The sequence below is a fragment of the Streptomyces sp. NPDC048584 genome (genome assembly GCF_043199595.1).
Classification (GTDB): Bacteria; Actinomycetota; Actinomycetes; order Streptomycetales; family Streptomycetaceae; genus Streptomyces; species Streptomyces edwardsiae.
Window position 1 is genome coordinate 170518 of record NZ_JBICWF010000001.1, and the last position, 57671, is coordinate 228188.

Consider the following 57671-nt stretch of genomic DNA (forward strand, 5'->3'; position numbering starts at 1 on the left):
GGAAACTGGGCCTTTGAGATCGGCCGTACGGTCCCCTTCGGCCTGCACATTTACGGCGGGCGAGCACAGAGCATCGATTTCTACACACTCAGTCAACTGCATGCCGCCGGCACTCTGCCCGAATCACTGGAACACGATGGATCGGGGCCGCCTCCCGCACAGAAATTTGGCGGAACCTGGGATATCAGACCACACAGGAGTCGAGTCATTCGGGTCACGCGGGATGTCCTGAGCAGCTGGAAGATGCTCACTGCGGAACAAGGGGCGCCGGTCGAAGAGACTCAGCTGCTTCACTCGATCTCGACCCATGAACAGGACGCCATCGCCTCACTGGCCCGGGTCAAGGGTCGTCTTGCAGACAAGAACCCGTTCATCAGCTCTGGATACAACGAGACAAACGCCAAGAACGACGGAATCATTCGCCACCATGTCGGGCAGTCGGCGGACTGGGCGGAAGTCATCCTGCAGGGAACACATTTCTCGATCGCGACACCGTTCGCGAAGCAACCGAACTCGCCCATGCGTAACGGGAAGGACTGGGCGGCCTGGCATCTGACAGAACTCCCAGAGAACGCGATCCCGCGCACTACCTATGCACCGGCCAGTAGCCGCAGCGTATACGAAGGGGCCCAAGACCGCTGGGGGGACGACCGATACACCGCACGCTATCGCTTGGCATGGCGAGCCATGATCGACCCCAAGAACACAGAGCGCAGTCTCTTCGCCGCGATCATTCCCCCGGGTCCCGCCCATACCCACGGCGTACTCTCCATGGCACTTTCCGGCAACCTCGCCACCGCACTGAACGCGGGATTCTGGGCCGCCCTCCCACTGGACTACTTGCTGAGAGTCGCAGGGCGCGCCAATCTCCTGGCAGGTGAGGCAGCCAAGATGCCCACCCCCGAACCGGGCCATCCCCTGGCTCATCCCCTGCTCCTGCGCACTCTCCGCCTCAATGCCCTGACCGCAGAATATGCCGCTCTCTGGGAAGAGCTGTTCCACCCGAGCTGGCCGGAACATGAGGAATGGGCTGTTCCCCGATGGCCGGGGGCCGATCCTCTCGCCGCACACCTCACGTCCGCCTGGCACTACGGGACCCCGTTGCGCACGGAATTCGAGCGCCGTGCCGCCCTTGTCGAGCTCGATGCTCTCGTATCGGTCTGGCTCGGCATCACGGCGGATCAGCTTGCCACCATCTACAAGTCCCGCTACGCGGTCCTGGCCGACCGTGAAGCGGCGATGTACTTCGACAGCCAAGGGCGCCGCATCGCAGCGGACGCCTACGCCCACGGCCATGGGCAAGTGAAGCAGGACTATGTGGATCTCATGGCACATCTGGAGAGCCCGAAGTCCACCCCACCGCCCGAGGGTTACTCGGCCCCCTTCTACAAAGCCGACCGCGAGGCCGAGATGCGTGCCGCACACGCGCACTTCCGGGCTCGCTTGGACAAGGAGATCGCCGCCGGCCGCTGGAGCCGGGAAGCCTGAGCACCGTTCCAGCGCCTGCTCCGCGTCACGCCCGCGTCGGAGCCGGAGGGGTCGGAGGGGTCGGAGGGGTCGGCTTCCAGCCTGCGGGTTTCCTTGGAACGCCGGTGTGGGGGCGGTGTCGCGGGGGAGGATGGCGTCCATGACGGTTGAAGGCCCCTCCATCGACTCCACCAGGCCCAGCATCGCCCGCGTCTACGACTATCTGCTCGGCGGCAAGGACAACTACGCCGTGGACAGAGAGATCGGCGACGTGTTCTTCCGGGACCTTCCCGGCTCGGTGGCCATCGCCTTCGCCAACCGCGCGGCGCTGATACGGGCGATCGCGGAGATCGTGACGACCACGGAGATACGGCAGTTCATCGACCTGGGCAGTGGCCTGCCGACCGCCGACAACGTCCACCAGGTCGCGCAGCGGCACGCGCCCGAGTCCAGGATCGTGTACGTCGACAACGACCCGCAGGTCCTGGTGCACGGCTGTGCGCTGCTGGAGCAGAACGAGCGCACGCGGGTCGTCCGGGCCGACGTCCGCGACCCGGAGACCGTCCGGACGCACCCGGACACCCGGAAACTGATCGACTTCGACCGCCCTGTCGCCGTGATCTTCAGCGCGATCCTGCACCACGTCAACGACGAGGAGGACCCGGCCGGGATCGTCCGCCACTGGCGCGACCATGTCCCCTCCGGGAGCCACTTCTTCGTCAGCCACTTCCGTTCCGGCGACAACCCGGAGACGGAGGAGGCGGAACGGGTGCTGCAGAAGACGTTCGGGCGCGGCCGGTGGCGTACCGACGCGGAGATCGCCGCCCTCCTCGACGGCCTGGACATCCTCGACCCCGGAATCGTGCCCGCGCCGCTGTGGCGGCCCGACACGAACCCCAACCCGTGGAACGCCGACGGCGCGGAGCGTGAACTCAGCGTCTGGCAGCACCTGATCGTCGCCGGGCTGGCCCGGAAGCCGTAGACACGGATCGTCGCCGTGTCACGGGTGTTGCACCGGAGTTCACCGGAACGGGCGACGATCAGGTCCAAAAGCCCTCACCTCATGCGATTTCATCACCCCCTTCGCGCTGTGCCGCATACCGTGGATTCTCCGGCCGAACACCGCCCTGCGTGGCGGCGGATCAGGACGGCACGCAGATGGGTCACGTCGCGGAGGACGGAGAAGGTACGGGATGACACAGGTCGCGGGGAGCGAGCCCGATGAGCGGGTGCCGGGGCGCCGGTGGACGGTGCGGCTGGACCCCGTCGGGCGGGGCAGCGCGGAGGTGCGCGTCTCGTGCAGCCGGCCGGCCTGCGCCGAGCAGCGGCTGCCGTCCACGGCGGAGGGCCGTACGGCCGCGGTCGCCCATCTGAAGGCCCACCTGCGCGCCATGCCCGCCCCCCGGGCCGACACGTACTGCGCGTGCCGGGCCGAGGGATGCCATCCCCATCTTCCCGACACCGGCGGGCGGGCCCGTACGGAACCCTGGCGGTGCGGCGGGCCGGTCGTGCTCGCCGTGGTCGCCGACCGGGCGGGACGGTGGTGGCAGGCGCTGGAGTGCTGTTCGCGGTGCGCGGCCGCCACTCCGGGAGCCCGGACGGCGGTCACGTCCCGGCCGCCCGAGGCCGGCGCCCGCCCGTCCCCCGCGGTGGCGGGGACACCGCAGTTCTCGGACGGGCAGGCCGCCGCCACCGGTACGGCGGTTCCGGGGCCCCGTCCCGGACCCGCCGTCCCCCGCCCCGTACCGCCGCGGCGCCGCCGGGTGCCGGAGAAGCGGGTCTCCCAGCGGATCATCCCGCGCGATCTGCGGCCCGAGTCGCTGCGGGACGAACTCGTCGAACTCGGGGACCTGTTCCGCGCCTACCAGCGGCGCGACGAACCCGATCTGGCGATGCTCGCCGACCTCCAGGAGCGCAAGGCTCGCGCGTTCCTCACCTGGTCCGACGTCAGCTGCGACGTCACCCTGCGGCTGGAGGCGACGCGCGCCGAGCAGGCCGCGGCGGTCATCCGGCGCCAGCACCAGCACCGCACCGGCGAGGCCGTGGCGGGCGAAGCGGCGGGCGTGGCCCGCCTGTTGCCCGTACCGGCGCACTGGGAGTACGTACGCTCCGTGCTCGCGCACGTGACGGCGCACGCCCCGTTGCCCGGCGCGGAGGCCCGCCTGCTGGTCCTGATGCTGACCCTGCGCACCGCGCACTCGGGCACCGGCAACCTGGTCGGGCAGGACCTGAGCGGCCTGGGCCTGACCGACCCGTCGTCGCTGGTCACCCAGCTCACCGCCACCGGCTGGCTGGACCTGCCCGTCCCGGTGGAGGACCTCCTGACCTCCCGCCCGGAGAACGCGATCCCGGTCACGGTGCCGTCGCTGGTCCCCACCGAGGACGGAGGTGTCTTCCCCTTCGGCAGAAAGACCCGTCCCAAACTCTCGGGCTGGGCCCAGCGCGTCGTCTCGGACAAGAAGCTCCGCAAGAAGAAGGCCTCCGCCCCCACCCGTCTGCTCGCCCTGACCCTGGCCACACACACCGACGCGGCAGGCCGTCTGGGCGCCGGCGACAAGGGCGTCCCCCTCGACGACCTCGTCGCCCACGTCCCGGTGCCCCTCTCCGAACTGCTGCTCCTGATCGACCAGTTGACGTCTCTCGACTGGCTGGCGGACACCACCACCACGGATACCCACCTCACGGCGACCCTCACGGACCGTGTCCTCCCCCTCAGCTGCCCCCTCCCGGAGTGAGACCCGGCACCGAGCGGGTCGGGGCCCGGGCGGCGGCGCGTGGTGGACTGCACAGGCACCCCGGCTCGGCGTCCGGGTGATGACCGCGTCGACGAGCCCTGTCGAGGCGTACGGCGTGCGGGTGTGACAGCGCGCCTCGGGGTGCGGGGCCCGGAATCCGACCGGGTGGGTACCGATGTCCGAGGTGGGCGGTATTTTTGACGCTGATCGTCACCGCGTCGGTTCGGTGTCGCGGGCGGCGGTCGTGGTAGCCGTTCTGCCCGAAAGGTCCTCGTGAAGCCCACCCTGGCGGCCGCGCAGCTCCGCGGCAGTCTGACGCAGTACCTCACGACGACGTACGCGCTGGCCGACGAGGACACACGGCTCGCGCTGGAGCGGTTCCTGGGGGATCCGGAGACGGGGATCTTCCGGGGGCCGTATCTGCGGATCAGGACGCCGTTCCATCCGGCCGGGGACGGGTGGCGGTCGGCGCTGGAGTGGCAGCCCGCGTTCACGCCGTGGCGGCATCAGGCGAGGGCGTGGGAGCGGCTGAGCACGTATCGGGGGGCGGCCCGGCCGACGCTCGTGACGACCGGCACCGGGTCCGGGAAGACCGAGTCGTTTCTCGTTCCCGTGCTCGATCACTGCCGGCGGCAGAAGGCTTCGGGGCGGCGCGGGGTCAAGGCCGTACTGCTGTATCCGATGAACGCGCTCGCCACCGACCAGGCGGGTCGTATCGGCGAGTATCTGGCGCAGCCGGAGCTGGCGCAGGTGACGGCCGGGCTCTACATCGGAGACAAGCCGGACACGGATTTCCGGCGGGTGATGACGCGGCGCGAGGAGATGCGACAGGCGCCGCCTGACGTGCTGATCACCAATTACAAGATGCTGGACCTGCTGCTCCAGCGCGCCGAGGACCGGCCGTTGTGGGACGGCGCCGAGCCGGCGTACGTCGTGCTGGACGAGTTCCACACCTACGACGGCGCGCAGGGCACGGACGTGGCGATGCTGCTGCGGCGGCTGGCGTCCGCCGTGGGCGCGTCGAAGCCGGAGCGGCCGCTCGGGTCGATCTGCCCGGTGGCGACGTCGGCGACGCTCGGGGAGGGCGGGGGCGACGGCAGCGGCATCCTCGCCGTCGCGGAACAGGTCTTCGGCGTGCCTTTCGGGGCGGACGCGGTGATCGGTGAGGAGCGGCTGAGCGCCGAGGACTTCGTCGGCGGCGTCGACTACGAACTGCCCGAGCCGCCCGGCCCGAAGGAGGTCATCGACGTCTCGGGCGGGCCGGGCGTGGAGTCCGACCCGGACCGGCTGGACCTGGACGGGCTCGCCGAGCGGCTGCTGGGGCGGCGTGGCCTCGACGCCTTCCGGATCGGGCGGCTGCTGCGGAAGCACGCCTTCACCCGCGAGGTGCTGAGGCTGCTGAGCGGCGATCCCCTCGACGAGTGGGCGCTGCGGGACCGTATGGCCCAGTTCGGATACGCGTGGGCGCGCACCGCCCGCGAGAACCCGCGGCTCGCGCTGCAGGCGCTGTCGCGGTTCGTGGCGCTGCTGTCATCCGCCCGGGACCCGGAGTCCGACGAGCGGCGGCCGCGTCCGCTGCTGCACATCGAGGCTCATCTGTGGGTGCGGCCGGTGGGCCGGGTGCTGAGCGGGGTGGGCGGCAGGCCGGAGTTCCGCTGGTACGAGGACGAGCGCACCGTCGCCCGGCGTTCCGCGCTCGGCGCGGCCTCCGCGTCGAAGGAGTCGGCGGAGAGCGACGAGTGGCCGTCGGCGGACTCGCGGCGGCCCGAGGCGCTGCCCGGCTCGGACACCGTACAGCGGCCGTCACAGGCGCATCTGCCCGCCGTCTACTGCCGGGTGTGCGGGCGTTCGGGCTGGGCGGCCCTGTCCCCGGAGGCCGATCCGCAGAAGCTGGAGACGAGCCCGCCGAAGATCTGGCAGGCCTCCGTCGGACGCGACAAACGGCGGCTGCGCTACTTCGTCTCCGCGACCCAGGCGGAGGCGCGTGACGCCCTCGCCGCGCTCACCGGCAGCGCGCCGAAGGAGGCGGGCGGTGTCGACCCGCAGTCCGTGGTGGTGCTGGACGGGGCGCAGGGCACGTACCGGATGCCCGTCGCCGAGGACGGGGAGGGGCTGCAGGACGCCTGGTTCGCGCGCGCCCTGCTGGACAGGAAGACCGCCGACCGGGCCGCCAAGGACGACACCTGTCCCGCGTGCGGCGTCGACAACGGCATCCGCTTCCTCGGCACCGCGCTCGCCTCCCTGGCCTCCGCCACCGTCACCCAGCTGTTCACCGGCGGCCAGGAGATCGCGCTGGCGCCGGAGGAGCGCAAGACGCTGCTGTTCAACGACTCGACGCAGGACGCGGCCCACCGCGCCGGCTACGTCGCCAACGCCTCGTACAAGTTCTCGCTGCGCTCCCTGCTCGCGCACCGGCTGGACGACACGGGTACGCCGCTGCCGCTGAACGACCTGATCGGTGACGTCCTGGACGCCGTGGACGACCCGCAGACGCTGGCCGCGGTCGTCCCGCCGGATCTGCACGACGAACCGGGTGTGGACCGGCTGCTGTCGGGGCGCGGCACCGGGGACGCGCGGACCTGGAAACTCATCGGTGAGCGGCTCGCGTTCGCGACCGTCATGGAGTTCGGGCTGCGCTCGCGGCTCGGCCGCACCCTGGAGCTGACGCGGACGACGGCCGCCGAGGTGGTGATCGCCGAACCCGACCGGGTCGTGGCCCTCGCCCGCGACCTGCATCTCACCCTGCCCGGGCAGCTGGGATTCGACGGCGGTCTGCCGACTCCGGACCGCTATCTGGCGTACGTACGGGGGCTGTTGGAGCGGATGCGGCTGCGTGGCGGGGTACGGCACCGGTGGCTGGACACCTGGATCAAGGAAGCCGGTGTCAACCAGTACCTCATCTCCGGGCAGCGCCCGGAGGGCATGCCCGCCTTCCCCGAGGGGTATGTGGCACCGCCGCGCTTCCTGCTCGCCGGGCCCAAGGAGAGGACCAAGTTCGACACGGTCACCGGCCGGGGCAACTGGTACCAGGACTGGACCCGCCGCTGCCTCGGCCTGGACGCCGCCCAGGCGAGCGAGTATCTGCGCCGGCTGCTGCCCGTCCTCGTGGACGTGGGCGTGCTGTCGGCGCGTACCGCCAAGGACCGCACCACCCGCGTGTACGGGCTCCAGCCGGGCCACATCCAGGTGCGGCTGCTCGCGGACGACCTGGTCAACAAGGCGTTCGTGGCCTGCGAGGAGTGCGGCTGGCAGCAGGTCGTGCCACCCGAGCGGCGCACCCGCTGGTACGGGCACCCCTGCCCGCGCTGGCGCTGCACCGGCTTCCTCACCCCGCCCCGGTCCGGCATGTCGTCCACCATGTCGGGCAGCGGCGGTTTCACCGGGAAGCTGGAGCGGGACTACCGGGCCGACTACTACCGCCGTCTCTATCTGACCGGCGGCACCTACCGGGTCGTCACCGCCGAGCACACCGGCATGCTCACCCGGCCCGAACGCGAGCGCGTGGAGCGGACCTTCCGGCAGGGCACCCACTACACCGACCCCAACGTACTGTCGTGTACACCCACGTTGGAGCTGGGCATCGACATCGGTGACCTGTCGGCCGTACTGCTCGGCTCGCTCCCGGGCGGCCCCGCCAACTACGTACAGCGCGCGGGACGTGCGGGCCGGCGGACCGGGAACGCGCTGGTGGTCGCCTTCGGCGGGCGCCGGGCCCGCGACCGGTACTACCTCGACGACCCGACCGAGATGATCGCCGGCGACATCGTGCCGCCGGGCTGCTATCTGTCGGCCGTCGAGATCCTGCGCCGCCAGTACACGGCCCATCTGCTGGACCGGGCGGCACGCGGCGGGCTCACCACGGACGACGGCGAGTCGCTCATGCCGCTGCCGCGTCTGTCGTCGGCGCTGTTCGGTACGACCGGCTGGTGCCAGGACCTGTCCGACGCGGCGCTCACCCACGGGGCGCGGCTGGTCGAGGAGTTCCTGGCGCTGTTCCCGGCCGGTGACGGCCCCGACGACGACCGGGGCGTCTCCGCGCACGCCGCCGACGAGCTGCGCGCCTACGCCACCGGTGGTGTCGCGCGCACGCTCGCGGAGGCCGAGGAGGAGTGGACGGCCCGCCGCGAGGAGCTGCGCCGCCGGATCGCCGCCATCGACACCGCCGTCGACGGCCTGCTCGCCGAGGACCGCGAGCAGGGCGCCGAACGCCGCGAGTTGCTGGCGGAGCGGCGCGCCACCGGCGAACTACTGCGCCGGCTCAGCCAGACCAGCGCCCACGGCGCCCTCGTCGAACTCGGCCTGCTGCCCAACTACAGTCTCACCGACACGACGACGTCCCTCGAGGCCACCCTCTACTGGAAGGAAGGGGCCGACGACGGCACGGAGGGCGACGACGACCGCCGCGAGTGGGTGTACCGCAGCGAGACCCGCGACTACGAACGCTCCCGCAGGCTCGCCCTGACCGAACTCGCCCCCGGCAACAGCTTCTACGTCAACGGCTACCGGCATGTCGTACGCGCCCTCGACATCGGCAGCCCGGAGCGGCGCGCCTGGTCGGTGTGGCGCCTGTGCCCGGCCTGTGGTTACGCGCGCACGCACGGCGACCCGAAGAACGACACCTCCCCGTGCCCCCGTTGCGGCTCCCGGGAGATCGCCGACGCGGGCTGTGTGCACCACGTCCTCACGCCCCGGCGCGTGACGGCCCGGGACAAGCGGGACGACGCCCGGGTGCGGGACGACCGCGACGAGCGGGACCGCAGGCGGTACGCGGTCCTCACCACCGTCGACGTCGACCCGGCGCACCTGGCGGCCGGATCGTGGCGGCACGACAGCGCCGTCTTCGGCGCCGACTTCACCCGCAGGGCCGTCGTACGCACCCTGAACCTGGGCCTCGACCGGCAGGACGGCAGCAGCACGGTCCCGCTCGCCGGCGACGACGTACGGCTCAACCCGTTCTACGTGTGCACCAGTTGCGGAGGTGCGACGGCCGACGGGCGGCCGGTGGTCGACCAGTCGCAGCACGCGCTCACCGCCTCCCTCGCCCACTCCACCCGCGGCAGCGCCCACCACCAGCTGTGGTGCCCGCGCAGGCGGCTGCGCGGCAGCGGGGAGGAGCAGGGCGCCGGCACGGACGTACCCCTGCTGCTGGCACATGAGCTGACCACGGAGGCCGTCCGCATCCTGCTGCCCGCGTCCGTGGCACGGGCCAAGGAGCGGCTCGCCTCGTTCACCGCCGCGCTGTTCGCGGGCATAGCGGCCCGGTACGGCGGCGACCCGGACCACATCGACATCACCGCCGCGTCGATGCCGGACGGCGAGGACCGCGACTGGCCGCGCCGGTTCCTCGTGGTGTACGACCGGCTGCCCGGCGGCACCGGCTATCTGCACCGCCTCGCCACCTCCGACGGCTTCCGGGAGGTCCTGCTGAAGGCCCGCGAGGTCATCGAGGAGTGCGACTGTCTGCGCAAGGGCCTCGACGGCTGCCACCGCTGTCTGCTGCGCCGCGTCCCGCCGGCCGACTACGACCGGGTGAGCCGCAACGAGGTGCGGCAGATGCTGGACGAACTGCTCGGCGCGGACGGCGAACGCTGGTCCACCTCCCCCGTCACCACCACCCAGCACATCCCGATGCACCAGCAGGCCGAGAGCGACCTCGAGGTCCTGTTCATCGACACCCTGCGGGAGTGGGCCGCGCTCCCCGAGATCCGCGCCGGCGCCGACGCCTACGTCACCCCAGCCGGTACCCACGCGCTGGACCTGCGGCTGACCGCCACCGACGGCACCACGCTCAGCTGGCGCGTCTCCCAGCAGCGGGTCCTCGACGGCACCCGCCCCGACGTCCTCTTCGAACGCGTCGACGCGCCCGGCCCGCGCCTCGCCCTCTACCTGGACGGCTACGAGTTCCACGCCGGACGGGAGCACAACCGGGTCGGTGACGACGCCGACAAGCGGACCCGGCTGCGCGCGGAAGGACTCCGGGTCTTCCAGCTCACCTACGGCGATGTGAGCGACTGGCGGCGCCGGGTCCGCGACACCGGGCGGGGGGCCGCGGGGCCGGCCGACCCGGTGTGGGAGCCGTACGGGGAGAAGTCCCGTGAGACGGCCCGCAGCTATTACGCCGCCGTACGCGGCGGGCTGCCCGGGGAGCTCGCGGAGACGGTGTGGGTCAACCCGGCCGTGCAGTTGGTGGAGTATCTGCGCCGGCCGGACGCGGAGCGCTGGCGGTGGCGTGCCGAGGCCGCACTCGCCGGGTTCATGGGCGGCGGCACCCGCCCGGCCGCGCTCACGCCGGGAGTCCTGGGCGGGCAGATCGCGGCGGCGCTGCGCGGGGAGACACCCGCGGGGCCGCGCGGCCCGGTGCAGCTGTTCTCCGTGACCGACCGGTCGGGGCTGCCGCTGGTGTTCGCCGCCGACGGCCGCGTGAAACCGCCCGCGTGGACCGGCATCGTCCTCCTCGACGACGCGCACGGCGTCCACACCCGCGAGGAGGCGCACAAGCGGCGCTGGCGGGCCTGGCTGTACTGGTCCAATCTGCTGCAGTTCCTCGACACCGGCGGCGGCGACGCCGTACAGCTCACCACCGGGCACCTCGGCGGGTTCGCGGTGGAGACGCTGGGGGTGACGGGGGGCAGTGGGGTGCTGGAGAGCCTGCGCGTGACGCTCGCGCACGGCACGGCGGCGCCGGCCCCGGCTGCTGCCGAGGTGCCCGCCCCGCCCGTGCGGGACGCGGCGTGGGAGAAGGTCATCGAGCTCCTCCACGTCGACGAGCCCGCCCTGCTCGCGCTCGCCGAGGCCCTCGCCGCGCGTGGCGTCCCGGTGCCCGAGGACGGCTACGAGCTCGACGGGCACACCGGCTGGCAGGCCGAACTGGCCTGGCCGGACGGCCGGGTCGGAGTCGTCCTCGCCCCGCGGCCGCCGGAGGGCGAGGACTTCGACCCGGAGGCCGCCGACCGGGACCGTGACTTCGCCGCGGCCGGCTGGGAGGTGCGTACCGCCGCCGACTGGACGGCCGACGCCCTCGCCGAGCGGATCGGCCGTCATCCGACAGACGACACCACCAAGGACAACGGGGGGAACGAAGAGCCGTGACCGGCAAGAACGTCACACTGCGCCTGCTCGACAAGGCCGACCGGGAGATCCTCAGGCTCCCCCGCCCGGTCAAGGGCGCGATCTACGACTTCCAGCACAAGTTCAAGACCAACCCCGACTCCGCGGGACTGCGCCTCAAGCGGCTGCAGGGGCACGACAAGCTGCACTCGGCGCGCGTCAACGACGAGTACCGGGCGCTGCTGCTGCGGCTGGCCGACGACGACTGGCTGATCGTCTCGGTCAAGCACCGCAAGGACGTGTACGCGCACCTGGACCGGCTGACGTACTCGGTCAACCGCGTCACGGGCGGTATCGAGTACGTGGACCTCCAGGTCGTCCAGGAGGAGGTTCTCGCCCCCGCGCCGGCCCCCGAACCGGCGGTCCCCGAACCGGCGGCCCCCGAGGCGCTGTTCGCCGCCTGGTCGGAGCAGCAGCTCACCGACCTGGGCGTGGCGCCGTCCCTCGTCCCGGTGGTCGCCGCCCTGACCACCGAGGACCAGCTCCTCGGGCTCGTCGAGTACGCGCCGCAGCTCACCGGCGAGGTGCTGCTGGCGCTGTACGACGGCAAGGCGTACGACGACGTCCTGGAGCAGGTCACCGCCCCCGTCGCCACGCCCGACCCGGTGGACCCCGAGGACTACCGGGCCGCCGCCGACCGTCCCGCCACCATCGTCACCACCACCGACGACGCGCTGCGCGAGGCCCTGGAGGGCGAGGACTTCGGCCGCTGGAAGGTGTTCCTGCACCCCACCCAGGCCAAGCTGGTCGCCCGGGACTACAACGGTCCGGCGCGCGTGGGCGGCGGCCCCGGCACCGGGAAGACGATCGTGGCGCTGCACCGGGTCAAGCACCTGGTGGAGCGGCTCCCGGCCGGCCGTACGAAGCCGGTCCTGCTGACCACGTACAACAAGAACCTGGCGGCGGACCTGCGTTCACGGCTGCTCGCCCTGGGCGGTGAGGCGCTGCTGTCGCGTGTCGAGATCAGCCATGTCGACCAACTCGCGCTGCGCACCGTACGGGAGGCCGAACCCGGCAACCGCAAGCGGATCGTCGACGAGGCGCAGGCGGTGCGCGAATGGCGTTCGCTGCTCGACGAGCTCGGCGAGGACGGGTGGGACGCGGAGTTCCTGCACGACGAGTGGACGCAGGTGATCCTCGGCCAGGCGGTCACCTCCCGCACGGACTACTTCCGGGCCCGCCGTGCCGGCCGCGGACGCACCGTCAGCCGTTCCGAACGCGCCGAGATCTGGCAGCTCGCCGAGCGGTTCACCCAGCGTCTGGACCGGCTCGGGGTGCAGACATGGGACCAGATCGCGGAGCGCGCCGCGCAGTTGGAGGCGGGTCGCGCCCGGCGCATCCAGGACATCGAGCGCCGCCGTGAGGAGGCGGGCGGCCTCGACAATGTGCACATGGCCGACGGTTCCGGGGGCTGGCTGCGTTACCGGTACCGGCACATCGTGGTCGACGAGGCCCAGGATCTGCGGCCCGCGCACTGGAAGATGCTGCGCGCGATGACCGCCCCCGACCGCAACGACCTGTTCCTGGTCGGCGACACCCACCAGCGCATCTACAAGAACCAGGTCACGCTCGGCAGCCTCGGCGTCAACATCCGCGGCCGGGCGTCGAAACTCTCCCTGAGCTACCGCACGACCCGGCAGATCCTGCGCTCGGCGCTGAACGTGCTCGGCGAGGAGACGTACGACGACCTCGACGGCAGCACGGAGACGCTGGCCGGGTACCGGTCCGTGCTCAGCGGGGGCGTGCCGGATCTGCACCGGCTGGGCGACTGGGTGGAGGAGCGGGAGGCGATCGCCGCGCTGATCGAGTCGTGGGGGGACGTTCCGCACGAGCAGATCGCCATCGCCGTACCGACGAACGACATGGCGCGGGAGACCGCGACGACGCTGCGGGAACACGGTGTCATGGCGGTCGAGATCGGCCCGGACGGGCCGCTCGGCGAGAGCGGCGTGCACATCGGCACGATGTTCCGGTTCAAGGGCCTGGAGTACCAGCGCATGATCCTCGCCGGGGTGACCGACGGGCTGGTGCCGCATGCCAGGGTCCAGCAGCGGCGCACCACGGACCCGGCGCGCTACCGCACGGAGATGCTGCGTGCCCGGTCCCTGCTGTTCGTGGCGGCGACGCGTGCGCGGGACAGCCTGGACGTGTTCTGGCACGGGGAGCCGAGCCCGTTCCTCAGGGAACTGATCGAGGTGCGCCCGCCTGCCGCGGCATGACCGGCGCCTGTGGCAGCAGGAACGGCCGCCGGGGGTCCTCCGGCGGCATCCTGCGGGTCGCGAGAGCCGGTTCGGGGGCCGGCAGGTACGGGGCGAGGGCCGTGTACACGTCCGCCGCACCGGCGGGCCGGTCCTCGGGCCGCTTGGCGAGCAGGGCGTCGGTCAGGTCCTGGAGCGCGGGCGGGGCGTCCAGACGGGGCGGGGCCGCGGTGAGGTGCCGGGTCACCAGTTCGGCGGGGTTTCGGGCGTCGAAGGGCGGGCGGCCGGTGAGCAGGTGGTGCAGCAGACACCCGACCGCGTACAGGTCACTGCGTCCGTCCAGCGGCCTCTCCCCCGACAGGAGTTCGGGTGAGGCGTAGGCGATGTTGCCGAGCGCCTCGCCGGTCATGGTGAGCTGCGGGTCGGTGTCCGAGAGGACTTTCACCAGACCGAAGTCGAGGATCTTCACCAGGCCGCTGGCGCGGACCATGACGTTCTGCGGTTTGAGATCACGGTGCACGAGACCGGCGTCGTGCGCGGCGGACAGCCCCGAGCACAGTTGCGCGGCCACGGACACGGCGGCGGGCACCGTCAGCCGCCCGTCGTCGGCGCCGTCGACCACGTTGTCGAGGGTCGTCCCGTCGACGAGCTGCATCACCAGACAGCACACGTCCTCGGTGACGGCCGCGTCGTACACGGTGGTGATGTTGGCGTGATCGAGCCGGGCGGCCGCCTTGGCCTCCCGCTCGAACCGCGCGAGAGCCGTACGGCGCAGATCGGGCAGGGCGAGCAGATCCGCGGCGACGGTCTTCACGGCGACGGGCCGCTCCAGGAAGACATCCACCCCCTGCCACACATGCCCCATGGCCCCCCGCCCCAGCACCCGGTCCAGCCGGTACCGGCCCCGCACCACCTTGCCCGCGGCGAACTGCTCCACGCGTGCTTCTCCTCCGATCCAGCCCGGCGACACGTGCCGCCGACATCAGGGACGCCGTGCTCCCGCCCCGGCGGCATTGGGCCGGCGGGGGTTGAAGACCCAGACTCCCTGGGACTGGGTGGCGCCCAGCACCCTGCACGAAACCTTCGCCCGCCCCTCCCCTGAACTGCGATTCCCGGGTAGCCACCCATGCCCCGGAAGCGACACCAGAGAAGCACATCCGTGAAAGCCTCGTCAATCACATTGACAGATATGGCGGGCGCTGTAGGTTGTTGACTGTTCACTCCAGAGAGGGTCAGGACTTCCGCCATGCCCCAGTCATCCGCGCAGGTGACCGCCGCCGAGATCTCCCGTATCGCGGGGGTCACGCGTGCCACGGTCAGCAACTGGCGCCGTCGGCACGAGGACTTCCCCGCGCCGGCCGGCGGCACGGACAGCAGTCCGCTGTACGACCTGGAGTCCGTGCGCGCCTGGCTCGCCTCGCGTGGTCACACCTCGGCGGCCACCCCGTCGGAGGAGTTGCGTACGACGCTGCGCCTGCGGGCGCAGGGCGGCGGCAGCGGTACGTCGGAGGGTCTGCTGCTGCTCGTCCTGGCGGCGGCCGGGCATACGGCGGCGGAGCTGACGGCTGTCATGGAGCTGCCGGACGCGGATCTCGTGGCGCACGCGCGGCGGGACGCGGTGGCGGCGGCCGACGCCGTGCCCGCCGCCGACCCGGTGCGTTTCGAGGCGGGGGACGCGGCGGCGCTGCGCGCGCTGTACGCGTGTGTACGGGACGAGGGCGGCCAGGCGGCGCTGGGCGTGCTCGCGGAACGGGAGCTGGAGGACAGTGCCGCGTCCGGCGCGTATCCGACGCCCGCACCGCTGGCCGACCTGATGGCCCAGCTGATCCCGGGCTCCCCGGCCGGTGTGCTGGACCCGGCCTGTGGTGGCGGCACTCTGCTGGCGGCTGCCGCCCGGCGGGGAGCGCGCGAGCTGTACGGCCAGGACAGCCTGCCCGTGCAGGCCCGGCGCAGCGCCGTGAGCCTGATGCTGACGGCTCCGGAGGCCACGGTCACCCTGCGCGCCGCCGACAGTCTGCGCGCGGACGCGTTCGCGGGGCTGGTCGCGGACGCGGTGCTGTGCAATCCGCCGTACGGCGTCCGGGACTGGGGGCACGACGAGCTGGCCTACGACCCCCGCTGGGCGTACGGCGTCCCGGCCCGCGCCGAGTCCGAGCTGGCGTGGGTGCAGCACGCACTCGCCCACCTGGCGCCCGGCGGATACGCGGCGCTGCTGCTGCCGCCGGCCACGGCCGGGCGCGCTTCGGGGCGGCGTGTGCGGCAGGAGCTGGTGCGCAGCGGGGCGCTGCGGGCGGTGATCGCGCTGCCGGTGGGCGCGTCGGTGCCGTTGCACATCGGGCTTCAGGTGTGGGTGCTGCAACGGCCCGAACCGGGCGGCGCGGAGCGCAAGTCGGTGCTCTTCGTGGACACGGCGTCAGCGGGAGCGGCGACGGACCGTACGCGGGGGGCGAGCCGGTCCGCCTCCCTGGACTGGCCGGGCGTCACAGCGCGGGCCCTGGACGCGTGGCGGGCGTTCGCGGAGGCCCCGGACGTGTTCGAGGGCGAACCGGGTGTCGCGCGCGCGGTCGGTGTGGTGGATCTGCTGGACGACGTGCTGGATCTGACCCCGGCCCGGCTCGTAAGGGCGTCACGCTCCGAGGCCGATCCCGCGGAACTGTCGGCCGAGGTCGCCACCACCCGCCGGGACCTCGCCCGGGCCGCGAAGGCGCTCGCGCGGGCGGCCGGTCACGAGGAGTGGAGCGCGGCCGGGGCCACGGCACGGGAGTGGCGGACGGCCACCGCCTCCGACCTCGCGCGCGGCGGGGCGCTCACCCTGCTGCGTACGGTGCCGGAGGGCACGCGCGGGCGGACGGACGAGGACGGGAGCGGGGAGCGGGCGGAGGTCCGCGCGGTGCTCACCGGCGCGGACATCTCGCGCCGTTCGGGTCCCACGGGTAACCCGGCGGAGCTGCGGAGCGACATGGCTCCGGTGATCGCCGTGGGGGACGTTCTCGTACGGGCGGTCGTGGGCGGGGAGGGGCCGATGGCCCGGGTGGCGGGCGAGGAGGACGCCGGCGCGTTGCTCGGACTCCACATCCACCTGTTCCGCCCGGACCCGAAGCGCCTGGACGCCTGGTTCCTCGCCGGGTTCCTGGGGGCGGACGAGAACATCGCGGGCGCGTCGACGGGCAGCACGGTGCTCAGCGTCAGTCCGGGCCGGCTGCGGGTGCCGTTGCTGCCGCTGGAGGAGCAGCGGCGGTACGGCGATGCCTTCCGGCATGTACACGCGCTCCGGGCGGAGGCCCGGCGGGCGACGCGGCTGGCGGAGGAGACGGCGCGGTTGCTGGCGGGCGGGCTCACGGGCGGGCAGTTGCTGCCGTCGCGGGAGGCGGCGGAGGTACGCGGTCCGGGTGGCGATTCGCCCCATTAGGCACGCGCCCCTTCACACATAGACCACACTTGTCGGACCGCCCGGCCCACTGATCGGCTCGGGCGGTGGGGTCGGGACATTTCGGAAGGAATCCGGGGATCCAGTTGAACAGCAGTAAGCACACGGAGTTGGCGAACCACGCGTGGTCCGTCGCCGACCTCCTGCGGGGGGACTACAAGTTCAAGTCCAACCTCGACCGCAGCGCTCGCCGCGCGGCCTGGCGGATGATCCGCCGGGAGGAAGGGTTGGACGACTTCTGAGGCAGAGGGTGGAGCCCAGCACGCGCCGGGCTCCACCACTCGCTCATCCCGCAGCCTTCTCCACGAACCCTGCCCACGCCTTCGGCCCGAAGGCCAACCTGGTACCGGCCGGGCACTTGGAGTCACGCACGAGGACCGCTCCGGGCACTGCGGCAACCTCTACACACTGGCCACCCTCAGCACCGCTGTAACTGCTCCTGACCCAATCGAGTTCGGTCGTCAACGTCCGGCTCTCAGTGGCTGTCATAGCTCTCCCAGCAGCTTCGCGATGTAATCCCGGCTCTCCCGTGGAGCGAGCGCCTGGCTACGGATAATCCCATACCGGGCCGCCGCCAGGTTCGTCTCGTCCCGCTTGGTCTCGAGACTGCTGCTGCCCTGTACTTCCGCGTACACGAACTGCTCTCCGCCCTTGCGGTTGATCACCGTGAAGGGTCCGTCGATGCCGGCGTTGTCATCTCGATCCGTGGGCATGACTTGCAGCTCCACATTCCGCTTGTCCCCCACAAGGAGTAGATGCTCAAGCTGCCCTCGTAGCACTGCCTTTCCCCCATGCGGCCTGCGCAGAGCTGCCTCTTCCATGACGAAGCTCATCAGAGGGGCGGGCCAGCGGTTGAAGATCTCGTGTCGCGCCAGACGGGCAACCACTCGCTGCTCGATGGTCTCTTGATCCAGCAGCGGGCGGCGCATGGCCAGGATGGCTCTCATGGTCTCCTCGGTCTGCAAGAGACCGTTCACCACGATGGTGTCGTAAGCGCAGAGCTCGACCGCCTCTGCCTCAAGCCTTGCCATGTCCCGGAAGAACCTGGGGTACTGGGCCCGAGCCATCTCCCCCTTCAGGGCGTTGAGTAGCCCACCCGCCCCCAACACCTCATCCGCCTGCTCGATGAACTGAGGTTGCGGAATCCGCCTCCCCTGCTCGATCGAAGCCACCGAGTCCGCCGAGTACCCCACCCGCCTCCCGAACTCCGCCCGCTCCATCCCCGCCCGCGTCCGCAGCAGCTTCAGCTGCCGTCCGAACGCGGTCACCACGCCCGTACCGGGCTCGTCCTCCGGCCGCCGCTGCTGCCGTACCGCCGCCGACTCCTCGTCCCGCACCTCGGTCATCGCCCTGCCCGCCTCTCCCCGCGTACCGTCCCGTACAGCGCCCCGCACCCACCTCCCGTACAAAACCGCGGAAGTAGCACGTCACCACTGGTCACGCTAGGCCACATCCCGCCACCCTGAGTGCCGGGCCGCCCCTCGACCACCCGTCCCGGTGAACCGGTCCACGATGCGCTCACCTGCGGCCCTCACCTGACCCGGTAGGCACCACGCCGAACGTCACGGACCTCGGACGTGCTGTCAGTGACCAGCCCTAATCTGCTCAGCAAGCCGGGACGCCTCGCAGCGGACCCACTCTCTGGCCGGCGTTCCGGCCGCGCACTCACAGGAGGGAGGCAAAGGGTCGGGGCCACACGTCCGCACCGAACCACCGCACCGAGATCACCGACCCGATAGGTTTCGTCCCATGCCTGGCCGCCTCCTCGAACTGCACGTCGAGAACTTCCGCAGTCTGCGCGACGTGACCGTGCCGCTCGGCCCACTCACCGTGTTAGTGGGCCCCAACGGCGCGGGCAAGTCCAATGTGCTGAAGGTGTTCGACTTCCTCGCCGACATCATCCGCACCGACCTCCAGCCGGCGCTCGACGCCCGCGGCGGGTTCGACGAGGTGGCCTTCTGGGGCGGGACCAAGCCGCCGACGACCATGCGCATCCAACTCAAGGCGACCTGGACCACGAACTCCACCCTCAACGCACCGGACGAGTACGGCCTCACCATCCGGCGCCGTTCTCTGCGGTTGAAGCGGAGCGACGAACGACCGTCCTACTACACGCTCTCCCGCGAAGAGAGCTTCGCGTTCAAGCGTAGGCAGGGGCGGGGTCGGCGCATCACCATTTCGGGTGAGGAAGCGCGCATCCTCGACGTACGCGCGGGCAAGAGCGGGGGCAGCTCCAGCATCGGCATCCGCAGGCTGAGTAGCGGCCTGTCCACCCTTCCCCGGCTCGGCCCCGCCGACGGCGGCGACGAGGTGACCCGGGTCGCAGACCGGCTGTCGTCGTTCCGGGTCTTCGACGTCGACGTGGAAGCCGCCCGGCAGCCGACCCGCTTGCGCGGTACCGACTTCGGAGCGCTCTCTCCGCACGCCGAGAACCTGGCCGGGTTCCTGATCCATCTGAGCGGCCGCGAGGAGATCTGGGACAATCTGGTCGCCGACGCCCGCACGGTCCTCCCGCAGTTGGAGAACATCGAGTTCGAGGAAGCCGGCGGGGCGACCGACCAGCTGACCGTCGTGCTACGCGAGCGCGGCCTGCGCCGTCTGACTCCCCTCGCCGACGCCTCCTACGGAACGGTCCGCCTGCTGGGACTGCTCGCCCTGCTCTACGACCCCCACCCGCCCGCGTTCACCTGCATCGAGGAGATCGACCACGGGCTGCACCCACAGGCGCTGGAACTCGTCGTACAGCGGCTGCGCGAGGCCGCCGAGCGGACGCAGTTCATCGTCGCCACCCACTCCCCCGCCCTCGTGAACCGGCTGCGGCCGGAGGAGTTCGTCGTGTGCGACCGCGACGAGGACGGTGCGTCGATCATCCCGGCGCTCACAGTCGGCGAAGTGAAGGCCATCGTGGAGGAATCGGGTGAACAGCCGCTCGGCGAACTGTGGTTCTCCGGCGTGCTGGGCGGCGACCTCACCGGGGGTGAGCTGTGACCCCGAAGGGACCGCAGGCCGACAAGCGGGGCATCATCGTGCTGGCCGGTGAGGACCAGAACGACTGCGACATCCTGGCCGCACTGATACGCGCCCACCGACCGGACCTCGGCGCGGCTGCCAAGCTGGTCCGCATCAACGACCCGGTGCGGCTGCGCCGGAAGTCCGGCCCGGACCTCACCGCAGCAGTGCGGGCACTGGCCGGCAAGGCCCGGGCCAAAGCCCGCCAGCAGCGGTCCGATCTGCTCGGGTTCATCGTCCACGAGGACCTGGACGGCTACACCGACACCCAGTACGACCGGATCCGCAAGGCCTTGTCCGGGGAGTTCGCGCGCCAGTGCACGGAGTTTCGGACCGCGGTCGCACTCGCGGCGTGGGAGAGCGAGGGCTGGCTGCTGCTTTTCCCCGAAGCCTTCCCACACGTCCGCCCGCGCTGGCGGGTGCCCGAGCGTCTGCTCGACAAGGACACAGGCCGTCTCAAGGACGCCAAGGAGGAACTCAAGCGAGGGCTGGGCATGCCGGTGTTCCGGGAGTGCGACGGCCCAGCGGTCGCCCGCGAGGCTCTGAAGCACCGGCTGATCCCCTCCCCGCGCGGCAGCAACCGTTCGTACGCGGACTTCGTCGGGGACCTCACAAGCTGGAACTGACCAACGACACCTGACGGCGCGGCCCACATGGCCCTCGGCCGGCTCTTGTCGCCAGGTCCTCGCCTTGTGCCGCGTACCGTTCCGTACAGCGCCCGCGCCCACCGCGTACGAACCCCCGGAAGCAGCGCGTCACCACTGGTCACGCTGGGCGACGGCACGCCACCGTAAGGGCATGAACGTCACACAATCGCCCCCTACGGTGCACCAGTTCTCGATGCGCTTCAGCTCCACTCCACGCGGCGCCCGCCTTGCCCGGCGCATGTGCGAGCACTGCCTGGACGCCTGGGGTGTGCCGTACGACAGCGACGCCCACGACACGGTCACGCTCGTGGCGGCGGAACTGTCCGCCAACGCCGTGCGGCACGGGCACGTTTCCGGCCGCGACTTCCACGTACGTCTGACCGCCGACCCGGCCGCCCGCACCGTACGGATCGAGGTCACCGACACCCGGGACGAACGCCTCCCCCAACTCCCCGCCACACCGCCCGAGGACGGCGAGAGCGGGCGCGGCCTGCTGCTCGTCGCGGCGCTCGCCGACCGCTGGGGCTGCTCGCCGCGCGCCGGGGGCGGGCCGGGCAAGACGGTGTGGGCGGAGTGCACGGCGTACTCCGGCTGACCTGATCACACCCGCACCACCTGTCCCGGTTGGACGCACGCGCCCCCGCCCGGAAGACTGATCCCGACCACAGCGCAGCACTCTTCGGGCACTCCACGTGAGCGGGGGCGGGATCAGGTGCCGGACGACGTACGACGGATCGCGGGACGCTACGAACTCCTCGAGCAGTTCGACCACGGCGGCATGGGGGACGTCTGGCGCGGCTACGACGCCGTGCTGGACCGGCCCGGTGGCGGTGAAGCTGATCCGGCCGCAGGCGGTGACGTCCCCGCACCTGGCGGAGGAGTTCGAGAAGCGCTTCCGGCGCGAGGCACGCGTCACCGCGCGGATCCAGCACCCGGGCGTCCCGCAGGTGTACGACGCGGTCCTGGACGAGTCGTACGAGCAGCTGTTCCTCGTGATGGAGCTGGTCGACGGCGTCCCGCTGACCGCGTACGTACGTCCCGACCAGCGGCCGCCGCTCCCCGTCAGCTGGGCGGTGGCCGTGGCGGCGCAGGTGGCGACCGTGCTGTCGTACGCGCACGACGTGCCGGTCGTCCACCGTGACCTGAAGCCGGGCAACATCCTGGTCTCCCGCGACGGCACGGTGAAGGTGCTGGACTTCGGCATCGCGGCGATCCTGCGCACGGACGTCACCAAGCTGACGGCGACGGGCAGTCCGGTCGGGACGTACCAGTACATGGCGCCGGAGCAGGTGCGCGGGGCGCGGGTCACGCCCCGCACCGACCTGTACGCGCTCGGCTGCGTGCTGCACGAACTGCTCTGCGGGCGGACGCTGTTCGGCGGGGACAGCAAGTGGCAGCTGATGATGCAGCACATCAACGCGGCCCCGACACCGCTGCGGCAGCTGCGCGCCGACGTGCCTCAGGCGCTGGAGGAACTCGTCCTGCACCTGCTCCGCAAGGCGCCGGAGGCGCGTCCGGTGGACGTGCAGGAGGTGTACGAGCGGCTGCGGCCGTTCCTGCCCGCGCCCGGTGGGGAGCCCGCGCCGCAGGCGGGTCCCGTCGGGGCGCCCGACCCCACCGGCATCTTCCGCCACCCCTACGCGCCCCGTTCGCGCGCCGGCGCCGCGGGTGCGCGGCGGAACGCGCCGGACGCGGTGCCCGCACCCGTGCTGCCGCCCGCCCAGCGTAACGAACTGAGGGAGCGGACCCGCGAGGTGTACGAGCACTGCGCCGCGCTGTAGGACGAGGACCGCTTCTCGCAGGCGGCCGAGGTGGTGGGCGAGATGATCGATCCGGCCGCCCGGGTACTCGGCGCGGAGAGCAAGGCGGTACTCGCGCTCCGCAGACGCCGGGCGTTCAGCCGCCAGCTCGCCGGTGATCACCGTTCCGCGCTGCCGGAGTTCGAGGCCCTGGCCGACGCGTACGGCCGGGTCAGCGGGCCGAACAGCGAGGAGTCGCTGGACTGCCGCGCCCAGGCCGCCCGCTGCCGTGGCGAACTCGGCCAGGTCACCGAGGCGCTGGCCGGGCTGAACGGCGTACTCGACGCCGTCCGGGCCGTCGACGGCGACGCGAGCGAGAACGCGGTGGAACTGCGCCGCGACATCGGCATGCTGCTCCTGGCGCAGCAGCGGGCGGCGGAGGCGTACGACGTGCTGGAGCCGCTGCACGCGGACCTGTGCATGGTGTACGGCCCGGACGACGAGCTGACGGCCGAGGTCGCGGAGACGCTGGCGGTGATCCGCCTGGACCTCGACGGCGGCGCCTCTGGATCTTCTCCCTGACCTGGCCTACGTCTCTGCCCCCGCCCGCACGGACACTAGGATCCACCCATGCCGCAGCTCGCCTTCGACATCGGTTTCTTCGCGGAACTGCCCAAGCTTCAGCCGCCGGTCAGGAAGGGTGTCCTGGACGCCTGGGAGAAGTTCGGCCGACTCACCCTCGATCAGCTCTTCAAGGATCCGGGGCTGAAGCTGGAGAGCCTGACGAAGGCGAAGGACAAGCAGATCCGGACGATCCGCATCGACCAGTTCTGGCGGGTGGTGGTGCTCGCGCCGCCGACCGGGGACACCTTCGTCCTGCTGCGGGTGCTGCCGCACGACAAGGCCATCGACTGGGCGATGAAGCAGAAGTCCAGCATCAACGAGGTCACGCGGGCGGTCGAGATCCGGGACGCGGCGACCCTGGACGAGATCACCCGTCGGAGAACTTCGCGAACAGCCGGGGCTTCGACGAGGACTCCGCCACCCGCTCGTACGCCGGTGAGTGGCGGCTGCTGCGTGCGGCCGTTCCGGCCCGCCCGGACGACCTGTTCATCGCGGGCGACCCGCACCAGCGCATCTACGACTCGAAGGTGTCGCTCAAGTCCCTCGGCATCAAAGTGACGGGGCGGTCGGTGAAGCTGCGGAAGAACTACCGCAGCACGCAGGAGATCCTGCGCTGGTCCACGGCGCTGCTGGTCGGCCGGCCGGTCGACCGGCTCGAGGACGAGGGCCTGGGCGAGACACTGCTGGGCTACCGCTCCGCCCTGCACGGTGACGGGCCGGACGTGCGGGGTGCGGCGAGCGAGGAGGCCGAACTGGACGCGCTCGTCGACCGGGTGCGGGCGTGGCTGGACGCGGGGGTCGGCGCCGGGGAGATAGGGGTGAGCGCCCGGTTCAACAAGACGTGCGCGAAGGCGGTGGCGCACCTGAAGGACGCCGGGGTTCCCGCGGTGACGCTGCGCTCCGCCGACGCCGGTACCGGGGACCCGGCGGCCGTACGGGTCGGCACCATGCACTCGTTCAAGGGGCTGGAGTTCCGCTGCGTCGCGGTCATCGGCGTGGGCGAGGAGACCCTGCCGTTCCCGAAGGCCGTCACGCCGCCCGAGATCGACCCCAAGCAGCACGAGACGGACCTGATGTCCGAACGCTGCCTGCTGTTCGTGGCCTGCACACGCGCCCGGGACAGCCTCGCCGTGTCCTGGTGGGGCGAACCGAGCACCTTCCTGACGGAGGCGGGCGTCACCGCCGTCTGACGCGCAAGGTTCGCGCGGAAGCGCGCGCTCGGCTCGTGTGCCCCCGTCCGGCACGTCGGACGGGGGCACACGGTTCATGCTCGGGCGACGCCTACCGGCGGGTCCCCGGGTCCCCCGCCCCGCATTCGGGAACCCCCTCCAGCCAGGCCGCCCCCTGGATGTAGATGTTGGTCACCCATGCCTTGTAGTCCGGCAGGTAGGACCACACGTCGTTGGTGTAGCCGTCGGAGGTGACCTCCTCCGCGTGCTTCTGGCACTGGACGCGGATGGTGGTGGAGTACGGGAAGGCGTAGACGCGGGCGGCGGACAGGGCGGGTGCCGCCTTCGTCCAGACGCCGGTGCCCCACGTCTGGTGGATGTGGCCGGTGACCTGGCCCGTGTTGACGCGGACGGCGCCGAAGTAGTCGCCGTTCAGGCGGACGTCGCTGACCATCAGGCGGGTGCCGGACTCCTTGGCCTCGACCATCTTGCCGGCGCCGAGGTAGATGGCGATGTGGTGCAGGTCCCGCGAGGTGCCCCAGGCGAGCAGGTCGCCGGGGACCAGCGGGGCCAGGCCCTGGGCCGCGGTGAAGCGGGCGGCGGCACGGTGCGTGTAGTACTGCTGGCTGGCGACTCCGTTGATGATGTCGGCGCCCGCCGCCTCGGCGTAGGCGTACCGGACCAGGCCCGAGCAGTCGAAGCCGCGCCGTTCGGGGTCGTGTTCGCTGTCCGGGTCGGTCGGGTCGATCTGGCCGTAGGTGGCGCCCGGCTGGGGCCCGTGCCCGCCGCCCCACGTGTACCAGGTGCCGGCGGCGACCTCGGCGCAGGCGGCGGCGATGGCGCGTTCGGCGGCCGCCGAGGCGCCGGGTGCGAGGGCGCCGCAGGTGGCGGCTCGTTGGGCGGGTGCCGCGGTGGCGGACACCGGCGTCCAGAGGAGGAAGGCGAACAGTGCGATGAGTGTGCTGATGAGACCGGTCCGGCGGACCATGCCAGGACCCCCGTTTCCTGTGGCTGGTGAGTGGTCGTTCGGTCGTTCACGAGCCTGCTGGTCGCGCCGGCCGCCTGTCGAGGAGCCGGGTGTCGCCTCCCTGCGACGGGCAACGGGAAACACCTGGGAAACCCCCGCCGAGCAGGCGTCCCGCCGTCATCCCCGGGCTTCGCAGAACGCGTCGTCGGACGGCGGGACGTCGGGCAGGAGCTTGGCGCGCGCGTCCGCGTCGAGGCTCGCGCGCAGCCGGCAGATCCGGTCGAGGCGGGCCCCGGGGTCGAGGTCCCACAGCCGTACGGTGCCGTCCGTGCCGGCGCTCGCCACCGTGTGCCCGTCGGGGCTGAAGGTGACGCTCCAGACCGCGTCGGTGTGGCCCGTGAGCGTCGCCCACGGGCGCCGTCCGGCGACGTCCCACAGCCGCACCGTGCGGTCGTTGCCGCTGCTGGCGAGCGTACGGCCGTCGGGGGAGAACGCTATGCCCCGCGTGGCGCCGGTGTGGCCGGTGAGGACGGCTTCCGAGCGGCGGGTGCGGACGTTCCACAGCCGTACGGTGCCGTCGTTGCCGCTGCTGGCCAGGGTCCGGCCGTCCGGGGTGAAGGTCACACCGCGTACCGCGCCGGTGTGGCCCTTCAGCAGGCCGGCCTGACGGTGCGAGGCGACGTCCCACAGGCGTACGGTCAGATCGTCGGAGGCGCTCGCGAGGGTCCGGCCGTCGGGGCTGAAGGCGACCGCGTTCGCGTAGTCCCGGTGTCCGGTGAGCTTCGCGAGCGGCGCGCGCTCCGCCACGTCCCACAGACGCACCGTACGGTCGGCGCCGGCCGAGGCGAGGGTGCGGCCGTCGGGGGCGAAGTCGAGGGCGTAGACCTGCCCCTTGTGGCCGGTCAGGGTGCCCAGGGGTCCGCGCGCGGCGACGTCCCACAGCAGGATCCCGCCGTCGGAGTCCGCCGACGCCAGGATCCGCCCGTCGGGGGCGAACGCCACCGAGAAGACCGCCTCCTTGTGGCCCCGCAGCGTCGCGAGGAGCCGGCGCCCGCTCACCTCCCACAGTCGTACGGTGTGATCGGCGTCGGCGGTGGCCAGGAGTTTCCCGTCGGGGCTGTAACGGGCCTGCCAGACCGCCGTGAACGGATGGGCCGTCAGCACCGGGCCGCCGAGGTTCCACAGGACCACGGACCGGTCGAAGCCGGCGGTGGCGAGCAGGGTGCCGTCGGCCGTCACCGCCACCCCCATCACATAGTCGGTGTGGCCGGCGAGGACGGCGGTCTGCCGGCCGCTGCGGACGTCCCACAGCCGGGTCGTGCCGTCGCCGACCGCGCCGACGACCGTGTCGCCCTCGTGCGTGTACGCCACGGCGTTGATGTCGTCGCTGCTGCCGGGCAGGGTCGCGGCGAGCCGTCCGGCGCGTACGTCCCACAGCCGTACGGTCCGGTCGACGCCGCCGGAGGCGACCTCCCGGCCGTCGGGGGAGAACGCCACGCCCAGCACCTCGTCGGTGTGTCCCTCGAGCACGTCGCTCCGCCCGCCCCGGTCGGTGTCCCACAGGCGGACGGTCCGGTCGGCACCGGCGGAGACCAGCGTCCGGCCGTCGGGGGCGTGGTCCAGGGCGTTGACCGCTCCCGCGTGCCCCTCGAGGGTGGCGGTGACCCGGGGCGTGTCCGCCGTGTCCCACACTTCGATCGGGCCGTCGACGGTGGCGACGGCGAGTCGGTGTCCGCGCGGGTCGAAGGAGAGCGCCCTGGCGGCCTCCGTGCCGGAACCCAGGACGGCCTTCCGGCGGTGCCCGGAGACGTCCCAGAGGCTCACGGGGCCGTGCGCCGACGTCGCCGCGAGCGTACGGCCGTCGGGGCTGAAGGCGATCGAGCGGACCGGCCCGGCCACGGTGAACGTGGCCGTCCTGCGGTGGTCCGACACCCGTCGCACCGTCACCGTCCCGTCCGTGCTGCCGGTCGCCAGCAGCCGGTCGCCGGGCGCGAACGCCACCGCGTTGACCGGCCCCCGGTGACCGCTCAGCCGGGCCAGGAAGGGCTGGGACTGCGTGCTCAGCAGGGCGCCGCGCGCCTCGGCGGTGGCGTGCGCCCGGTAGGCCTCCCCGGCCAGCAGCATGGACGCCTCCGGGCGGCCCCCGGCGAGCGACGCCGACCGGACGGCGAGGGCCTGGGAGCGGGCGACGCGTTCCTGGTCGAGGGCGCTCTCGCGCTGCTGGTAGGCGAGTCCCCCGGCGGTCAGGGCGAGCCCCAGCAGGACGACGAGGGTGGCGAGCATCGTCTGCCGCAGCCGCACCTGGCGTCCGGCCTGCCGCTCGTACCGCTTCTGTTCGGCGACGCTCGCGTGCAGGAACGCCTCCTCGCCGGGGCCGAGCCGGTGCCGGCCGTCCAGCTCGTCCGCCCACGCGCGTACGGTGCTCAGCCGGGTGCCCCGGTACAGCGCGGACGGGTCGCGGCCCTCGCGCTCCCATTCGACGGCGGCGTGCGTGAGCTGCTGGTGCAGGAGGAGTCCGGCCCGGTCGGCGTGGATCCAGTCCCGCAGCCGCGGCCAGGCCTGCAGCAGGGCCTCGTGGGTGATGACGACGGTGTCGCTGTCCATGGTGACGAGCCGGGCCCGTACGAAGGCGTCGAGCGCGGCGGACGCGCCGTCCGCGTCGCCGAACTGCTCCATCAGCGCGGCCCCGCTCATGCGGCGGCGGGTCGCGCCGCCGCCGTCGGCCACGTACACCAGACGGGAGAGCAGGCGGCGGATCGTCTTCTGTTCGGCGGGGTAGAGGCGGGCGAAGACGTTCTCCGCGGTGCGGGCGATCGCGCCCCGGATGCCGCCCGCCCGCTCGTATCCGGCGACGGTGAGCGCGGAGTCCTCACGGTGCTGCCAGGTGGCGAGGAGGGCGTGGGAGACGAGGGGGAGGACGCCGGAGGGGGTGGCGTCGGCGCCGGCCTGCGAAGTGTCCCCGGTTCGCGGGAGCGGAAGCGGAAGCGGAAGCGGGAGCGGGAGCGGGAGCCGGGCTCCCGGCTCGTCGTGCGGTCCGGTGTCGCGCAGTCCCGCGTCGCGCAGCAGCAGCGGGACCAGGCCCGGCTGGAGCGTCAGTCCGGCGAGCTCCGCGGGACGGGTGATGGACTCCCGTAACTCCCCCACGGACATGGGCGGCAGCACGAACAGCCCGTCGGTGAGGACCGGGGCCAGCTCGGGCAGGTCCAGGCAGTCGCCGGTGAAGTCGGCGCGGACGCCCAGCACGACCACGGCGGGGCCGTGCACGCTCTCCTCCTGGCGGGGCGCGGCCAGCGCGCACAGCACCCGGACGAACGCGCGCCGCTCCGCCGTGTCCCGGCAGAGGGTGAACAGTTCCTCGAACTGGTCGACGATCAGCACCAGTCGGCAGGGCGGCGGCCTGCGTCCGCCGGACGGCGCGGGTGGATCGCCCACGATCGCGCGTACGGCGTCCAGCACCGCGTCGGGGCGTCGGCGCACCTGACCGGCCGTCACGGCCAGGTCGCCGCCCGCCGCCTTCGCCGTGCGCTCCAGGAGTTCGTCCAGTGGGCGGGCGGTCGGTGTGAACGTCACCACCGGCCAGCAGTCGGCGCCCGGCATGGGGAAGTCCCCGCGCCGCAGCGCCGGTACCAGTCCGGCGTTGAGCAGGGACGACTTGCCCGCGCCCGAGGGGGCGACGAGCATCAGCGGGCCGCCGCCCACCCGTTCGAAGACCCGCTCCACCAGTGCGGCCGTCGCCCGCTCGCGGCCGAAGAACCAGTCCGCGTCCTGCGGGGTGAACGCCGACAGGCCGCGGTACGGGCACACCTCACCGGGCCGGGGCTCGGCGGAGGCCGGCTCGGCCGGTGGCGGCCCGGCTCGTACGAGTTCGAGCAACTGCCCCTCGGCGCCGAGGACCCGGTCACAGATACGGGCGACGTCGGCGGTCGCCGGTTTCGTGCCGGTCTCGATCTTGCTGAGGTAGCCCTTGCTGTAGTGCGTCTGCCGTGCCAGGTCGGTCAGTGACAGGCCTCGCGCCTGTCTGAGTCGTCGTAGCTCGGTGGGGAACGAGTGCGTGGTCCGCGCTTCCCGTTCCCGCCCGGTCCCGTGGTCTGGTTCATGCCCGTACTGCGGATCTCCCACGGAGTCCCCCATGCGGTGCGGCCGTGAGACGGTGGAAGCCCAGGTTACTGCGGGGGTGGTGAGGCCAGCCCAATCTTTCACCCGGTGTGGCGAAATCACGAACGTCCGGAACCCTGGGGAGGTTCCGGACGTTCGTGGTGTTCGTCGCCGGGCCGGTCAGGTCAGGTTGACCGAGCAGCCCCCGTTCACCCAGCGGTGCGACCTGATGTTGTCGTTCACGACGGGGCCGCTGCTGAAGAAGTTGTCGGAGAGGTTGTCGGCGTACAGCTCGCCCGGCTGGAGGCAGGCGTGGCCGCCCTCGTAGTCCGCGAAGAAGTAGAACGCGACGATCGACAGGTTGCCCGTGAAGCCGCGGTTCATGACGGACGAGGCACGGTCGTTCGCGGAGCCCCAGTCGCTGCTGCTGCCCGCCGTGGCGATCAGCTGGGTGCCGGAGCAGTCGAAGCCTTCCCAGGCGTAGACGTTGCCGTTGCGCGGGCCCCACTTGCTGTCGCAGCCGGGGCCGGCGACGGTGCTCTCGGCCGCCTGGGCGACGGTGGCGGGAGCGGCGAGGCCCAGGGCCGCGAGCCCGAGGACCGCTGCCGTGACGGTGAACTTGCGCATGCTGTTTCCCCTCGTTGATGTCACTGTCGGTGCTTGGTGCTTGGTGCTTGGTGTTCGGTGGTGCGACGGTGCCGGTGTGCCGACGCCGTGGAGCGGTGTGCTCCCGGGTGCGACGTGGTCAGTCGCGTTCCGGGACGATGCGCACCGCCCGTTCGTAGGCCTGGTGACCCAGGTCGCGGTAGGTGTCGATGTCCTTGCCGAACCGGTCGCGCAGGCGGTCCAGATAGTGCGTCTCCCGGGCCGTGGCCACGGCCCGCAGGGAGGTCTCACGGGCGCAGACGGCGTCCGCGACGGCGGTCTTCCGCTCGGCGGCGAACGCCTCGTCCGCGCGGGCCTCGCCCAGCCGGCTGGTGCGGACGCGCACGGCGTCGCGGGCCGCCTGGGGGTCCTTGTAATCCTGTCCGGCCCGCTTCATGCAGCTCGCCCACGCGTGGATCGCCGTCGTCAGCCGGCGGTCGTTCATGAGCTGCTCGCCGTAGAGGGCGTTGAGTCCCGTCACGGTCTTGCCCGTGCGGAACCAGAGCTTCGGGTCGCCGTAGAGGGTGCGTTCGGACTCCTCCGTGCAGCCGCCGAGGCGTTTTCGGATCTCGCCGTCGCCCACGGGCAGCGACGCCCGGAGCAGTTCGGCGTCGTCGCCGCCGTCGAGCGCGGTGTCGAATTCGGCACGCCGGGCGGCGGAAAGACCCTGCCGGTAGGTGCCGTTGGGGTTGCTTTCGTGAACCCGCAGGTTCTCGGCCTCGATGCGTCCCCCGTAGCCGAACGTACGGGCCCACTTCACGTCGTCCTGGACGAAGCGCACCGGGCGGCTCTCCTGGAGGGTGAGCCTGCGGTCCTCCCAGTAGTCGAAGCCGTGGCGCTCCATGCACTGCTTGATCAGGCGCTGTTGGGCATCGGTGACGCGCAGTTCCTGCTGCCAGGTGAGGGCCTGGGGACGCGCGTCCTGTCGTGCTGCCCGGCCGTCGTCGCCGTCCGCGCATCCCGCCGTGACGGCCGCCACGACCGCGCACATCGAGACGAGTGCACGTCTCATCAACTCCACCCCCGTCGACTGCCGTTTGCGGACAAACCCAGATTTGCCCGGTCGCCGGCAGGGGTCGACGGGTTTCCTGTTGCCCGCCGGGGGGTCCTCGGGGAAACCACGCGCGAGCTGGGGAAACGCGATGACGGAGGCAACACCATTGACACGTGCATTACATGGGCTTTACGTTCCGGCCATCTGAGAGCGCTCTCAGACTCTCCCCCCTGTCACAATTCGAGGTGGCACATGCCAACCCCCCGCACCAGACCGGCGGCCGTAGCGCTGCTGGCATCGGCCCTCGCCGCTTTCGGCCTGGGCCCAGCCGCCACACCGGCGGCCGCCGCCACCGTCCCGGTCGGCTCCGGGAGTTACTCCGACACCCGGCCGGCGGGTACGTCGGGCCCCACCACCAACACCGGAGCCCCGGTCACGCCCAAGGTGACCTCCGCCGCCCGCAACCGGCCGGTGCCCACCAACGACTGGTGGTCGTCCCTCGCCTTCCAGCGCTACGGCGACAACCCGTACTCCACCCCCATGTACGGGCACCCCCTCACCTACCAGGCCACGGCCGGCGGCCTCGACGTCGGCTATCCGACGACGCCCGCGATCGTCGGCGACGGCCGCCAGTACGAGTACGCCCACAAGCGCGACCTCACCATCGGGCTGTCCGGCCTCAACTCCCCCGACACCAGGGCCGACGACTGGTCCGACTGGACGGTCACCCCCTACTGGTCCGACGGCGCCCGTACCCTGCGGACGACCATCGGCCACGGCTCCCCGTTCGTGTACGCCAAGGGCTCCGGCGGCAACGCCCAGATCACCACCGCCGGTACGCCCGCCGTCTTCGCCGACCAGGGCAATGTCCTCGGCATCACCGTCGCCGGGCACCACTACGCCCTGTTCGCGCCGACCGGCAGCGACTGGAACGTCTCCGGTTCCACGGTCACCGCCGGGCTCGGTTCCAAGGACTACTTCTCCGTCGCCGTCCTGCCGTCCACGGACGCGCTGGCGACGTTCAGGAAGTACGCCTACAGCTTCGTCACGGGGTCCAAGGTCACCTGGAACTACAGCGGCGGCACGGTCGGCGCCACCTACACGCTGACCACCGAGGCGAAGGAGGGCACCGAGCGCGGCACGCTCCAGGCCCTGTACCGCCACCAGTGGCTGCACACCACCGACCCGCTCACCTCGTACACGTACGTCTCCCCGCGCGGCACCATGAAGGTCCGCGAGTCGGCCTCGTTCACCACCAGCCAGAACGCGTCGGCGGTGCTGCCCGCGCCGCCCAAGTCGAACGGTGTGGACACCGCCCGGCTGCGCGGCTATCTCAACGAGGTCGTGAACGCCTCCGACCCGTTCTCCGGTGCCGCCGACACCTACTGGACCGGCAAGGCCCTCGGCCGCCTCGCCCAACTCGTCCCCGTCGCCGACCAGATCGGCGAGACCGCCACCCGCGACCGGCTGCTCGGCCTGCTCAAGGGCAGGCTCCAGGACTGGTTCACGGCGGGCGGCGCGAACGAGTTCAGCTACGACCAGGACTGGAAGACCCTCACCGGCTACCCCGCCTCCTACGGCAGCGACACCGAGCTGAACGACCACCACTTCCACTACGGCTACTACGTCTACGCGGCCGCGGTCGTCGCCCAGTACGACCAGGGCTGGGCCGCCGACTCCGCCTGGGGCGGCATGGTCAAGACCCTCGTCCGGGACACCGCGAACCCGAGCCGCACCGACACCGCCTTCCCCTTCCTGCGCGGCTTCGACGTCTACGCGGGCCACAGCTGGGCCTCCGGCCACCAGGGCTTCGCCGCCGGCAACAACCAGGAGTCCTCCTCCGAGTCCACCAACCTCAGCGCCGCCCTGATCCTGTGGGGCTCCGCCACCGGCGACACCTCACTGCGTGACCTCGGCACCTTCCTGCTGACCACCGAGGCGGAGTCGATCGCCCAGTACTGGTTCGACGCCGACGAACAGGTCTTCCCGTCCTCCTTCGGCCATGACACGGCCGGCATGGTGTGGGGCAGCGGCGCCGCCTACTCCACCTGGTGGACCGCCAACCCCGAGGAGATCCACGGCATCAACGTCCTCCCTGTGACCGGCGGTTCGCTGCACCTCGGCGGCGAGAAGGCCGCGATCCGGCGCAACATCGCGGAGATGGAGCGGGAGAACGGCGGCCCCGCCGTCGAATGGCGTGACATCCTCTGGGAGTTCCAGTCCCTCGCCGACCCGGGCACGGCCAAGTCGAAGTGGGACGCGGGCAACGCCGGTTACACGCCCGAGCAGGGCGAGTCGAAGGCGCACACCTACCACTGGATCAACACCCTCGACTCCCTCGGCGCCCCGGACGCCACCGTCACCGGTGACATCCCCTCGTCCGCCGTCTTCACCAAGGGCACGACCCGGACCTACGCGGCCCACAACTACGGTTCCACGGCCCGTACCGTGACCTTCTCCGACGGCAAGTCCCTGTCCGTACCGGCCCGTTCGACCGCGACCGGCACGGGTACCGGCTCGGAGGACCCCGACCCCGACCCGGATCCGGACCCGCCGACCGGCAACACCTTCCAGCTGCGCAGCGGCGGCACCCTGACCACGGCGTCGGGCGGCACGGACGGCAGCGACACCGTCGCCTCCGCCGGCGGCACCAACCACGACGGCACCCCGTACCAGCCCCTCGTCTACGAGGTACGCGGCGTCAACGGCACCCTCACCCCCGGCGCGCAGACCGCGTTCCGGCTCCAGGTGGACGCGGGCACGTCGGTCGGTCTGGGCCAGCAGGCCCGGATCAGCTACGACCTCACCGGCGACGGCAGCTTCGACCGCACGGAGACGTACCACTACTTCGCGACAGACCCGGTCACCGGCTGGGAGGAGTACAGCCAGGCCCGCGGCCTGGCAGCGTCCACCGGCACCCCGGGCAACCTCAGCGGCGGCACCGTACGCCTCGAGGTGTGGAGCGCCATCGGCAACGGCACGTCGAAGCTGCGGACGGGGACGGACAAGTCCGTGCTGGTGATCCCGTACAGCTGAACCGGCGATGTTCTTGCGGCGGGCATCGGCATGACGCCGGTGCCCGCCGTACGGCACGCGGGGAGTTCAGCCCGCCGTAAGCCGCAGGGATGTCGGGGGTTCGCCCTCGTAGTCGTCCTCGTCCTTCTGGAAGAGACCGACGTAGGCGTTGACCAGGTCCGGAACATCGGGGAGCTGCCCTGCCCCGTCCTTGCCGGTGCGTGCGTCCAGCATCAGGGGGCCGTCCTCGGTCTCGGTGTAGACGATGCCGTGCCAGGCGGTGGAGATGCGGGGTGCGAAGCGGTCGGCCGTGGGGAGTTCCCAGAGCACCTTGCCGGAGGTCGCGTCCAGGGCGAACGAGGCACGTTGGCCGTACTCCTGCTTGAAGCAGACGGCGGTGGACTCGCCGTCGTAGAGACAGCGGTCCGGCACCGCGAAGTACTCGGGGGCGGCCACCTGCCGGCCGTCCGCCAGATCCACGACCCTGCCGCCCTCGTCGTACGCCACGTCCACACCCTGCGTGACCAGAAGGCGGCGCGGTCCGATCGTGGTGACGTTCAGGTTCTCCTCGCGCCCGCCGAAGGTCCAGGCCCGCTTGCCGTCGCTCACGCGCAGGCCGTACAGCCGGTCCTCTCCCCAGGTGTCGCTCTCGGTGAGGGCGACGATTCCCTCGCCGACGGCGGCGACGTCGTCCGCTGACGCGTCCGTCCTCCAGACGGTCTCGCGCGTGGTGAGGTTCACCGCCTGGACGCCCGATCCGGCGTCGACGATCGCGATACCGTCGTCCGCGCCGATGACGGTCCCGTCGGCAGCCTTGGAGAATCCGGGTTCCACGTCGGCGATCCGGGAACTCCATATCGTCTTGTGCGTACGGGCGTCCACCACGAGCATCTCGACCGCGTCCTGGTCGGTGAAGGTCCCGCTGCCGGGCGTGGAGACCGGCAGGAGCGCCAGCGCGACCCGTCTGCCCTGTACGTCGGTGAGGACGGGGCGGCCGAAGAGCGGGGAGGTCTCGGGGTCCTGGCCCTTCGGCCGGATGACCGTGCTCTTCCCGGTGGTCAGGTCCACCGCCGTGAGGTCGTTGGACCCGGTGATCCACGCGGTGGTGCCGTCCAGTGCCGCCCGGCTCAGGTCCCCGGGGAAGTCGAACTCCTGCTCGCCGAACTTCGTCACCGGGTCGTGTGCGCGCGGCGGCACCCTCGTGTTCGACGGTGCGGGCTGCTTCTCAGGGCTGCTCCCGGCGTCCTTGTCCGCGGCTGCCGAACACCCCAGGAGCAGGGTGAGTCCCATGACCGCGCAGCCGACGATCCGGTGTGTCAGCGATGAGCGTCGCACTTTCGCCCCGATTCTCCGTGCGGGCTGTCGGACAGACGGGCGGCACCCCAGAGCTTCAGTCCCCCCACTGGAAGTCACCGGGATGCCGCCGTCCCACTGTCCTCCGTGCCGTACCGGTCGGTCATCAGCCGTCAGCGCAGAGATCCTGCGCATTCAGCGCAGACCGGCCCGGACCTCGCTCGGCGAGACTCCGTACACCCTGCGGAAGGCCCGGCTGAAGTCGGCGGGGCGCTCGAATCCCCAGCGCAGGGCGGTCTCGGCGATCGTGCGGTGCCGCAGACGGGGGTCGGTCAGATCGGCGTGGCAGTGCTCCAGACGGCGGCTGCGGATGGTGGCGGCGACGGACTCCGGTTCGCCCCGGAACAGCTGGTGGAGGGTGCGCACGGAGATGTGGTGGTGGCCGGCGACGGCCGCCGGGTCCAGCGCGGGGTCGGGGAGGTGGTGGTCGATGAAGGCGTTGATGCGGGCGAGGAGCGCCGTTCTGCGGGTCTCGGCGGGCAGCAGCTCCTGGTCGCCGTACCGCGCCGCGAGGAGGGAACCTGCCAGGTCCACGCCGATCGTGCCGAGCCGGGCGAGCTCGGCGGGGCCCGAGGTGCGGGCGGCGGCCGGCAGGGAGGTCAGATACGGGCCCAGGAGTGCGCCGGAGCCGGAATCCCCGGGGAGCGGCTCGGCCAGCATGCGGTCGACGCGACCGCCGGGCAGGGGGAGGACGGTACGGGGAAGCCGGAGGAGGGTGAGCCGGTGTGGGCCGCCCCCGCCAACGAAGTCGCAGGTCAGCGGGTGCGAGGTGGAGAACAGTGCCATGCCGCCGGGGCCGAGGCAGGCGACGCCGCGCTGCTGCTCCAGCCGGACCGCGCCGTCCCGGACCAGCACGAGGTAGTGGTCCCCGGGGTCGTGCCTGCGGATGTGGGACGGGGAGCGCCGGGCGGTCATGGGCGAGAAGTCGAAGGCCGCCACCTGGCCGTGCGGAAGGCCGACCGACTCCACCCGGCCCTGGAAGCGGTGGGCGTGCGGACTCCGGATCTCCACCGGCATGACGTCGTGGTCGACCATGTCGTGCCACCAGCCGAAGCGGTCCGGCACCCCGATGTCATCGGTGTCCACCGCCACCACCGGTCCCGCCGCGGCGGCGGCCGCTCCTGCCGTGCGTCCGAGACCAGACATACAACAAGTGTGCCCTGCACGCGAGTTGAGCGGTATCGCGGCGACACGGATCGGTGCCGCGCTCTTCCTGGTGGGGGCCGGTGGCCGCATGGTTGAGGCAGACCACCGCACCGGCGCGCACTCCACGTCCCGAAACGGAGCCGTCCCATGACCGAAGGCACACCCGAGAGACCGGACAGCACTCCCCCGCCGCTCCCGGCCGCGCCGCCCACCTTCACGGCTGTCCATCCCTACCCCCCGGCCGTTCCGGCGAGCGGTGGAAGAGGGCGCACCCTGACGGTCGTAGTCGCCGTCGTCGTGCTGCTCCTCGCCGCCGCCGGTGTCGCCTGGTGGGCGCTGGCCGGTGAGGAGGACCCCATCGACCATGTCGAGGTCTCCGGCGGCAAGCTCATCACCAGCGACAGCGACGCGTACGAGGACTGCGACGACACGGACGAGTACACATACAACGACTGTGACGCCGACACCGACGAGACCTACGAGTTCGTCTACAAGATCACGAACAAGGGGGACGGGCCCGCCAACTACTCCGTCATCGTCAACGCCTTCGACGAGGACGGTGACTTCCTCGGCCAGACCTACATCGGGTCCGCCCACCTGGCCGCCGGCAAGACCGACGCCGACAAGAGCCAGTTCAGCGACTACAGCGAACTGGAGGACGAGCGCGAGCTGTCCGACATCGCCTCCGTGAAGGTCGCCTACGTGGAACGCGTGGCACTGGCCAACTGAGCGGACGTACCGGGTCCTGGTGGTACCGGCCACCGGGACCTCGTCCTCACCGCTCGTGCGAGCGGGCTCTGTCCACGAACACGCCGACCGAACACGTGAGTTCCTCGAGCTCGGACAGGTCCGTACGTACATCCGCCGTGGAGACGAGCACAGCCCAACCGGGGAAACGCAGCGGGGCCGCCTCCCGGTGCGGGTCCCGCGACCCGCGGTGGTACCCCTCACCGAGGGTGAGGATCTCCGCGTCGCGTCCCTGTCCGTTCCACCCCGCGCTCGACGCGCATCGCAGAGAATGAGGTGTTTCGCAGAGACCTGCCGCCCGGAGAGACCCGATGCCCTCATACGTGGACGACACCCGCAAGGTTCAGACGGCGGTCACCGGCCGGCCCGGTTCGGACTCACCCGTCTTCCTGCCGTTCGACCACGACGACTTCGACCTGTTCATGCGGGGCCGCACGCGGGAGGACTTCTACTGCGGAGTCCTCCTCGGCGGCTGTGGCAAGAAGCTCACCGCGAAGCGGTACCTCGACAAGAAGTGCCACTTCGCGCACCGCCCGCCCGTCCACTGCCGCCGTACCCGGACCGGCGAGGACAGCGCGGACCACCTCTACATCGGTCAGGCACTGCGGCGCTGGCTCCGTGCACGGGGCCGGACGGACGCCGAGGTGAGCTATCCGGACATGGGACCGGGTCCGGGTGATGTCGTGGAGGTGCGGTTCGGGTCGGGGCGCCGGCTCATCCGTGTGCAGATGGCACGTCTTCCCCTGGCCGTGTGGCGGGAGACCCGGGACGAACTCTCCGCCGGAAGCACCGGGGTCCACTGGGCCTACGGGCCGCACAGCGGGCTCGCACACAACGAGGTGGAGGCCGAGGGCCACGCCCTGCGCTTCTCCTGCCGGACCGAACGGGGCACCCGCCGGGTGTACGTCGGCAGGCAGGACGCCGGCCATCGCGTCGAGTGGACCACCCTCGAGCACTGTCGGCTGACGGACGAGGGCATCATCACACCGGAACCGGCCGATACGCCGCGCCCGGTCGCGCCGGAGCCCTCGCAGCCGTCCGTCGCGTTCCCGCTCCTTCCGGGCAGCGTCGCCTTCACCGCTTCCGTCGCCCTGGACGCGGCGGGGGACGACCCGGCGCACCGCCTGTACGAAGCGGATGTGCAGCCCGCCGGATCGGACATGATCCGCGTACGGCTCGCGCTTCCCAGCGGGGTCGAACCGCCTCTTCCGTACCGTCTCAACCTCCTGGACGGTTCCGCGCACCTCGGTATCGTCCAGGACGGCTGGCTCGTCCGTGCCGTCGGCTACTCCGCCCTCACGGAGGGTACGGACCCGCGCTGGCCGGCTCTGCGTCCCTCCCCCAGACCGCGGGAACCCGATACCCGGGCTTCGGCCTCCCCGCGTGCCCTGACCTCCGAGGAACAGGCGCTCGTCGCGTCCCTCCGGAGCCGGCTGGCCAAGGTCGCGCGTTCTCAGGGCATCATCAACTGGGAAACCCTCATCGCCTACGCCGGTCACGCACCCGCCGACTTCACTCCCGAGGACCGGGTGCGTCTGCTCGTGGCCGTGGGGCACACCCGGGCGAGCGGCCGGCCGGTCCTCGCGTCGCTGGTCAAACTGGCCGGGCAGCGCCCCGGCCTGCCCCCGTTCTTCCGTGCCGTACTCGCCGGCCTCGGCTGGGACCCCGGTCTCCCCGACGCGAAGACCGAGGCCATCTGGTCCCAGCAGCAGAAGGCCGCGCATCGCGCCACCTGGCTCCCCACGGCGACGACCACGACGGTCCCGCTGCCGGTCGACGCGGAACTGGTGGGCCGGCTCCGTCAGCACCTTCAGCTCGTCGCCCGCGGGCGCGGACTCATCAGATGGTCGAACCTGCTCAAGAAGGCCGGGGTGACCGCCTCCACCGTGGCAGCGCACGACGGTGTCCGTCTCCTGGTCGCCGTGGATTCCCCGTACACATCCGACCGGCCTGTCCTCTCCTCGCTCATCCGGGCGGACAGTCAACAGGGAGGGCCGGTCGTGTTCTTCGAGAGGGTGTTGAGGGAGCTGGGCTGGACCCCCTCCGGGAAGACACCCACCGCCGCGTCCGCGTGGAAGGCGGAGCGCGAGCGGGCGTACGATCTCGTGTCGCTGTCCGCGCGGGGCACCGGAACGCCGCAACGGCTCGCCGAGGGCGGCGCCTTCTGGACACAGCGGGGCCTCAGCCGGAAGGCCGTCATAGCCGCCGTACGCGCGGCGCTGGTCTCCGCCGCCCGCCGTCAGGTCAAAGTCGGCTGGCACACACTCGCGGCAGCGGCGGGAGTCGCCCCGGACGAACTGTCCGACAGGATCCGCGCGCTCATCCTCACCGAGGTCGACCGCCCGGCGGGACCCACGGGCATACTGCTGTCGTCGCTGGTGATCTCCGCGGAGAACACCCCGGTGCCGTACTTCGCCGACATCCTGAAGGCCCTGGACCGGCCCCATACGGATCGGCCCATCGAACTCGGCCGTCTCCGAAAGCTGGAACAGGCCCGTGTCTTCGAGGCGTTCGAGCCATCGACGGAGGCCACGAACAGCTGAACATCGCTTTCCGGAAAGGGCGAGTGGGGGCGGATCGGATGCGACCGCAGGGCATTCTCGAACAGCGTCACATACCGGCCGAGTTACTGGGCCGAGGTGGCTTCGGTGAGGTCTGGCGGGCTCTCGACCCCCGGATCAGACGGGAGGTCGCGGTCAAGGTCGGGCGACCGCGGTCGTCCGAGCAGGCGCGACGCTTCGCTCTGGAGACCGAACCCCAGTTCGCTGGGCGAACCACGGACGCCGACACGACGATCACGATCGCGACGCCGCCGACGCCATGCCGGAACGGTGCGGCACCGCCCGTGCAGGCCGTACGGAAGACGGTGGGAAACGTCTCGCGAGCGCGGGACTCTGTCGCAAGCGGGCGATCGCCGGAAGTTCCTCCCCGGGCTGGCCGAGGGGGACGGGGTGGATGTCGGTGACAACCCCCGGCGTTCGTGGAAGACCATCGTCAGGGTGGCGGCCTGGCGGTCCGCGCCGCAGGTGACCTTGGCCCGGAGTTTGATCGGACCGAAAGCCGGATCGATCGAGTCTGCTCGGCTACGATCATGACCATGCCGATGGGATACGTGGCGACGACCGCGCTCTTGGCCTGGTGCACCTTCTTCGCCGTTGTCGCGCCACGCCGGCCCCGGCCACTCGCGACCCTGACGTTCTGGTTCGGCCTGATCCTCAACGAGGTGCCGTTCGTGGGCATCTACGTTCTGGTGGCCTCCACGGCCTTGGCCGCCGCCCAGGGCGATCTGGATTCGACGGGCGCCAAGGTGACGGCCGCGGTGGCCAACGTCGCCACCATCGGCCTCTCCGTCTCCGCCTGGCTGGGGCTGCGCGCAAGTGAGGTGGTCGGGAGGGCCCTTGTCGAGGGACTCGGAACCGGCTGGCGGGATCGTGTGCACGTACCGCTGCGCCGTCACCGGCCCTGGGCCCGCATCCTGCTGCTTCCCGCGCTCATGCGGCGGCGCGACGTGCAGCGAATCCCCAACATCAGCTACGGGGACGCCGGACGCCGGAATCTCCTCGACCTCTACCGCCGCCGCGACGCCCCGCAGGACGCACCGGTCCTGGTCTACTTCCACGGCGGCGGCTACACCAGCGGATCGAAGAGCCGCGAGGCACGCCCCCTTCTGTACCGGCTCGCCGGCCAGGGCTGGGTGTGCATCAGCGCCAACTACCGGCTGCGGCCACAGACCACGTTTCCCGGCCACCAGATCGATGCCAAGAAGGTCATCGCCTGGGTCCGCGAGCACGGTCCCGAGTACGGTGCCGATCCGTCGAGGCTGTTCGTGGCGGGCAGCTCCGCCGGCTCGAACATGGCGGCCCTCTGCGCGCTCACGCCGAACGACCCGAAGTTCCAGCCCGGATTCGAGTCGGCCGACACCTCGGTCACCGCGGCGATCTGTCTCTACGGCTACTACGGCCACCACTTCGGCGACCCGCCGGACGAGCCACCGTCCCCGCTCCAGCCCCAGGGATACATCCGCCCCGGCGCGCCGCCGTTGCTCATCGCCCATGGCACCAAGGACACGCTGGCAACCGTCGAGGGGGCCCGAGACTTCGTCGCCCAGCTGCGCCGGTCCTCCGACAGCACCGTCGTCTACGCCGAACTGCCGGGCGGGCAGCACTCGTTCGATGTCTTCCACTCCCCGCGCTTCGAGGCGGTCATCGACGGTGTCGAAGCCTTTGCCGCCTGGGTGCTGGCTAGTCCGACAGGCGGCGAGTAGTCGCCAGGTAGTGCGGTTCGAGTGACGCGTGGTCACCCGACGGCGGTCTCCGGACGCTCGGCCAGGACGCCGTTCTCGAACCGAACGCGGACTGGTCGGGCGCCCCCGCTTTCTGCCAGGTGTCGAGTGCACCCTCGACCTGGTCCCACAAACGCAGGATCCCGTCCTGGTACACCGTCCAGCCGTTGCCGTCATGCTCGGTCCATGCCTGCGATCCGGTTACCGCGTCGACCAGGGCGAGGCCGTCACCCGTACTGCCCGGCCCGAGGAGTCCACTACGTACGAAAATTCGAATACCCTACATTCGGCGACGCGTTGACAGCAGTAACAACTTATCGTCATGCTCGAAGCGCCAACACGGGAGCATCAATAGCACGCATGAACCCTTCCGTCACACGCAACACGGGCAACGGACGAGTGGACCCGTCGGTTCACTTGGGGGGCATGAGGATCAAGGGGGGATCGTGCCATTCTTCATACCGGTCATACTCATCGGTGTCGGTGTGGCGACCGGCGGTAGTGGGGTCGCCCTCGGCGGCAAGGGTATCCACGACCTCAAGCGTTCGAAGGCCCGGTTGGAAGAAGCGGGCCAGGACTACGAACGACGCCGAGCCCAAACCGAGGACGCGCTGGCGACGACGAACACCGCTCTCAAGGCACTGGGGGAGCAGCAGAAGCAGGCGCTCGTCGATGTCGTCGTACGCATGGGCGACTTCCTGCGTCGCCACGAGCGACAGGTGCGCGAGAGCGAGCGGCTGCTGGTGGACGGCGTCGACGCCACCATGACCAAGATCCCTGGGCTGCACGGCCTCGACGTCGACGCGGTGGCATGGATCGGCGGGGCCCTCGGATCCGCGGCGGCGGGCGCGAGCACGGGTGCCGGCATCGCGGCGGCAGCGGGCAGCTTCGGAGTCGCGAGCACCGGAGCGGCGATCTCGGGTCTGGCGGGTGCAGCGGCCGAGAGCGCGACCCTCGCCTTCCTGGGTGGTGGGGCGCTCGCGTCGGGGGGCGGCGGGGTGGCGCTCGGAACGGCGGCGCTCAACTTCGTCACCATCGGCCCGGCGTTGCTCGTCGGTGGCCTGGTCTTCAAGGGCCAAGGCAAGAAGGCGATCACCCAGGCGAGGGAGTTCGAGGTGAAGGTCGCCGTGGCGATCGCCGAACTCGATGAGACGGACACCCGCCTGAAGGGCGTCGACGCCCGCGCTGCGGAACTGCGCGACCTCCTGACGGATCTGACCTCCCGAGGGCTTGAGGCGCTGGACCTTCTGGAGTCCGAGCCGTTCGATCCGCGGAGCCACGCCGAACGCTTTCAGCGGGCCATGGCCCTGGTCATGGCGGTGCGTGACGTGGCGACGACTCCTATCGTCGACGCGGAAGGCGAGTTGGACGAGCGCAGTTCGAACCTCACCATCAGGTACAGACCCTTGACCAAGGAGAATTAAGGTGTCCGACCAGACCAAGGTGCATGTCGGCAAGGTCTTCAAGGCGGCCAAGGGTTCCGTCCAGGCGGTGGACGGCTTCGCCGCGCTGAACCAGATCGTCGAAGCCGCCCGTGAGTGCATCCACATCCACGAGGTCGAGAGCACCAAGAGGGCCCGCCTGGAGGCCTACGAGGCCACGGAGGTCGCTCGGATCCGGGCCGCCGAAGCCGTGCTCAAGGACTACTTCACCCAGGCGTTCGCGGAACGGCGCAACCTCTTCGAGGAGATGTTCACCAGGCTGGACAGAGCGCTCGACGAGGGCAACGGCGAGGTGCTGAACAGTGTCGTGCGTGGCATCGTCGACATCGCCAAGAGCTCGCCGCTCGCGGACGTCGGAGACCTCTCCCAGGTCCGGGCGGCACTGGACGACCCCGACCAAGTGTGGGATCTCTGACCGCAAGGTGTGGAGGATGGCGCCGCCGGCGACGAGTCGAGCCGGTGGCGTCCTCGCTACGCGACCGCCGGAACGAACATTGCTCGCCCCACGAACCGCGACCGCTCCGCACGCCCGGCGGCGAGGTGCGGGCGGGTTCCGGCGGCCGGCAGCCGGCGGCCAGTTCCTCGCCGTGGCACAAGCCGGGCCATCTGGTGTACGCGAAGGGCAACGCAGGCCACGCCGCCCACCGGGTGCGGCAAGCGGGCATCATCCTGCACCAGCACGCCCTGGATCTGGGTCAGGAACCGGCGGGGCTGGTGGCCGCGGTCGAGGAGGTGGCCGACCGGCTGACCGGGACGTCACGCGGATGATGTGATCGGTGTGGCGGGCCGGTTCTGGTCGCGCCAGTCGCGCGGGGTGATTCCGTAGGCCTGCTTGAACGACTTGCTGAAGTGGGTCGCGTTCGCGAAGCCCCAGCTTCGGCCTATCGCCGCGATGGTGCGCAGGCGGGCACCGGGGTCGGCCAGTTCGCGTCTGCATTCGGACAGGCGGCGGGTGCGGATCCAGTCGCCGAGGCTGATGCCCGAGCGGGACAGTACGGCGTAGAGGTGGCGTACGGAGATGCCGTGGGCGGCGGCGATCCGTGATGCGCGGAGGTCGGGGTCGGCCAGGTGCTCGCGGATGTACTGGGTGATGCGCAGGCTGAGGGTGGCCTCCAACGGGCCCCTGGACTGTGTGGAGTCGCCGTGCTGGGTCGTCAGAACGGCGCGGAGGAGTTCGACGCCGGGCTGTACGACGGCGTCCGCGTGGGAGCCTCCGTGCAGGGCGTCGCTGACGGCCAGTTGGGAGAAGTAGGTGAAGGCGAGTCCCGCGACGGGATTGCCGGAGCCCAGGGTGACCGTGGCGGTGTCCCGTAACAGCCGGTCGGGGAGGGCGAGTGCCGCGCGGGGGAAGCGCAGGAAGTGGTGGTCGACTCCCTCGTCGAAGAGGAGGGTGTACGGGGTGATCGATTCGTAGACGGCGAACTCGCCCGGCCTCAGCACGCATTGGCGGCCGTTCTGTGCCACGAGGCTGGTGCCCGACACCTGCAGGCCGAGGAAGACGGCCGGTTCCTCGTCGGCCCGGGCCTGCCGTTCCGTCCGGTGGACGGTGACCGCGGTCGCCCTCGCCGAGCACATCCTGAGGGGCCCCACGGCGCCGAGCCCGATGCGGACGGAGACGTCCTCGGCCGGGGGACGGTGGTCGATGTCGACCGCCACCAGGGATTCCCACACCGCGTGCCGGACCACCTCCTCCCTGTCCCCCGGCGCTATGTACGCGGTGTCCAGGACCGGACTCATACGGCGGCCCCTCGTCCGCGCCGGTCGTGGCGCCGGCCCGACCTCACCTCGCCCCGTTCTTCCACAAACCGCTCCCCCGTGAAGCCGTGCATCACTGTCCGGTGCCCCGCACGGATGGCACACTGCCGGGGCCCTCGGTGATCTTAAGGTCCGAACGCCAAAACGGCGTTGAGGCGAGGGGTCCGACCGTGGGGTCCACACCGCGGCCCGAACCCCGTAAGGGCTCCGCGAGTTGCCACCGGCGCGCGGACACCACGCGGCAGCCGTAGCCGGAACCGGATCACTGGCCCAAACACTCACGGAGTGAGTCCACGGCCCCCTGCGCTCTCCGAATACGTTTGCGAGCGGTGACATCGGCGGGTGATACTCCGTCTCCGCCGGCTGACTCGGCCGTGTCTCTCCCCCTCTCTTCGCGTCTGTCCCCGTCTCACCCCGCCTCTCCCCCGTGAAGGACTTCCCGATGGCTGTACTCGTGCGTGCGCAGAGCGACTTGGCGGCGGCCGTGACCCGGCGGGACGGGGTGTGAGCGTGGAGGTCGCTCGTGCCGTCGTTCTCGCGGTCGTCGTCGCGGTCGGTGTCGCCTACTACCGTCGGATCATGGGCGGGCCCTCCTCACCCCGGCGTTCGTCACGGAGGGCCGAGGCGCTGGGTTTTCTGCCGCAGTCCGCGCAGAACACACTGCAGGTCGCCGCCGACGCCGACCTGGAACGCGCCAGGACCGCCGCGGCGCGAGGGCGTTGGGAGCCGGCGGCGCAGTTGCTGGCGCGGACCAGGGAGCAGCGCGACTGGGCGCGGCGTTCGCTCATTTCCGACGCACTCGGTTCGCACCGGGCGGCGCGTCGGGGCAGCTGGCTGGACGCGTGGGAGGCGGCGGTCGGGCCGGACGATCCCGACGCGGCGCTGGTGCGGGCTCGGGCGACGGTGTCGCTGGCCTGGCGTCTACGGGGTGGCGGCTGGGCGAAGGACACCAGCCGGGAACAGTTCGCCGGATTCCACGACACGCTGGCGCGTGCGCCGCGGTTGCTCACGCGCGCGGCGGAACTGAACCCCGAGGACCCCTCGCCGTACGTCTCCGAGATCTGGACCGCGCTCGGTCTGGGCTACTCGCGGGAGCGGATGCGCGGGATCTGGAAGGAGATCACCGCCCGGGATCCGTATCACTACGGTGCGCACTGCGCGGCACTTCAGTACTGGTGCGCGAAGTGGCGCGGCTCGGAGGATCTGGCCGTCTCCTTCGCCCGCGAGGCCCTGGCGGGGGCCCCGCGCGGCAGCCTGCTCAGCGCGTTGCCGTTGATCGCGTGGTACGAGCACCGTGACGACGACGCGAAGGACGCCGACTTCCGGGCGCCTTACCTGGTCGCCATGGTGGACGCGGTCCTCGCGGACGTGGCCGAGGCGCCGCAGGGCCACCCGGACACGGCGTCCGTGCGGCATCTGCTGGCGTACTTCCTGACCCGGCAGGGCCGTCACGAGGCGGCGTTGCTGCAGTTCCGGCTGGTCGACGGGTACGTGGACGCCCTTCCGTGGCGGTACTGGGAGGACCCGGCGGCCGTGTACTGCCTGTGGCGGGACCGGGCGGTCAAGGGCGCGCGGTGAGGCTGAACGCCACCGCTGCCGCACCGCACCGGTCGATCTACCGGAGGAGCGACGTGGGCTCGCGCAGGGCGTGCCACAGGCCCGCCCCGAGCGGTACGACCGTCATCGCGAAGAACACCCAGAACAGGAACTCGGCACCGGGCGCGCGGTCGTAGACCGTGCCGTCCTCCCACCGGCAGGAGGCGCGCGGCGGAAACGGGGTGGAGATCCCGGAGACCTCACCGCCCCCGAGGACGCCTTCGCGCATCGGCACCCTCGGGCAGGGGGCGGTGTCCGGGAACAGGGACGCGTCGTCCGCCGTCATGATCACGGCCCAGGTGAGGGCGCCGAGCGGCAGCGTCCAGAACACCGAGGTCCGCACCCACACCGGCAGCAGCGGATGCACCAGCAGCCCGCGCAGCGCCACCCACCCGGTCACGAGCCCGACGAAGACCGTGAGCAGCGTCATGACACCCCGAGTCCGTCGTCGCGCCCGTCACTCCCCTGAGTCCGGTGCCGGGACGACCCTAGCCCCGGCGGGCGTCCCTGACGTGCACGGACCCGTCGGTGCGGGAGGGGACGTTGAGAGGTCCTCCTGCTCATCCACTCGTTGACAGCGCCAACATGTGTGCCTCATGCTCTGGTCAACAACTAGATCGTTTCCTGGTGGAAGCGCCCACGGACCGGAGTTCAGCGCCATGTCCCGTCCCCGACGCCTCGCCCCCGTGGCGTTGCTGCTCGTGTCGGCCCTCACGCTCGTCGGATGCGGTTCCGACGAGGAACCGGCGGCCGGGCCGTCCTCCGAAGCCGCCGCCGAGGCGGAGGTCGAGCAGAGCCCGCCCGAACCGGACACCGACGCGCCTGTCGAGGACGACACCTCGCTCGTCGACTTTCTCCGGTCGGCCGAGGTCGACGAGGACCTCGTGAACCGGCTGGGCGAGGTGGGGGACGCCAACGGCTACGGTCTCGGTGAGGGTGTGGAGACGAGTCTGGAGGAACGGCAGGGGCTGGCGGTCGCCCAGGTCGACACGTGCCGTGATGTGGCCGTCGGACACCGTACGTGGGAGGGGATCCAGGCTTCGGACGTCAGCTCGGGCGGGACCGAGGAGCAGACCGCGGCCATGGCGGACTTCCTGCGGAAGGAGTTCTGCCCGCACGTCGCCCCCTACAAGGAGGCGCCGTTGCCGAAGCAGACCCTCGACGGAGCGGAGGAGGACGCCAAGGAGGGGCGCGGGGTGGGCTCACCGATCTCCTGGTGGGACTCGCGGTACCGGCGTGTCTCGTGGTCGAAGGAGTGCGCGGCCCAGACGGGTCAGCCCATCGGGGATCCTGTCGCCTACCGGCTGTCGGACGACGCCGTCGTCTGCGCCACGGTGCCGCCGGCGGAGCAGCTGAAGGACCATCTCATCAGCGTGGACGTGGTGTTCGCGGAGCCTGCCGGTGAGAAGCGGGCGCTGGAGGCCGCGCTGTCCCTGCTCCCGCTCGACGCGGTGGCGGAGGACGAGACGGAAGGCACCAATCCCGACTGGTCGTATCTCGAGGGCGGTTGCCTCAACGTCAACATCCAGAGTCAGCGCCTCAAGGATGTCGTCGACGGCCTCAAGAAGGACGCCGAACCGTGGGCGCACGCCGTCTACTACTCCGACGGGGCCACCAGCGACGGCGCGGTCGGCCCGTACACCGGGAAGGTCAAGCAGGTCTCCCTGTCCACGGGGAGGAACGACCCCACGGACAGCGGAGATCTGACCTGCTAGGCGTGGTCCGCTACAGCCCCGCTCGCGCGAGCAGCACCGGCAGTGCCTCCGGCTTCACCTTCTGTACCGACCGCACCTGGCCCAGGCCCAGTTCGTCCCGGCTCACCGGGTCGCGGTAGAGCGACTTCGTCGCCTCGGTCAGCAGGGTGACGGGTACCACGAAGGGGATGTCGGGGTCCTCGTCGTCGGAGCGGGGTTCCTCGTCGACCTCGGCCACGGCGGCGACCGCCGCCTCGGGTCTGGTGAAGAAGAACCAGAGGCGGTCGCCGGGTTCCATACGGTTGCGGCGGCTGAGCCAGAGCTCCAACGCGGGTTCCTCTTGCGCCAGTTGGAGCATCGTCTCCTTGTCGGACGGTTCACCGTCCAGTGTGTCCCTGCGCGGATCGAGGATGTAGATCCAGTCCGCCATGCAAATCCCCTTCGTTCAGGACGCTCGGCCCGCGTGAAGACACGTCGATGCAGCGTCTCATCGTGCCAGACGCCTGGAGGATTCGCGTACACGTTTTCGACGCGAAGGTGTCAGGTGCCGGGTTTCAGCGCCCCGTTGCTCAGTCCGTCGCGGGCCAGTGCCGCGATCTGGCGGCTGAGTTCCGTCACCCGGCGCGACCGCTCCTCGAACTCGCGCAGCGCGTGGAAGGCGGCGCCGTACCCGCGTTGGGCGGTGATGTCCATCTGCGGGATGCGGGCGCCCTTGCTGTCGAGGCGGAAGGTACCGCTGGCGGTGGTGGAGCGGCGGCTGTTGGCGGCGCTGTGCAGGAAACCCTGGAGGAAGTCGGTGTCGAGCTGGTCGCTGACGGAGACCGGTTCGGGGTCGGCGTACTCGACCAGCCCGGCCCTGGTCAGGTCGGCGACGCTGACACTGGGGCCCTCCAGGGCGCCGGTGCCTTCGCCGGCGACGAGGGCGGGCAGGAGCTCGGTCAGGCGCCGCACATGTTCGGTGAGCTCCTGGCGCAGGGTGTCGTACTCCGTCACGTAGTCGCGGTGGAACTCCTCGACGTGGCGGCTCGGGGTGAGGTCGACCGTGTCGTCGAGCAGGTCGATCTGGGGGACCTCGGTGATCTGCCGGGGCCGCGGCTCCAGGGGGTCGTCCGGGCCGCCCGAGGTGAGGTCGACCATGCGTACGGTGCCGGCCGTGTCGTCCGGTGTGCGCGGTCGGCGCAGATGCCACAGATGGACGGGGAGGGAGTGTGCGGCGGCCGTGCCGGGTGCCAGGGCGGTGACCTGGGTGAGGATGCCCCGGCGGACGAGTTCGGCGCGGATACGGCGGCCGGCCTTGCGGTACGCCACGGAGGCGGGCATGACCATCACGACCCGGCCACCGGGTGCGGTGTGCGCGTACGCGTGCTGGAGCCAGGCGAGTTCACCCTCGGCGCGGGAGGGGGTGCCGAGTTCCCAGCGGGGGTCGAGGAGGAGCTCCTCCCTGCCCCAGTCGGTGTCGCTGACCGGCGGGTCGCAGACGACGAGGTCCGCCTTGAGGTCGGGCCACCGGTCCGCGCGCAGCGAGTCGCCCTGTGCGATCTCGGTGCGGGTGAGTCCGGCGAGGTCGGCCCGTGACTGCGCGAGGCGGGCGCTGCGGGTGTCGACCTCCTGGCCGTACCGCCGCGCGTCCGGTCCGGCGCCGAGGGCGAGCAGGAGTGTGCCGATGCCGCAGGCGGGGTCGAGCAGCACCGCGTCGGCCGGCACGTCGCCGGCGAAGTGCCGGACGGCCCGGACGACGCGGGGCGAGGTCACCTGCTCCGAACCGGCCCGCCGTACGGACTCGGTGAAACGCTCGGCGAGGCCGTCGACCACGTCGGCGGCGGAACCGCCGGCCGCCATCTGCCGGGCCAGCCGGACCGCCTGCTCGGGCAGCGCGTCCGGCGTCTTCTTCCGGGGGGCGGCGAGGGTGTGCGCGATGTCCGCGAGCCCGCCGAGGATGTCGTCGCCGTAGGCCCCGCGCAGGACCTGCCAGAGCTGGACCTCGTCGGTGACGTCCTGGCCCTTGCTCTGCTTGTCCAGCCAGGCCTGGACCTCGGCGAGGTCGAACAGGGGGCTGTTGGCGCCGCCGCCGACCGGAGCGGGGAAGTCGTCGTACCGCCGCCGCCAGTTCGAGACGGCGGCGCGGGTGACACCCGCGATACGGGCGATCTCGGAACCGGTGACCGACGGGTTCGCAGGCGTGGCCGGGGTCTCTGGCATACCCCCTAAGGTACACAGCGCCACGACCACGTTTCAATGAACAACGGCCGTTGACGACGTCAACCGGTCACTTGTCGGAGTTGTCCGGGCACGTCTTCACGAAATCGGCCTCCGGCACCCGCTTCTCCCACTCCTCGCGGGTGAGGCCGCCGCCCGTGGCCCGGCACGCCAGGCCGAGGGTGTCGGCCGCCAGCTCGGGGTAGGCCCCGATATCGATGACGTAGGCGAAACCCGCACTCGTCGTGATCATGGTACGTCCGCGCGGTCCGCCCAGGACCACCTCGTCGACGCCTTCCCTGTGGCCGCTGAACGTGTAGGCCAGGTGGGACTGTTCGGGGTCGGCGACACTCCAGAGGCGTACGCTGCCGTCCTCCCCCGCGCCGGCCAGCAGCCGGCCGTCGGGGTGAAAGGCCAGCTGGGCGAATGTCGCCCGGTCCGTGTCCATGGGCTCGGTCGCGCCCGACAGATGTCCTCCACCGTCCCTTCCGGCGTCCCACAGGTCCACACGGGCTTCGCGCCCGGTGGTGGAGGGGATCGCGGCGACGGCCGCCACCACATCGCCGTGCGGGGAGAACGCCGCTCTCACGCCACCGTAGAGGCCGGCGTCCTCCGACAGGGGCGTGGTCGTGTCGGAGGACATGTCCCAGAGGCTCAACCTCTTCTTCACCAGCAGGAGTCGGCGGCCGTCCGGGGCGAAGACGACATCCTGCAGGAGCCCGGGGACGGTGGAGGCGGCCAGGGCGGGCAGGGCCGGATCGGAGACGTCCCAGACACCCACGCCCTCCAGGTCGTTGACGGCGAGGAGGGGCCGGTCGGGGGCGAAGTCCAGCGTGGGGTTCACCGCGCCCTGGTGGGCGCCGCTCAACGTGCCGGCGACGCGCGGCCGGGCGGGATCGGAGACGTCCCAGAGGGTGACTTCGCGATCGTGGTTCATGGCCGCGAGGAGACGGCCGTCGGAGCTGAAGTCGAGGTCGGCGAGGACGTCGCCGGTGCCGATGACGGTTCCGCCGCCGACGGCGTCGTAGCGGTCCTCCACGGGGTTGTCGACCCTGGCCAGCCGCCGTGGCTCGGACGGGTCGGAGAGGTCCCACAGGGCGATCCGGGCGCCCCGGGCGACGGCCAGGGTGGTGCCGTCCGCCGCCAGCGCCAGTTCGTCGCCGTCCGGCAGCACGTCGAGGACGTGCGGCAGGGGGACGTCCGACAGGTCACGGTGGATGACCTCGCCGTAGCTCACCGACACCACCGACCGGCCGTCCGCGTCGTACCTCGCCGCGTCGACGAAACCCGAGTGCCCGTACAGGCGGGCCTCTTGAGTGATCTCCCCGGTGTCCGTCACGTCCCACAGCGCGACGCTCCGGTCCCAGCCGCCGCTGACCAGCTTGCGCCCGCCCGGGGAGAAGTCGAGGGAGCTGACGAGGTTGCTGTGGGCCGTGCGTTCGCCGAGGACCTTCGGGGCGCCGGGGTCACGGATGTCGACCAGGGCGACCACGCGTTCGCGGCTCACCGCCAGCAGTTCACCGTCCGGACGGAACGCCAGCGCCCCGCCGCCTCCCTTCACCGTGCCCCGGGGGCGGGGGCCGCGCGGATCCGAGACGTCCCACAGCCGAACGTCGCCGTAGGTGTCGGCGGTGGCCAGCAGACGGCCGTCCGGGCTGAACGCCGCGCGGTCGTCCTGCGCCGAGCCGTCGGGCGGCGAGGCGGCCTTCATGAAGGGGAGCTGTCGCGGGGCGCGCGGATCGCTCACGTCCCACAGGACGATCGCGCCACGGCCGACGGACCGGGACAGGCCGATGGCCGCCAGCGTCTTTCCGTCCCTGCTCAGGGCGAGCGCGGTCGGCCCGTCGGTGGCGGCCTCGACCCCCCGCGCGCGGAGCGTGGCGAGGGGTCGGGCGCCGCCGTCCTTCGCGGCGAGATTCCACAGGCGCACCTCGCCGTCCCCGCACACGGCTGCGAGCATGCGGCCACCGGGGCCGCCGAACGTCACGGAGTCCTCCGTGTCGTACTGCGGCGCGGGACAGACGGGCCGTGCCGACGGAGTGCGGGGAACGGGATCGCGGCCGGTGTCCCAGACCGTCAGCCCGTCCTCGTCCTCGTCCTCGTCCCTCGCGGCCAGCATGCGTCCGCCGGGCGCGAGTACGGGATCGATCCTCGCGGGCACCTCGGACACTCCGCGGAAGGCGCTGCCCGCCAGGGTCTCGAAGAGCGAGCGGCGGGCCTCGGCGCTCGGGCGCAGGGCGTGCGCGGCGAGCCCCAGCCGCAGCGCGGCACGTGGGTCGGAGGTGCCGATGCCGTTGGCCTCGGCCAGCAACGCCCGTGCGACGGCGGTGCGTTGCTGCCGCTGCGCGGTGCGCTGCTGCTGGACCGCGACGACGGCGGCGACGAGGGCGAGGCACAGCGCGACGGCCACCCCGGTCAGCGCCCGCTTCAGCACCGTCGTGCGACGCCGTTCCCGGCGCAGTTCGTCCGTGGCGGCCACCTGTCCGGCCTCGAGGAACTCTTGCTCCAGCGCGGGGAGTTCGTCGAGTGCGGACGCCGACTGGAGCCGGCTCTCCCGGTAGAGGAAGGCGGGGTCACGGTCCGCGGCCTCCCACTCCCGTGCGGCGGCGCTCAGTTGCTGCCGCAGCAGCAGGACGGCGGCATCCTCCCTGATCCACTCCCGCAGCAGCGGCCAGGCCCGCAGCAGCGCCTCGTGCGCGATCTGCGCGGTGTCCTGGTCGACCGTCAGCAGGCGCTCTCTGGCGAGTTGGTCGCGGATGGTGTCCGATCCGGGCGGCAGTGCGTCCAGCGGGACGCGGTGGCGCAGGACGGGGGCGCCGCCGTCCGGTGGGAGATGGACCAGGGACAGCAGCAGGCGGCGCATCGTCGTCCGGCCGTCGTCGTCCAGGGACTCGTAGACGCGCCGGGTTGCGGTGGCGACCGACTGCCAGATGCCGCGCGTCGCCTGGTAACCGGCGAGGGTGAGCAGGGCACCGCTGCGGCCGCGCCAGGTCTCCCGCAGGGCGTGCGCCAGGAACGGCAGTGCCGTGGCGTCGTCGTTCGCGGAGCGGCCCGCGTGGAGGTCGTGCAGCAGCCGGTCGGTCAGGCCCGCCTCGACGGTCATCCCGACCGCGGCCGCCGGGCGCTCCACCACGGCGCGCAACTCCCGTTCACGCAACGGCGGTACGGAGAGCTGGGCCCGTCCGAGCGCGAGTTCGAGGCCCGGATGTTCCAGACAGCTTCCGTAGTGGTCGGCCCGCAGTCCGAGGACGATGCGGGGTCGCGGCCCGGGTCCGTCGCCGGTGAGCAGGGAGATGAAGGCGGCGCGCTCGTCGGGGAGTTCGCACCGGGTGAAGAGTTCCTCGAACTGGTCCACCACCAGCAGCCGACAGGTCGGCAGGCCGTGCGACGGCGTGGGGAAACGGCCACCTTCCAGCTCTACCCGGACCTCGTCCGGGTCCCGTTCGGTCGCCGCCGCCCACGCCTCGGCCAGGGCGCGGAAGGGGTGCGGTCCGGGGGCGGGCAGCAGGAGCGCGGGCCCGGTCGATGCCGTGCGGGCCAGCAGTCCGGCGCGCAGCAGGGACGACTTGCCGGCTCCGGAGGCGCCCACCAGCACGGCCTGGCCGCCGTCCGGCAGGCCCTCGACCAGTTGGATCAGCCGGTCGGTGAGTTCCTCACGGCCGAAGAAGTGCGCGCTGTCCTGCGCCCGGTACGGCTCCAGCCCCGGGTAGGGACACGGTAGTTCGGCGGGCCGCTCGGCCGCGGCGGGCGGCGGCCGGTAGGCGCGGTTGCGGGCCAGGACCAGTGAGCCCAGGGTGCCTTCGCTGCGCCGGGCCGGGTTGACGCGTGGGTCGTCGGCGAAGGACTCGTCGAGCGCGGCGTGCAGGCGGTCGGCGGTCAGCCACGGCGGCCCGGCCGGGTCCCCCTGGTCGAGCAGGTCGAGCAGCCGGCCGCTGAACAGGGTGTACCGCTCCCCCTCGGGGGCGAAGGACAGGGCGTAGTGCGAGGCGGAGGAGAGCAGGAAGCTGCCGCGGGGGCCGGCGGTGGCGAAGGCGCGGCGCACTCCGCCCTCGGCCGGCGGGGCGTCGCCTCGGCCGGAGAAGCAGCAGTCGAGGACGACGAGGCTGCCGTCGCCCCTGACGCCCAGCAGGTCGCGGATGGTCCGGTAGGAGACGGAACGTGCGACGTGCCGGGCGGAGCGGCTGTCCCGCGTGGCGAGGTACAGATCGTCGCGCGGGCCGAGGAGTCCGTGCCCGACGTAGTAGAAGAGCAGGGGGCCGTCACCGGCCGCCGCGGCCTCCTCGACGGCGTCGACCACTTCGGCCGCCCCGGCGTGGGCCGGTACGCGCACGACCTGTGCGGGGTCCATGCCGCACACGTCGGTCAGGGTGCGCCGCAGTCCGTCGAGCGTCGTGTCGACCGAGGGAAGACCGGGAAGTTCCGACCCGTCGGCGTGGCTCCCGGTGCCGTACAGCACCGCGCGGGCGCCGGGAGCGGCGAGGCCGCCCGCACTCATGTCGTACGGGGGCCCGTCTCGTCGCCGTCCTGGGGTGGACGGGCCAGGCGCTCGGCGAGGTCGGCCGCCTCCTGCGGGCTCAGGGTGCGGGCCTGTCGGGAGGTGAGGGTGATCCGCGTACCGTCGGGCCGGGTCACGTCGATCGTGTGGCTGCTGCGGCGGGTCTGCAGCCAGGCCACCAGCGCTCCCGCGAAGACGGCGGCGACACCGCCGGGCTCCAGGACCGCCACCAGCGCGTCGACGGCCGGGCCCATCGTCCCCTCCCGAGGGGTGCCGTCGCGTCCGATCCGTCCTCTGAGCTCGGGTACGTCGGTCAGCCACGCCCTGAGTTCCGCGGCTTCGTCGGTACCGTCCTCGTCGCCGCGCACCGTCACGACCAGCTGCATGCTTCTCCCGGGGTCCGGCTTCCACTTCGGGCGGGAAGGTGAGGATTCCCTCTCGGGCGTCTCTCCCGACCCTGCCGACAGCATGCCGCACGGGAGTCCCGTACGGCGCCTGTTCCCCGCTGTTCCGCGGGTTGTCAGTGGCTGCCGATAGCTTGATCCCGTTGCGCCGTTCTGGCGTTGACGTCCCCTTTCGTATGCATGGGAGATGGTGCGCGTTGTCGGTCTGGGAGAAGTCGAGCACGGCCCGGGTGGTGCCGTCCGCGCGGCCGCGGAAGCTCGCGAAGGTGCCGTTCGTGGAGCTGGCCGACGGGCGGTTGCAGGGGGTGGTGTCCAGCGGGTCGGACATCGGGCGGGTGTACGTGTCCTCCGTCGAGGCGGGGTCGTTCGCGTTCGCGTGCAGCACCAACAACAACCGGCCCTGCGGCGGGGCGCGCGGCTGGTTCTGCAATCACATACGCGCGCTGATCGGTGAGGCCGTGCTGCAGTACGGCGTCGACCGGGTGGCCCGGTATCTGAAGGCCGAGGTCGCCGGGGAGGCGCCGGACGCCGACTCGGTCACCCACGCGATGACCGCCACGCGGCCCGCGCAGGGTGACAGTTCGGCGGCGGCGCAGGTGTTCAGCCGGTTCCTGCGGCATCTGGCCTATCTCGAACTGGCACCCACTACCGCTCCGTTGCCGGAGATGCAGTGGTTCCCGACGACGAGGGCGGTGGCGTGATGCGTGCCGATCTGCTGTACGACGGCATCGACGGGCTCGACGAGGCGCTCGCGGCCGTGGACGGTTTCGACGAGGTGCTGGTCTCCGGTCTGCTGCGTCCGGGGCCCGCCCAGGCGGCGGGACTCGCGGGTGTCGCCGAGGCCGTCGCCGGGTCGCCGCTGGCGGCGCGGGTCGCGGAGGCGGCCGAGAAGGCGGCCGCGGGGACGGCCGGCGAGGATCACCTCATGGCCCTCGCGGGCGCTCGCACGGCGCTGCTCGGCTCCGCGCACGACGCGCTCCTCGCGCGGGTGGAGGAGGCGCTCGGGCGGACGCGGGCCGGGGAGGACGGCACCGCGCCGGCCGATGCGGCGGGGCCTTCGGCCAATCTGCTCGCGGCCGCCCGTAGTTGGCTGTGCGATCTCGCGCGGGCCGGCTGGCACGGGATCGACCACGAACTGATCGCCGGTGCCGCGCCCGTCGTGTCCGCGATGCTGCCCGACCCGGCACTGCGCCGCCAGGCCACGCTGCTCGACGGTTTCGCCGCCGAACTGGCCGCGTCCTGCCCCGGCGCGACACTGGAGCGCGTTCCGGTACGGCGATGGGCCGACCTGTGGTCACGGGCCATGCTGCTGACCCTGCCCGGTGCGGCGTCCGCCCCCGCCGTCGGCGAGGCGACCGGACGGCTGCTCCCGCTCGGCGTCGACGTACAGGAGCACGCCACCGCCGTACAGGCGCAGGTGCACGCGGTGTTCGAGCCGGCCGACGGCGGTACGCCGAGGCTGGTGCGCGCCTCGGTGTCCGCGCCGAAGCCCGACACGGTCGTCGGGGCCGGGCTGTGGCAGTTGCTGCGGCCGCACATGTCGCTGCTCGCCGCCGTGAGCGAGGGGCGGGCGATGGACCTGGACGCGATGCCCGTCACCGGTGAGGGCGATCTGATCTGGGACGACGCGCGGGCCCGTACGGGCGAGCCCGCCGAGGTGTTCGCCACCGCGCGGGTGGCGCTGCCGACCGCGGCCGCGTTCGCGACCGCGCCGCTCGACCGGCATCCGGCCAGGATCGCCGTGCCCGTCCTGCTGGAGGGGTACGCCGTCGAGGAGGACGCGTTCCGGCTCGCCGGTGTGTGTCTCGCCGTGGACACCCACCGCGCTCCGGCCGCCGGACCGCTCACCCCCGAGGCCGTCGCCTCGTCCGGCGCGTGTCTCGGGCTGCTGCGGTGGGACGCCGGGGAGTTCCTGGTGCAGCCGCTCGCCGTGGAGCGGATGGTGCGCAAGAAGGCCGTCGCCGTGCACGCGGGCGCGTGGGCCGGCGGTACGGCCGACAAGGCCGGTGTACGGGCCGAGAAGGCCGCCACCGATGCCGTGAAGGTGCTGCGCGAGCGCGCGGGAAAGCTGCTGCGGAAATGAGCGGGCAGACCATCGAGGGCACCGCCGGGCCCGATCCGGACGAGAACCGGCGGCAGGTGCTGTACTGGCGGCTGCTGGCCCGCCTCTTCGACAGCGAGGAGCAGGCTTCCCTGGAGTCGGCGAGTCTGGCCGTGGTCGAGGACATCGGCCTGCCGCCCGCGCTGCTGGACCCGGGCGCGTCCGTCGACTCCGTCGTACAGCGGCACCCGGAGCTGGCCGCCGAGTTCGACGGGCTGATGACGCCGGAGCCGGACGCGGACGGCGGGCGGGACCGGGCCGCCGAGGTGCGGCGAGCGGCGCTCGCGTCGAAGGTGCTGCTGAACGTGTTCGCCCGGGACTCGGGCGCCGTCACCGCCGAACAGCTGGCGCGCTGGCAGTCCGACGCGGGCTGGCTGGAGCGGGCGCTGGGCTGCCGGCCCGGCGAGCTGCGCGGCGGCCGTGCCGGGGGCGGCACGGCACGGGCCGGCGGGCAGGGGGTCGGCCCCACCGGCACCGGGTTCGGCGGCCCCGCTCCCGACCTCAGCCGCCTCATCCCCGAGATCGGGCCGGAGCTGGGCTCCATCGAGGCCGGTCTCGTCAAGCGCATGCGGCTGCGCGAGGTCCTCACCGACCCCGCGCTGGCCTCCCGGCTGACGCCGAG

The 57671-nt window shown here is 71.8% G+C and carries 37 protein-coding genes and 2 pseudogenes (2 of these 39 only partly in view); 24 read left to right on the forward strand and 15 right to left on the reverse strand.

From position 1 onward, the window contains the following. The 5 genes from ACGFR9_RS00760 to ACGFR9_RS00780 all read left to right on the forward strand — a co-directional run. Positions 1–1488 carry the 3' end of a class I SAM-dependent DNA methyltransferase gene (locus tag ACGFR9_RS00760; RefSeq protein ID WP_393201521.1) on the forward strand. Its footprint begins 3558 nt before the window's first position, so the window shows 1488 of its 5046 coding nt (coding positions 3559–5046); the start codon falls outside the window, past its left edge; the stop codon is at positions 1486–1488. Positions 1489–1618: 130 nt separating this feature from the next. Next, positions 1619–2449, forward strand: a complete 831-nt coding sequence (locus tag ACGFR9_RS00765; RefSeq protein ID WP_393201524.1) for an SAM-dependent methyltransferase — start codon at positions 1619–1621, stop codon at positions 2447–2449. A gap of 211 nt (positions 2450–2660) precedes the next feature. Further along, a complete protein-coding gene (locus ACGFR9_RS00770) occupies positions 2661–4202 on the forward strand; it encodes a hypothetical protein (RefSeq protein WP_393201527.1) in 1542 nt (513 codons plus the stop codon). A gap of 273 nt (positions 4203–4475) precedes the next feature. Beyond that, on the forward strand, positions 4476–11291 hold the full coding sequence (locus tag ACGFR9_RS00775; RefSeq protein ID WP_393201530.1) for a DEAD/DEAH box helicase: 6816 nt from the start codon (positions 4476–4478) through the stop codon (positions 11289–11291). Next, the gene (locus tag ACGFR9_RS00780) at positions 11288–13528 is read left to right on the forward strand and encodes a UvrD-helicase domain-containing protein (protein WP_393201533.1); all 2241 of its coding nucleotides are present in this window, start codon (positions 11288–11290) and stop codon (positions 13526–13528) included. Before ACGFR9_RS00775 ends, ACGFR9_RS00780 begins: the two co-directional genes overlap by 4 nt. On the opposite strand, the gene ACGFR9_RS00785 is transcribed toward ACGFR9_RS00780, so the two are convergent. Continuing rightward, positions 13488–14444, reverse strand: coding sequence for a serine/threonine-protein kinase (locus tag ACGFR9_RS00785; RefSeq protein WP_393201536.1), 957 nt, complete (start codon positions 14442–14444; stop codon positions 13488–13490). The genes ACGFR9_RS00780 and ACGFR9_RS00785 overlap by 41 nt on opposite strands. A gap of 309 nt (positions 14445–14753) precedes the next feature. Between ACGFR9_RS00785 and ACGFR9_RS00790 the strand changes: the two genes are divergently transcribed. Together ACGFR9_RS00790 and ACGFR9_RS00795 are read left to right on the forward strand one after the other, a co-directional pair. Then, the gene (locus ACGFR9_RS00790; RefSeq protein WP_393201539.1) at positions 14754–16916 is read left to right on the forward strand and encodes an N-6 DNA methylase; all 2163 of its coding nucleotides are present in this window, start codon (positions 14754–14756) and stop codon (positions 16914–16916) included. A 104-nt stretch (positions 16917–17020) separates the two neighbouring features. Then, positions 17021–17176 (forward strand): hypothetical protein, encoded by a 156-nt coding sequence (locus tag ACGFR9_RS00795; protein WP_393201541.1) that lies wholly within the window; start codon positions 17021–17023, stop codon positions 17174–17176. A 43-nt stretch (positions 17177–17219) separates the two neighbouring features. Here ACGFR9_RS00795 and ACGFR9_RS00800 read toward each other — a convergent pair whose 3' ends face one another. Continuing rightward, positions 17220–17423: a DUF397 domain-containing protein gene (locus tag ACGFR9_RS00800; RefSeq protein ID WP_393201544.1), complete on the reverse strand. Its 204-nt coding sequence runs from the start codon at positions 17421–17423 to the stop codon at positions 17220–17222. Beyond that, a complete protein-coding gene (locus ACGFR9_RS00805) occupies positions 17420–18280 on the reverse strand; it encodes a helix-turn-helix domain-containing protein (RefSeq protein ID WP_393201547.1) in 861 nt (286 codons plus the stop codon). Before ACGFR9_RS00805 ends, ACGFR9_RS00800 begins: the two co-directional genes overlap by 4 nt. A 403-nt stretch (positions 18281–18683) precedes the next feature. Between ACGFR9_RS00805 and ACGFR9_RS00810 the strand changes: the two genes are divergently transcribed. The 5 genes and pseudogenes from ACGFR9_RS00810 (at position 18684) to ACGFR9_RS00830 (ending at position 24143) form a co-directional block, all read left to right on the forward strand. Further along, complete coding sequence (locus tag ACGFR9_RS00810; protein WP_393201550.1) at positions 18684–19922, forward strand: AAA family ATPase; 1239 nt, start codon at positions 18684–18686, stop codon at positions 19920–19922. Next, a complete protein-coding gene (locus ACGFR9_RS00815) occupies positions 19919–20569 on the forward strand; it encodes a hypothetical protein (RefSeq protein WP_393201553.1) in 651 nt (216 codons plus the stop codon). Before ACGFR9_RS00810 ends, ACGFR9_RS00815 begins: the two co-directional genes overlap by 4 nt. A gap of 172 nt (positions 20570–20741) precedes the next feature. Further along, positions 20742–21185, forward strand: a complete 444-nt coding sequence (locus ACGFR9_RS00820; protein WP_393201556.1) for an ATP-binding protein — start codon at positions 20742–20744, stop codon at positions 21183–21185. A 183-nt stretch (positions 21186–21368) separates the two neighbouring features. Beyond that, positions 21369–22911 (forward strand): annotated as a pseudogene (locus ACGFR9_RS00825) (protein kinase). A gap of 48 nt (positions 22912–22959) precedes the next feature. Continuing rightward, positions 22960–24143: pseudogene (locus ACGFR9_RS00830) on the forward strand (3'-5' exonuclease). A gap of 91 nt (positions 24144–24234) precedes the next feature. On the opposite strand, the gene ACGFR9_RS00835 reads toward ACGFR9_RS00830, so the two are convergent. From ACGFR9_RS00835 to ACGFR9_RS00850, 4 genes are all read right to left on the reverse strand, one after another. Further along, on the reverse strand, positions 24235–25110 hold the full coding sequence (locus ACGFR9_RS00835; protein WP_393201559.1) for an NlpC/P60 family protein: 876 nt from the start codon (positions 25108–25110) through the stop codon (positions 24235–24237). Positions 25111–25266: 156 nt separating this feature from the next. Then, positions 25267–29208, reverse strand: a complete 3942-nt coding sequence (locus ACGFR9_RS00840; RefSeq protein WP_393201562.1) for a helix-turn-helix domain-containing protein — start codon at positions 29206–29208, stop codon at positions 25267–25269. A gap of 156 nt (positions 29209–29364) precedes the next feature. Further along, the gene (locus ACGFR9_RS00845; protein WP_393201565.1) at positions 29365–29811 is read right to left on the reverse strand and encodes a peptidase inhibitor family I36 protein; all 447 of its coding nucleotides are present in this window, start codon (positions 29809–29811) and stop codon (positions 29365–29367) included. Positions 29812–29929: 118 nt separating this feature from the next. Further along, complete coding sequence (locus ACGFR9_RS00850; protein WP_393201568.1) at positions 29930–30841, reverse strand: hypothetical protein; 912 nt, start codon at positions 30839–30841, stop codon at positions 29930–29932. A gap of 234 nt (positions 30842–31075) precedes the next feature. Here ACGFR9_RS00850 and ACGFR9_RS00855 point away from each other — a divergent pair, with 234 nt between their 5' ends. Further along, on the forward strand, positions 31076–33859 hold the full coding sequence (locus ACGFR9_RS00855) for a glycosyl hydrolase (protein WP_393201571.1): 2784 nt from the start codon (positions 31076–31078) through the stop codon (positions 33857–33859). Positions 33860–33925: 66 nt separating this feature from the next. Here the strand turns inward: ACGFR9_RS00855 and ACGFR9_RS00860 are convergent, their stop codons facing one another. Both ACGFR9_RS00860 and ACGFR9_RS00865 read right to left on the reverse strand, forming a co-directional pair. Next, entirely contained in the window at positions 33926–35173 is a 1248-nt protein-coding gene (locus ACGFR9_RS00860) for a PQQ-binding-like beta-propeller repeat protein (RefSeq protein ID WP_393201574.1), read from the reverse strand. Between the two features lie 153 nt (positions 35174–35326). Further along, positions 35327–36337 carry a helix-turn-helix domain-containing protein gene (locus ACGFR9_RS00865; RefSeq protein ID WP_393201577.1) on the reverse strand — a complete coding sequence of 337 codons (1011 nt, stop codon included), beginning with the start codon at positions 36335–36337 and terminating at the stop codon, positions 35327–35329. Positions 36338–36484: 147 nt separating this feature from the next. On the opposite strand from ACGFR9_RS00865, the gene ACGFR9_RS00870 reads away from it, so the two are divergent. The 6 genes from ACGFR9_RS00870 to ACGFR9_RS00895 all read left to right on the forward strand — a co-directional run bounded on the left by ACGFR9_RS00870 (position 36485) and on the right by ACGFR9_RS00895 (position 43576). After that, positions 36485–37066 carry a hypothetical protein gene (locus ACGFR9_RS00870; protein ID WP_393201580.1) on the forward strand — a complete coding sequence of 194 codons (582 nt, stop codon included), beginning with the start codon at positions 36485–36487 and terminating at the stop codon, positions 37064–37066. Between the two features lie 329 nt (positions 37067–37395). Next, a complete protein-coding gene (locus tag ACGFR9_RS00875; protein WP_393201583.1) occupies positions 37396–39627 on the forward strand; it encodes a competence protein CoiA family protein in 2232 nt (743 codons plus the stop codon). Positions 39628–40181: 554 nt separating this feature from the next. Continuing rightward, positions 40182–41348 carry an alpha/beta hydrolase gene (locus ACGFR9_RS00880; protein ID WP_393201586.1) on the forward strand — a complete coding sequence of 389 codons (1167 nt, stop codon included), beginning with the start codon at positions 40182–40184 and terminating at the stop codon, positions 41346–41348. Positions 41349–41812: 464 nt separating this feature from the next. Then, positions 41813–42790 (forward strand): hypothetical protein, encoded by a 978-nt coding sequence (locus ACGFR9_RS00885; protein ID WP_393201589.1) that lies wholly within the window; start codon positions 41813–41815, stop codon positions 42788–42790. Between the two features lies 1 nt (position 42791). Beyond that, positions 42792–43223, forward strand: coding sequence for a hypothetical protein (locus tag ACGFR9_RS00890; RefSeq protein ID WP_393201592.1), 432 nt, complete (start codon positions 42792–42794; stop codon positions 43221–43223). 125 nt (positions 43224–43348) lie between these two features. Next, entirely contained in the window at positions 43349–43576 is a 228-nt protein-coding gene (locus ACGFR9_RS00895; protein ID WP_393201595.1) for a hypothetical protein, read from the forward strand. Here ACGFR9_RS00895 and ACGFR9_RS00900 read toward each other — a convergent pair. Beyond that, positions 43565–44545 carry a helix-turn-helix domain-containing protein gene (locus tag ACGFR9_RS00900; protein WP_393201598.1) on the reverse strand — a complete coding sequence of 327 codons (981 nt, stop codon included), beginning with the start codon at positions 44543–44545 and terminating at the stop codon, positions 43565–43567. The genes ACGFR9_RS00895 and ACGFR9_RS00900 overlap by 12 nt on opposite strands. 528 nt (positions 44546–45073) lie before the next feature. Between ACGFR9_RS00900 and ACGFR9_RS00905 the strand changes: the two genes are divergently transcribed. Beyond that, positions 45074–46141: a hypothetical protein gene (locus ACGFR9_RS00905; RefSeq protein WP_393201601.1), complete on the forward strand. Its 1068-nt coding sequence runs from the start codon at positions 45074–45076 to the stop codon at positions 46139–46141. Between the two features lie 37 nt (positions 46142–46178). Here the strand turns inward: ACGFR9_RS00905 and ACGFR9_RS00910 are convergent, their stop codons facing one another. Next, complete coding sequence (locus tag ACGFR9_RS00910; protein ID WP_393201604.1) at positions 46179–46589, reverse strand: hypothetical protein; 411 nt, start codon at positions 46587–46589, stop codon at positions 46179–46181. A 229-nt stretch (positions 46590–46818) separates the two neighbouring features. On the opposite strand from ACGFR9_RS00910, the gene ACGFR9_RS00915 reads away from it, so the two are divergent. Beyond that, entirely contained in the window at positions 46819–47874 is a 1056-nt protein-coding gene (locus ACGFR9_RS00915; protein WP_393201606.1) for a hypothetical protein, read from the forward strand. 10 nt (positions 47875–47884) lie between these two features. Here ACGFR9_RS00915 and ACGFR9_RS00920 read toward each other — a convergent pair whose 3' ends face one another. From ACGFR9_RS00920 to ACGFR9_RS00935, 4 genes are all read right to left on the reverse strand, one after another. Continuing rightward, positions 47885–48283: a hypothetical protein gene (locus tag ACGFR9_RS00920; protein ID WP_393201609.1), complete on the reverse strand. Its 399-nt coding sequence runs from the start codon at positions 48281–48283 to the stop codon at positions 47885–47887. 110 nt (positions 48284–48393) lie between these two features. Continuing rightward, positions 48394–50052: an N-6 DNA methylase gene (locus ACGFR9_RS00925; protein ID WP_393201612.1), complete on the reverse strand. Its 1659-nt coding sequence runs from the start codon at positions 50050–50052 to the stop codon at positions 48394–48396. A gap of 67 nt (positions 50053–50119) precedes the next feature. Beyond that, positions 50120–54544 carry a hypothetical protein gene (locus tag ACGFR9_RS00930; protein ID WP_393201615.1) on the reverse strand — a complete coding sequence of 1475 codons (4425 nt, stop codon included), beginning with the start codon at positions 54542–54544 and terminating at the stop codon, positions 50120–50122. Then, positions 54541–54930, reverse strand: a complete 390-nt coding sequence (locus ACGFR9_RS00935) for a hypothetical protein (protein ID WP_393201618.1) — start codon at positions 54928–54930, stop codon at positions 54541–54543. Before ACGFR9_RS00935 ends, ACGFR9_RS00930 begins: the two co-directional genes overlap by 4 nt. Before the next feature lie 194 nt (positions 54931–55124). Here ACGFR9_RS00935 and ACGFR9_RS00940 point away from each other — a divergent pair, with 194 nt between their 5' ends. The 3 genes in view from ACGFR9_RS00940 to ACGFR9_RS00950 are tightly spaced (each overlapping or abutting the next) and all read left to right on the forward strand, a layout consistent with a single transcriptional unit that may run on beyond the window. After that, a complete protein-coding gene (locus ACGFR9_RS00940) occupies positions 55125–55649 on the forward strand; it encodes a hypothetical protein (RefSeq protein ID WP_393201621.1) in 525 nt (174 codons plus the stop codon). Continuing rightward, a complete protein-coding gene (locus ACGFR9_RS00945) occupies positions 55619–57031 on the forward strand; it encodes a hypothetical protein (RefSeq protein ID WP_393201624.1) in 1413 nt (470 codons plus the stop codon). The genes ACGFR9_RS00940 and ACGFR9_RS00945 overlap by 31 nt, the downstream gene beginning before the upstream one ends. Further along, positions 57028–57671, forward strand: the start of a protein-coding gene (locus tag ACGFR9_RS00950; protein WP_393201627.1) for a VWA domain-containing protein. The gene runs 784 nt beyond the window's last position; 644 of the gene's 1428 nt are visible here — the first part of the coding sequence; it begins with the start codon at positions 57028–57030; the stop codon falls past the right edge of the window. The genes ACGFR9_RS00945 and ACGFR9_RS00950 overlap by 4 nt, the downstream gene beginning before the upstream one ends.

Bases quoted from the DNA above. Each gene is read 5' to 3' on its own strand.
- ACGFR9_RS00790 (WP_393201539.1), top strand. From the start codon at position 14,754: ATGCCCCAGTCATCCGCGCAGGTGACCGCCGCCGAGATCTCCCGTATC.
- ACGFR9_RS00850 (WP_393201568.1), bottom strand. From the start codon at position 30,841: ATGAGACGTGCACTCGTCTCGATGTGCGCGGTCGTGGCGGCCGTCACG.
- ACGFR9_RS00805 (WP_393201547.1), bottom strand. From the start codon at position 18,280: ATGACCGAGGTGCGGGACGAGGAGTCGGCGGCGGTACGGCAGCAGCGG.
- ACGFR9_RS00900 (WP_393201598.1), bottom strand. From the start codon at position 44,545: ATGAGTCCGGTCCTGGACACCGCGTACATAGCGCCGGGGGACAGGGAG.
- ACGFR9_RS00765 (WP_393201524.1), top strand. From the start codon at position 1,619: ATGGCGTCCATGACGGTTGAAGGCCCCTCCATCGACTCCACCAGGCCC.
- ACGFR9_RS00800 (WP_393201544.1), bottom strand. From the start codon at position 17,423: ATGACAGCCACTGAGAGCCGGACGTTGACGACCGAACTCGATTGGGTC.
- ACGFR9_RS00930 (WP_393201615.1), bottom strand. From the start codon at position 54,544: ATGAGTGCGGGCGGCCTCGCCGCTCCCGGCGCCCGCGCGGTGCTGTAC.
- ACGFR9_RS00920 (WP_393201609.1), bottom strand. From the start codon at position 48,283: ATGGCGGACTGGATCTACATCCTCGATCCGCGCAGGGACACACTGGAC.
- ACGFR9_RS00935 (WP_393201618.1), bottom strand. From the start codon at position 54,930: ATGCAGCTGGTCGTGACGGTGCGCGGCGACGAGGACGGTACCGACGAA.
- ACGFR9_RS00875 (WP_393201583.1), top strand. From the start codon at position 37,396: ATGCCCTCATACGTGGACGACACCCGCAAGGTTCAGACGGCGGTCACC.
- ACGFR9_RS00810 (WP_393201550.1), top strand. From the start codon at position 18,684: ATGCCTGGCCGCCTCCTCGAACTGCACGTCGAGAACTTCCGCAGTCTG.
- ACGFR9_RS00870 (WP_393201580.1), top strand. From the start codon at position 36,485: ATGACCGAAGGCACACCCGAGAGACCGGACAGCACTCCCCCGCCGCTC.
- ACGFR9_RS00865 (WP_393201577.1), bottom strand. From the start codon at position 36,337: ATGTCTGGTCTCGGACGCACGGCAGGAGCGGCCGCCGCCGCGGCGGGA.
- ACGFR9_RS00770 (WP_393201527.1), top strand. From the start codon at position 2,661: ATGACACAGGTCGCGGGGAGCGAGCCCGATGAGCGGGTGCCGGGGCGC.
- ACGFR9_RS00845 (WP_393201565.1), bottom strand. From the start codon at position 29,811: ATGCGCAAGTTCACCGTCACGGCAGCGGTCCTCGGGCTCGCGGCCCTG.
- ACGFR9_RS00910 (WP_393201604.1), bottom strand. From the start codon at position 46,589: ATGACGCTGCTCACGGTCTTCGTCGGGCTCGTGACCGGGTGGGTGGCG.
- ACGFR9_RS00925 (WP_393201612.1), bottom strand. From the start codon at position 50,052: ATGCCAGAGACCCCGGCCACGCCTGCGAACCCGTCGGTCACCGGTTCC.
- ACGFR9_RS00940 (WP_393201621.1), top strand. From the start codon at position 55,125: ATGCATGGGAGATGGTGCGCGTTGTCGGTCTGGGAGAAGTCGAGCACG.
- ACGFR9_RS00915 (WP_393201606.1), top strand. From the start codon at position 46,819: ATGTCCCGTCCCCGACGCCTCGCCCCCGTGGCGTTGCTGCTCGTGTCG.
- ACGFR9_RS00880 (WP_393201586.1), top strand. From the start codon at position 40,182: ATGCCGATGGGATACGTGGCGACGACCGCGCTCTTGGCCTGGTGCACC.
- ACGFR9_RS00820 (WP_393201556.1), top strand. From the start codon at position 20,742: ATGAACGTCACACAATCGCCCCCTACGGTGCACCAGTTCTCGATGCGC.
- ACGFR9_RS00835 (WP_393201559.1), bottom strand. From the start codon at position 25,110: ATGGTCCGCCGGACCGGTCTCATCAGCACACTCATCGCACTGTTCGCC.
- ACGFR9_RS00855 (WP_393201571.1), top strand. From the start codon at position 31,076: ATGCCAACCCCCCGCACCAGACCGGCGGCCGTAGCGCTGCTGGCATCG.